At 35.5% G+C, this 57,671-nt stretch carries 56 protein-coding genes, 11 tRNA genes and 1 pseudogene (1 of these 68 running past the window's edge); 48 read left to right on the plus strand and 20 right to left on the minus strand.

Translation table 11 applies throughout. The features are described from left to right. The first annotated feature begins 60 nt into the window (after window positions 1-60). The 11 genes from FC66_RS06125 (at window position 61) to FC66_RS06175 (ending at window position 1,070) form a co-directional block, all read left to right on the plus strand. Window positions 61-134: transfer RNA gene (locus FC66_RS06125), tRNA-Met, on the plus strand. 19 nt (window positions 135-153) lie between these two features. Next, window positions 154-227 (plus strand) — tRNA-Ile (locus tag FC66_RS06130). A 35-nt stretch (window positions 228-262) separates the two neighbouring features. Then, window positions 263-352: transfer RNA gene (locus FC66_RS06135), tRNA-Ser, on the plus strand. 12 nt (window positions 353-364) lie between these two features. Then, window positions 365-438 (plus strand) — tRNA-Met (locus tag FC66_RS06140). 2 nt (window positions 439-440) lie between these two features. Beyond that, window positions 441-513: transfer RNA gene (locus FC66_RS06145), tRNA-Asp, on the plus strand. Window positions 514-519: 6 nt separating this feature from the next. Beyond that, a tRNA-Phe gene (locus FC66_RS06150) sits at window positions 520-592 on the plus strand. A 9-nt stretch (window positions 593-601) separates the two neighbouring features. Further along, window positions 602-682: transfer RNA gene (locus FC66_RS06155), tRNA-Tyr, on the plus strand. A 7-nt stretch (window positions 683-689) separates the two neighbouring features. Then, a tRNA-Trp gene (locus FC66_RS06160) sits at window positions 690-763 on the plus strand. A 12-nt stretch (window positions 764-775) separates the two neighbouring features. Then, window positions 776-848: transfer RNA gene (locus tag FC66_RS06165), tRNA-His, on the plus strand. A 55-nt stretch (window positions 849-903) separates the two neighbouring features. Continuing rightward, window positions 904-974 (plus strand) — tRNA-Cys (locus FC66_RS06170). A 12-nt stretch (window positions 975-986) separates the two neighbouring features. Further along, a tRNA-Leu gene (locus FC66_RS06175) sits at window positions 987-1,070 on the plus strand. Window positions 1,071-1,143: 73 nt separating this feature from the next. Here FC66_RS06175 and FC66_RS06180 read toward each other — a convergent pair. The 11 genes from FC66_RS06180 to FC66_RS06230 form a co-directional block, all read right to left on the minus strand. Further along, window positions 1,144-2,244 (minus strand): site-specific integrase, encoded by a 1,101-nt coding sequence (locus FC66_RS06180; protein ID WP_235804048.1) that lies wholly within the window; start codon window positions 2,242-2,244, stop codon window positions 1,144-1,146. Then, window positions 2,204-2,440 (minus strand): DUF3173 family protein, encoded by a 237-nt coding sequence (locus FC66_RS06185; RefSeq protein WP_057974514.1) that lies wholly within the window; start codon window positions 2,438-2,440, stop codon window positions 2,204-2,206. Before FC66_RS06185 ends, FC66_RS06180 begins: the two co-directional genes overlap by 41 nt. 16 nt (window positions 2,441-2,456) lie before the next feature. Further along, window positions 2,457-2,741, minus strand: coding sequence for a hypothetical protein (locus tag FC66_RS06190; protein ID WP_057974515.1), 285 nt, complete (start codon window positions 2,739-2,741; stop codon window positions 2,457-2,459). Further along, window positions 2,741-3,538, minus strand: coding sequence for a rolling circle replication-associated protein (locus tag FC66_RS06195; protein WP_057974516.1), 798 nt, complete (start codon window positions 3,536-3,538; stop codon window positions 2,741-2,743). Before FC66_RS06195 ends, FC66_RS06190 begins: the two co-directional genes overlap by 1 nt. 180 nt (window positions 3,539-3,718) lie before the next feature. Beyond that, the gene (locus FC66_RS06200) at window positions 3,719-4,036 is read right to left on the minus strand and encodes a hypothetical protein (protein ID WP_057974517.1); all 318 of its coding nucleotides are present in this window, start codon (window positions 4,034-4,036) and stop codon (window positions 3,719-3,721) included. Between the two features lie 23 nt (window positions 4,037-4,059). Beyond that, on the minus strand, window positions 4,060-4,194 hold the full coding sequence (locus FC66_RS08180; RefSeq protein WP_268904481.1) for a hypothetical protein: 135 nt from the start codon (window positions 4,192-4,194) through the stop codon (window positions 4,060-4,062). Window positions 4,195-4,288: 94 nt separating this feature from the next. Continuing rightward, the gene (locus tag FC66_RS06205; RefSeq protein ID WP_057974518.1) at window positions 4,289-5,686 is read right to left on the minus strand and encodes a P-loop NTPase family protein; all 1,398 of its coding nucleotides are present in this window, start codon (window positions 5,684-5,686) and stop codon (window positions 4,289-4,291) included. Window positions 5,687-5,872: 186 nt separating this feature from the next. Next, entirely contained in the window at window positions 5,873-6,253 is a 381-nt protein-coding gene (locus FC66_RS06215; protein WP_057974520.1) for a hypothetical protein, read from the minus strand. Window positions 6,254-6,360: 107 nt separating this feature from the next. After that, complete coding sequence (locus FC66_RS06220; protein WP_057974521.1) at window positions 6,361-6,543, minus strand: hypothetical protein; 183 nt, start codon at window positions 6,541-6,543, stop codon at window positions 6,361-6,363. 176 nt (window positions 6,544-6,719) lie between these two features. Continuing rightward, window positions 6,720-7,241, minus strand: a complete 522-nt coding sequence (locus tag FC66_RS06225) for a hypothetical protein (protein ID WP_057974522.1) — start codon at window positions 7,239-7,241, stop codon at window positions 6,720-6,722. A 103-nt stretch (window positions 7,242-7,344) separates the two neighbouring features. Beyond that, the gene (locus FC66_RS06230; protein ID WP_057974523.1) at window positions 7,345-7,572 is read right to left on the minus strand and encodes a hypothetical protein; all 228 of its coding nucleotides are present in this window, start codon (window positions 7,570-7,572) and stop codon (window positions 7,345-7,347) included. A 652-nt stretch (window positions 7,573-8,224) separates the two neighbouring features. On the opposite strand from FC66_RS06230, the gene nrdD reads away from it, so the two are divergent. Both nrdD and nrdG read left to right on the plus strand, forming a co-directional pair. Then, complete coding sequence (gene nrdD, locus FC66_RS06235; RefSeq protein ID WP_057974524.1) at window positions 8,225-10,399, plus strand: anaerobic ribonucleoside-triphosphate reductase; 2,175 nt, start codon at window positions 8,225-8,227, stop codon at window positions 10,397-10,399. Beyond that, on the plus strand, window positions 10,377-10,964 hold the full coding sequence (gene nrdG, locus FC66_RS06240) for an anaerobic ribonucleoside-triphosphate reductase activating protein (protein WP_181647461.1): 588 nt from the start codon (window positions 10,377-10,379) through the stop codon (window positions 10,962-10,964). The genes nrdD and nrdG overlap by 23 nt, the downstream gene beginning before the upstream one ends. Before the next feature lie 92 nt (window positions 10,965-11,056). Here the strand turns inward: nrdG and FC66_RS06245 are convergent, their stop codons facing one another. The 3 genes and pseudogenes from FC66_RS06245 to FC66_RS06255 form a co-directional block, all read right to left on the minus strand. Then, window positions 11,057-11,614, minus strand: coding sequence for a M15 family metallopeptidase (locus FC66_RS06245; RefSeq protein ID WP_057974526.1), 558 nt, complete (start codon window positions 11,612-11,614; stop codon window positions 11,057-11,059). A gap of 11 nt (window positions 11,615-11,625) precedes the next feature. After that, window positions 11,626-12,672, minus strand: coding sequence for a sensor histidine kinase (locus tag FC66_RS06250; protein ID WP_057974527.1), 1,047 nt, complete (start codon window positions 12,670-12,672; stop codon window positions 11,626-11,628). Between the two features lie 9 nt (window positions 12,673-12,681). Beyond that, window positions 12,682-13,357 (minus strand): annotated as a pseudogene (locus FC66_RS06255) (response regulator transcription factor). A 141-nt stretch (window positions 13,358-13,498) separates the two neighbouring features. On the opposite strand from FC66_RS06255, the gene FC66_RS06260 reads away from it, so the two are divergent. After that, entirely contained in the window at window positions 13,499-14,254 is a 756-nt protein-coding gene (locus FC66_RS06260) for an ABC transporter ATP-binding protein (protein WP_112251474.1), read from the plus strand. Further along, window positions 14,251-16,287, plus strand: a complete 2,037-nt coding sequence (locus tag FC66_RS06265; RefSeq protein WP_057974529.1) for an ABC transporter permease — start codon at window positions 14,251-14,253, stop codon at window positions 16,285-16,287. Before FC66_RS06260 ends, FC66_RS06265 begins: the two co-directional genes overlap by 4 nt. 28 nt (window positions 16,288-16,315) lie before the next feature. Here FC66_RS06265 and FC66_RS06270 read toward each other — a convergent pair whose 3' ends face one another. After that, window positions 16,316-16,741 carry an antibiotic biosynthesis monooxygenase gene (locus FC66_RS06270; RefSeq protein ID WP_157052004.1) on the minus strand — a complete coding sequence of 142 codons (426 nt, stop codon included), beginning with the start codon at window positions 16,739-16,741 and terminating at the stop codon, window positions 16,316-16,318. Window positions 16,742-16,917: 176 nt separating this feature from the next. Between FC66_RS06270 and FC66_RS06275 the strand changes: the two genes are divergently transcribed. From FC66_RS06275 to pepF, 5 genes are all read left to right on the plus strand, one after another. Next, window positions 16,918-17,655 carry an MBL fold metallo-hydrolase gene (locus FC66_RS06275; protein WP_057974531.1) on the plus strand — a complete coding sequence of 246 codons (738 nt, stop codon included), beginning with the start codon at window positions 16,918-16,920 and terminating at the stop codon, window positions 17,653-17,655. A 405-nt stretch (window positions 17,656-18,060) separates the two neighbouring features. Next, entirely contained in the window at window positions 18,061-18,459 is a 399-nt protein-coding gene (gene spxA / locus FC66_RS06280) for a transcriptional regulator SpxA (protein WP_057974532.1), read from the plus strand. 163 nt (window positions 18,460-18,622) lie between these two features. Then, entirely contained in the window at window positions 18,623-19,300 is a 678-nt protein-coding gene (locus FC66_RS06285) for an adaptor protein MecA (protein ID WP_057974533.1), read from the plus strand. Window positions 19,301-19,369: 69 nt separating this feature from the next. After that, entirely contained in the window at window positions 19,370-20,314 is a 945-nt protein-coding gene (locus tag FC66_RS06290) for a competence protein CoiA (RefSeq protein WP_057974534.1), read from the plus strand. 246 nt (window positions 20,315-20,560) lie between these two features. Then, the gene (gene pepF, locus FC66_RS06295; protein ID WP_057974535.1) at window positions 20,561-22,381 is read left to right on the plus strand and encodes an oligoendopeptidase F; all 1,821 of its coding nucleotides are present in this window, start codon (window positions 20,561-20,563) and stop codon (window positions 22,379-22,381) included. Between the two features lie 49 nt (window positions 22,382-22,430). Here pepF and FC66_RS06300 read toward each other — a convergent pair whose 3' ends face one another. Continuing rightward, window positions 22,431-23,063 carry a DsbA family protein gene (locus FC66_RS06300; protein WP_057974536.1) on the minus strand — a complete coding sequence of 211 codons (633 nt, stop codon included), beginning with the start codon at window positions 23,061-23,063 and terminating at the stop codon, window positions 22,431-22,433. 263 nt (window positions 23,064-23,326) lie between these two features. Between FC66_RS06300 and yjbM the strand changes: the two genes are divergently transcribed. From yjbM to mgtE, 4 genes are read left to right on the plus strand one after another with little or no spacing between them, the layout of a single operon-like run. Continuing rightward, on the plus strand, window positions 23,327-23,974 hold the full coding sequence (gene yjbM, locus FC66_RS06305; RefSeq protein ID WP_057974537.1) for a GTP diphosphokinase: 648 nt from the start codon (window positions 23,327-23,329) through the stop codon (window positions 23,972-23,974). Between the two features lie 32 nt (window positions 23,975-24,006). After that, window positions 24,007-24,810 carry an NAD kinase gene (locus tag FC66_RS06310; RefSeq protein WP_057974538.1) on the plus strand — a complete coding sequence of 268 codons (804 nt, stop codon included), beginning with the start codon at window positions 24,007-24,009 and terminating at the stop codon, window positions 24,808-24,810. Then, a complete protein-coding gene (locus FC66_RS06315) occupies window positions 24,776-25,696 on the plus strand; it encodes an RluA family pseudouridine synthase (RefSeq protein ID WP_420911477.1) in 921 nt (306 codons plus the stop codon). Before FC66_RS06310 ends, FC66_RS06315 begins: the two co-directional genes overlap by 35 nt. A gap of 10 nt (window positions 25,697-25,706) precedes the next feature. Further along, the gene (mgtE, locus tag FC66_RS06320; RefSeq protein ID WP_057974539.1) at window positions 25,707-27,077 is read left to right on the plus strand and encodes a magnesium transporter; all 1,371 of its coding nucleotides are present in this window, start codon (window positions 25,707-25,709) and stop codon (window positions 27,075-27,077) included. Window positions 27,078-27,199: 122 nt separating this feature from the next. Here mgtE and FC66_RS06325 read toward each other — a convergent pair whose 3' ends face one another. From FC66_RS06325 to FC66_RS06335, 3 genes are all read right to left on the minus strand, one after another. Next, entirely contained in the window at window positions 27,200-27,403 is a 204-nt protein-coding gene (locus tag FC66_RS06325; protein WP_057974540.1) for a hypothetical protein, read from the minus strand. A gap of 229 nt (window positions 27,404-27,632) precedes the next feature. After that, window positions 27,633-28,271, minus strand: coding sequence for a copper homeostasis protein CutC (locus FC66_RS06330; protein WP_057974541.1), 639 nt, complete (start codon window positions 28,269-28,271; stop codon window positions 27,633-27,635). Between the two features lie 12 nt (window positions 28,272-28,283). Then, entirely contained in the window at window positions 28,284-29,309 is a 1,026-nt protein-coding gene (locus tag FC66_RS06335) for a lactonase family protein (RefSeq protein WP_057974542.1), read from the minus strand. Window positions 29,310-29,433: 124 nt separating this feature from the next. Here FC66_RS06335 and FC66_RS06340 point away from each other — a divergent pair, with 124 nt between their 5' ends. Both FC66_RS06340 and FC66_RS06345 read left to right on the plus strand, forming a co-directional pair. Beyond that, on the plus strand, window positions 29,434-29,787 hold the full coding sequence (locus FC66_RS06340; RefSeq protein WP_057974543.1) for a PTS glucitol/sorbitol transporter subunit IIA: 354 nt from the start codon (window positions 29,434-29,436) through the stop codon (window positions 29,785-29,787). Between the two features lie 14 nt (window positions 29,788-29,801). After that, entirely contained in the window at window positions 29,802-30,983 is a 1,182-nt protein-coding gene (locus tag FC66_RS06345; protein WP_057974544.1) for an AI-2E family transporter, read from the plus strand. A 30-nt stretch (window positions 30,984-31,013) separates the two neighbouring features. On the opposite strand, the gene guaC is transcribed toward FC66_RS06345, so the two are convergent. Then, complete coding sequence (gene guaC, locus FC66_RS06350; RefSeq protein ID WP_057974545.1) at window positions 31,014-31,991, minus strand: GMP reductase; 978 nt, start codon at window positions 31,989-31,991, stop codon at window positions 31,014-31,016. Window positions 31,992-32,165: 174 nt separating this feature from the next. Here guaC and FC66_RS06355 point away from each other — a divergent pair, with 174 nt between their 5' ends. From FC66_RS06355 to dinB, 22 genes are all read left to right on the plus strand, one after another. After that, the gene (locus tag FC66_RS06355) at window positions 32,166-32,678 is read left to right on the plus strand and encodes an aminoacyl-tRNA deacylase (protein ID WP_420911478.1); all 513 of its coding nucleotides are present in this window, start codon (window positions 32,166-32,168) and stop codon (window positions 32,676-32,678) included. 41 nt (window positions 32,679-32,719) lie between these two features. Beyond that, window positions 32,720-33,592: a methyltransferase domain-containing protein gene (locus FC66_RS06360; protein WP_057974546.1), complete on the plus strand. Its 873-nt coding sequence runs from the start codon at window positions 32,720-32,722 to the stop codon at window positions 33,590-33,592. A gap of 177 nt (window positions 33,593-33,769) precedes the next feature. After that, the gene (gene trmL / locus FC66_RS06365; protein ID WP_057974547.1) at window positions 33,770-34,282 is read left to right on the plus strand and encodes a tRNA (uridine(34)/cytosine(34)/5-carboxymethylaminomethyluridine(34)-2'-O)-methyltransferase TrmL; all 513 of its coding nucleotides are present in this window, start codon (window positions 33,770-33,772) and stop codon (window positions 34,280-34,282) included. A gap of 119 nt (window positions 34,283-34,401) precedes the next feature. Next, window positions 34,402-34,707, plus strand: coding sequence for a DUF1033 family protein (locus tag FC66_RS06370; RefSeq protein ID WP_057974548.1), 306 nt, complete (start codon window positions 34,402-34,404; stop codon window positions 34,705-34,707). A 111-nt stretch (window positions 34,708-34,818) separates the two neighbouring features. Then, the gene (locus FC66_RS06375) at window positions 34,819-37,098 is read left to right on the plus strand and encodes an FtsK/SpoIIIE family DNA translocase (RefSeq protein WP_057974549.1); all 2,280 of its coding nucleotides are present in this window, start codon (window positions 34,819-34,821) and stop codon (window positions 37,096-37,098) included. 117 nt (window positions 37,099-37,215) lie between these two features. After that, window positions 37,216-38,469, plus strand: coding sequence for an EF-P 5-aminopentanol modification-associated protein YfmF (gene yfmF / locus FC66_RS06380; protein WP_057974550.1), 1,254 nt, complete (start codon window positions 37,216-37,218; stop codon window positions 38,467-38,469). Next, complete coding sequence (gene yfmH / locus FC66_RS06385) at window positions 38,469-39,773, plus strand: EF-P 5-aminopentanol modification-associated protein YfmH (protein WP_057974551.1); 1,305 nt, start codon at window positions 38,469-38,471, stop codon at window positions 39,771-39,773. The genes yfmF and yfmH overlap by 1 nt, the downstream gene beginning before the upstream one ends. Window position 39,774: 1 nt before the next feature. Beyond that, entirely contained in the window at window positions 39,775-40,497 is a 723-nt protein-coding gene (gene ymfI / locus FC66_RS06390; protein ID WP_057974552.1) for an elongation factor P 5-aminopentanone reductase, read from the plus strand. A gap of 88 nt (window positions 40,498-40,585) precedes the next feature. After that, window positions 40,586-41,440, plus strand: a complete 855-nt coding sequence (locus FC66_RS06395; protein ID WP_057974553.1) for a helix-turn-helix domain-containing protein — start codon at window positions 40,586-40,588, stop codon at window positions 41,438-41,440. Between the two features lie 64 nt (window positions 41,441-41,504). Continuing rightward, window positions 41,505-42,092 (plus strand): CDP-diacylglycerol--glycerol-3-phosphate 3-phosphatidyltransferase, encoded by a 588-nt coding sequence (pgsA, locus tag FC66_RS06400; protein WP_057974554.1) that lies wholly within the window; start codon window positions 41,505-41,507, stop codon window positions 42,090-42,092. A gap of 64 nt (window positions 42,093-42,156) precedes the next feature. After that, window positions 42,157-43,398 carry a competence/damage-inducible protein A gene (locus tag FC66_RS06405; RefSeq protein WP_057974555.1) on the plus strand — a complete coding sequence of 414 codons (1,242 nt, stop codon included), beginning with the start codon at window positions 42,157-42,159 and terminating at the stop codon, window positions 43,396-43,398. Between the two features lie 147 nt (window positions 43,399-43,545). Continuing rightward, window positions 43,546-45,120: a ribonuclease Y gene (gene rny, locus FC66_RS06410; protein WP_057974556.1), complete on the plus strand. Its 1,575-nt coding sequence runs from the start codon at window positions 43,546-43,548 to the stop codon at window positions 45,118-45,120. A gap of 133 nt (window positions 45,121-45,253) precedes the next feature. Continuing rightward, the gene (locus FC66_RS06415) at window positions 45,254-46,054 is read left to right on the plus strand and encodes a TIGR00282 family metallophosphoesterase (RefSeq protein ID WP_057974557.1); all 801 of its coding nucleotides are present in this window, start codon (window positions 45,254-45,256) and stop codon (window positions 46,052-46,054) included. A gap of 26 nt (window positions 46,055-46,080) precedes the next feature. Beyond that, on the plus strand, window positions 46,081-48,660 hold the full coding sequence (gene mutS, locus FC66_RS06420; protein WP_057974558.1) for a DNA mismatch repair protein MutS: 2,580 nt from the start codon (window positions 46,081-46,083) through the stop codon (window positions 48,658-48,660). 16 nt (window positions 48,661-48,676) lie between these two features. Further along, a complete protein-coding gene (gene mutL / locus FC66_RS06425) occupies window positions 48,677-50,650 on the plus strand; it encodes a DNA mismatch repair endonuclease MutL (RefSeq protein WP_057974559.1) in 1,974 nt (657 codons plus the stop codon). A gap of 136 nt (window positions 50,651-50,786) precedes the next feature. Then, window positions 50,787-51,401 (plus strand): Holliday junction branch migration protein RuvA, encoded by a 615-nt coding sequence (ruvA, locus tag FC66_RS06430; RefSeq protein ID WP_057974560.1) that lies wholly within the window; start codon window positions 50,787-50,789, stop codon window positions 51,399-51,401. A 15-nt stretch (window positions 51,402-51,416) separates the two neighbouring features. After that, the gene (gene ruvB, locus FC66_RS06435) at window positions 51,417-52,433 is read left to right on the plus strand and encodes a Holliday junction branch migration DNA helicase RuvB (RefSeq protein WP_057974561.1); all 1,017 of its coding nucleotides are present in this window, start codon (window positions 51,417-51,419) and stop codon (window positions 52,431-52,433) included. A 17-nt stretch (window positions 52,434-52,450) separates the two neighbouring features. Continuing rightward, window positions 52,451-53,491: a tRNA preQ1(34) S-adenosylmethionine ribosyltransferase-isomerase QueA gene (gene queA / locus FC66_RS06440; protein ID WP_404825140.1), complete on the plus strand. Its 1,041-nt coding sequence runs from the start codon at window positions 52,451-52,453 to the stop codon at window positions 53,489-53,491. Window positions 53,492-53,507: 16 nt separating this feature from the next. Further along, complete coding sequence (tgt, locus tag FC66_RS06445) at window positions 53,508-54,653, plus strand: tRNA guanosine(34) transglycosylase Tgt (RefSeq protein WP_057974563.1); 1,146 nt, start codon at window positions 53,508-53,510, stop codon at window positions 54,651-54,653. A gap of 84 nt (window positions 54,654-54,737) precedes the next feature. Continuing rightward, window positions 54,738-55,097 carry a preprotein translocase subunit YajC gene (yajC, locus tag FC66_RS06450; protein WP_057974564.1) on the plus strand — a complete coding sequence of 120 codons (360 nt, stop codon included), beginning with the start codon at window positions 54,738-54,740 and terminating at the stop codon, window positions 55,095-55,097. Window positions 55,098-55,265: 168 nt separating this feature from the next. Beyond that, window positions 55,266-56,753, plus strand: a complete 1,488-nt coding sequence (zwf, locus tag FC66_RS06455) for a glucose-6-phosphate dehydrogenase (RefSeq protein WP_057974565.1) — start codon at window positions 55,266-55,268, stop codon at window positions 56,751-56,753. A 166-nt stretch (window positions 56,754-56,919) separates the two neighbouring features. After that, on the plus strand, window positions 56,920-57,671 hold the 5' portion of the coding sequence (gene dinB / locus FC66_RS06460) for a DNA polymerase IV (RefSeq protein WP_057974566.1). 391 nt of this gene lie beyond the right edge of the window; 752 of the gene's 1,143 nt are visible here — the first part of the coding sequence; its start codon is at window positions 56,920-56,922; the stop codon falls past the right edge of the window.

Raw genomic sequence — 57,671 nt, forward strand, 5'->3', positions numbered from 1 at the left:
GGTTCGAATCCTGTTTTCCCGATTAATAAATTTACAATTTATTATATGTTTTTATTTTATGGCGGCGTAGCTCAGCTGGCTAGAGCGTCCGGTTCATACCCGGGAGGTCAGGGGTTCGATCCCCTTCACCGCTATTTTCTACGTAAGAAGCTTGGACCTTTAGCTCAGTTGGTTAGAGCAGACGGCTCATAACCGCCCGGTCGTAGGTTCGAGTCCTACAAGGTCCATTACTTGTAGCTGATTCAAGTAGACATTTTCATATGGAGGATTACCCAAGTCTGGCTGAAGGGAACGGTCTTGAAAACCGTCAGGTGGGTCAAACCACGCAAGAGTTCGAATCTCTTATCCTCCTTTTTAATATTATCGCGGGATGGAGCAGTCTGGTAGCTCGTCGGGCTCATAACCCGAAGGTCGTAGGTTCAAATCCTGCTCCCGCAATTGGTCCTATGGTATAGGGGTTATTACGTCCGCCTGTCACGCGGAAGATCACCGGTTCAAATCCGGTTAGGACCGTTTAATGGCTCAGTAGCTCAGTTGGTAGAGCAATGGATTGAAGCTCCATGTGTCGGCAGTTCGATTCTGTCCTGCGCCATTTTATTTTGGAAGAGTAGCGAAGAGGCTAAACGCGGCGGACTGTAAATCCGCTCCTTCGGGTTCGGTGGTTCGAATCCACTCTCTTCCATTTTTACAGGGGTATAGTTTAAAGGTAGAACTACGGTCTCCAAAACCGTCAGTGTGGGTTCAATTCCTACTACCCCTGCCATTTTTTGTTTTGGCGATATTGGCGAAGTGGTTAACGCACCGGATTGTGGCTCCGGCACGCGTGGGTTCGATTCCCACATGTCGCCCTTTATTAGGGTTATATCAAGTAATAATTGATTTTATAAGTTATTACAATTATATGGCGGTATAGCCAAGTGGTAAGGCAGAGGTCTGCAAAACCTTCATCACCGGTTCAAATCCGGTTACCGCCTTACACGAATTATGCCGGTGTGGCGGAATTGGCAGACGCGCTGGACTCAAAATCCAGTTCCAGCAATGGAGTATCGGTTCGACCCCGATCACCGGTATACTTTAAAGCAGTTTATCCCTTATGGGATAGGCTGTTTTATTTTTTTGTCCCGAAATTGTCCCAATTTGGTATTAAAACGATTTAAGTAAGTCCCTAACTTGGTCATTTTCTTTTTCCTCCAACTCTTGTAAGACATGTCCATATGTTGTAATAATACGTTGAGTATTTTTATGTCCCATATACTTTGCTAAAACACTTATATCAACTCCTTTAGCTAATAATACACTACAATAAGTATGACGACAGCCAGTTGCTGTTATTAATGGGTATATACTTAAAGTTTCAAGATATTTCTTTAATGCTTTATTTAAACCATTGTTAGTAGGTAACCCAGTGAGTTCATCGAAAAATATTAAATTATCTGTTATTTTCAATAATCCCATTAATTTTTGTTTCTCTTTTAGCGATATTAAAACATTTAGTACATCATCGCTTATTGGAACTGTTCTTACTGAAGTGTCAGTCTTTGGAGGCACAAATGTATGACGAGCACTATCGATTCGTCTGTATGTGCTTATAAACTTATTTTCAAAATCTATCTCTTTCCAGGTTAGTGCTAAGACCTCTCCAACTCTAAAACCGGTCTTTAATTGAATATAAAAGAAATAGGGCATGATACTTTCAGGATAGTTCATTTGTTGTTTTAAATAAGACAATATTTTTTGATAATCTGAAATACTTTCAATAAATTTTTCATTGGCTGGTTTTGGTTTCATTTTGGCATTTAATTTAACTCCAAGTGTGAAATCATTCAAGGTAATAAAATCTTTCTTTGCTTGGATAATAGAATTTCGAATGGCACTGTTGAATCTCGATAGAGTATCAACACCTACATGTTGTCCATACTCGTTCAAGATTTGTTGATACTCGCTATATCGTAACGAATAAGCCACTTTGGTTCCAAAATATTTTTTTATTTGAGTACCAACTTTTTTATATTTATCTTTTGTACGGTCACTTTTATTAGATGGTAAAATTTCCAACTTAAACCAACGTTCCCAAATGTCGAACACAGTGGAAGATTTGTCGATTTTACTCCCACGCTTTAAACTAAATTCAATTTCAGTAGCAGCAATTTTTGCTTCCGATTTTGTTTTATAACCAGATTTACTAATATTAAATTCTCTAAGCCTATACTCCCATACTTTTCCACGACGTCTGAACGTTGCCAATTGCTTCACTCCCAGTCAAAGTAATTCCTAACATATGATTAACTGTATCTAATGGAACCCGACTTAGTCGTTTGTTTGCATAAAACTTATAGCCTTCTGCAACAAGTTTCTGCTTACATTCTCTAATTATCCGACCAGCGACAGCAGGGGAGTAGCCAGTTTGTTCCATGATTTCTTCTTTCCCAATTGATAGCATAATTTTCCTCCTAGAATTAATATTCGTTTCCTAAAATTGTTCCGGGTTCTCCCAAAATTCTTATCAACGTAACTCGCTGTTTCAGGCTCATGTCATCAAATGACTTAACTTGCCCCGTATTGAGTGCCCAAAAAAGTGTGCTTGTAATAGGACAATTCCCACAAGTTCTCGGACCTATTACCTGATAGGTACCCATTTTAGGAGGGTAATCCCAACCATCTTGAAAAGCTTCTTCTTCATTATGATAAAAGCCTATCTTTCCGCAATTTTCACAAACGTATCGCAATTTAAATTTATCCATTAATTATGATCCTCGATTCTTATTTTTCGATATGTTACAGGATTATCTATCAAATGTCCATCTCGATAAATTTTACTTACATACTCACTTTGATATAGACTAGCTGATTTATCAAATTCTAATTTATCTTTTAAATATACTTTAGAAATTTCTGGCTTCAGTAAATTTCTAGAATTCAAGTAAGCATTTTTTCCAAAACTTTCTAAAAGTTCTTGACCTATTCCTTTCTCAAAGTACTTAGTAACATATCTTCCTCGATTTTCTTTTGAGTCAACATCTACTTTATTTATTCGAACAGCACCGTGTCCCCATAATGTTATTAGTTTCGCATGAGGAACGTATGGTACTTGAAATAGCAAGATATGAACATGCCAGGAACCTCTTTTCTGTCGCTCTAAAACGGCTAAATATTTTAGTTTGCTTTTCTTGGTATTGAAAATATTGTAATTAAATCTTTTAATAAATGTTTTTAATAATGCTGTAAATTCATCTCTTTCTTGTATATTTTTTTTAGTTGTTAACGTTAAAAAAGAAGTCTTGTCATCAAAATTACAGTCAACAATTCGCAATAATTTCCATTTTGCATCTAGCCTTGTCTTACCCATTCTTGCTAATCTTCTATTTTGTTCCTCACTAGTAAGTTCATCAAATGTTTTCCGTTTTGCTTTTTGTTGCTCTTTTTCAATAACGGTATCTGAGAGTTCAATAAATTTATCTTGAAAAAATATAGGTTTATCGTACTCCCAAATTTCAACGTACGAATTTGTACGGACTATTTTTTGATTATATCCAGTCATAAAATCAACCCTTAAAAAAATTTTAGAATATTAGCAGACTTTCGCCAAAACTTTGTTTATATAATAAATCAACTAGGGAAAATAAATTTTCCCGTAAATACTAGTAAAAAATCTTCTCTCAGACGTTCCACTAACCGCACCTCTGGCGCGGATTCTGAGAAAAGATTTTTTAAGTATTACTTAATTTTTTTTAATGGGCTTAATATCTGAGCAATTAAACCACAGGGTTCCGTTATATTGACCTACATTTAAATCGACAACCTCAACAGGCATAGTTTTATTATTAACCAGTTCATGCACCGAGACAGTAGGATTTAAATTATTAACTTTTACATCTATCAGTTCTAGGTAGAAGGGTGAGTTTTCATCTTGAATTGAAACGTTCAAACGATACGCTGCTAATTTTTGAGTTTCATGATCAACCGCTTCTGAATAGCCTCTGACGGCTATGAATGTCCGACCCAACAGGGTGGGATTTAAAAAATCATTTAATTTCATGTGTATACATCTCCTATTTTAAATTATTCTTCATTATTTACTATAAACATGTGTACTTCTTGTAACGCATCAAAAAGAGCCTTATAGACGTTACTGTCCGTTTCATAACATGTCATGACTTGTCCATTTATTGTGATTTTCATCTTGATTTCTGACAAATTATTTTCTCCTTTTTCATCATTCAAAAGATAGTCACTAGCAAAAAACGCTTGTGAATATCAGACATTCTAATAGAATCAGAAAATTCACTGATTATATTAGAATGTCTGATGAAATTGTTTGGTCTGGTTTAATGTTATTAATTACGTCTCGAAATTCTTGTTTTGTTTTCACGTCTACAAAGGGAACAACAGTTATTTCTGGTTCACTCTGACCACGACCCTCAGCATAAAATAGAGCTTCTCCTTTTTTCCCAGATAGGGTAGGAACGTCTTCCAATTCACACATGCTAAAAGCCATGCGTAACCGGTCATTTCCGGGGTTCGACATATAGAGGACAGTAGTTACCTGAGAGCGGAGTTCACTCGGGATACTGGAAACACTGGGGTCCTGGGTGCTCAAAATCAAGTGACAAGAGGCTTGGCGTCCCTTTTTTGCTACCAAACCAAGATTTTGAAGTATTTCTGCCCAGAGAGCTTTTCCCTCTTTACTGTTTCCGCATGAATCACGAATGCTCGACAGTTCGTCTACAAATAAAAAAGATGGCGTTAAGCCTAAGTCGTATCCATCGGCATTAAGAGCAGGATTTTCCCCAATAAGGGTAAACCTTTGTGTCATTGCTTCAACAAACTCACGTGATAGTTTTGCTAAATCTGTGGGAGTTTGTCCAACAGAAACATTTCCAGGCAATTCTTCTTTTACAATATTGCCTAATTCAAAGAGATCTGCACCTTTTCCGTCAACGATAGTTAGTAACGATTCCTTATCTGTACCGGAAAATTTACTAATAGCGTTATACAGGTACCACTGTAATGCAACCGTTTTCCCTGAACCTGTACGACCGTAAAGTCCTAGCATAGAGCTCTGTTTTAAGGAGAAATTCTGAGTATTAGTAAGCCTAATTTGTTCAAGAGGTTGAGAAAAGAAGTTTTTTGTTAATGGATTCAATGTAGAAAATGTGAGTTGTTCTATCGGTATAGTATCGGCAAAAATGTACTCAACATAACGCAATTGCTCATCAACATTTTGTAAATCAATTCCAATCGCTGATGCTAATTGTGATCCGATGTTGGAAGCTCTTTCTTGGTATTGATCTCCGTTGCGTTCGACGATGATTGATAAGCTACCATCGTCATGCTCCACATATCCCATTTGAATTTCGCTAACTAACACATTATCATCAACCTCAAACAATTTATTAGTATAAATAAAATTCCGCAAAGTACCTTCATATATCCGCGGACTCTGTACTATATGTCGTAAAACGAGGGTAACCAAGACAAATACTGACATGATAACGAAGAGATAGTTACCTAACGCGCTGTATAGACCCGCTAGAATTGCCAGCAGTACTACCCCTATAATTAAAATCCTAGCTGGTGTAATTGCCATATGAAACATTTTATTCCGCTTATAAAATTTTTTTAAAGAAACTATATATACTTTTTCGAGCACGTTCTTATTTTGAAGGAATAGTAAAATTCTGCTCATTATTTTGCTCCTTTATCTTTTTTGAAGATATAATATAAGAGCTCTGGTGTTTGGACGATTAAGATAATAATAACAAAAGCCAACAATGCTTTAATTGTATCTATTGGGAAAAATCTAGTAAAGTGCACAGAAGCCTGGAAACCTGAAAGAACAGAAAAGATTAATAATAATACATAGGTACAAGTCTTATAAATTGAATTCACTGGTAGCACCTCCTTTCAAAGGAGAGTTAGTAGGAATAGCTATAAAGGAAGAAGGGTGGCAACGATATATGGGTTTATTAATCATATCTATCCACAATTCATGACTACCGGAGTGGTACCATTGATTGAGAATCAAAATATTCTCAGCTACCTTTTTCAAGGTGGCTTGTGAGATATTTGTTTTTTCTTCTGCTGGTAATAGTTGATTAAATGAATTTTTTAAAAGCTCTTCTGAATCATTATCTAGTATGAAGTCTATGCTCTCTTGGGGGTTCAAATTTTGTATTCTGGTAAATACCTGTTGTGACAAAGGCAATACCATATGATGCATATCGAATAATTCCTTAAACGTAATTTTTTTCATTAATTATTAGATCTCCTTTTATAGTAATATGGGATATAAATATATTTTTCAAATTAGAGAATAAGGATCTCCTTTGTTTTTAATAGACATAGCCAAACTCCTCTCAATTATTTTTCACCAATCGACGACACAACATCAAAATCAATTTTATTTATTGCTTCTTGAATATCAGAAACAATTTGAATACGGGATTCATCTGATAAGTCAGAAGCTAATAAAACTTTACTGATGACGTTATCATAAGCTTCAGTCAACTCAAAAAATTCAACATATGGTTTATTAGGGTTCATAATTTCTCCTCTCAATACTTATATTTAAGGTTCTGTTCTTTTGGTACAAATATTAGTACAAAAATAAGTATATTCTTGTTTGAGATCTATGTCAACAAAATGTACTAATTAAACTAAGAATTTTTGTAACCGAACGTATAAAAAAACAGTACTAGAGTTAAACCTAGTACTGTAGTTTATTTTTTTAGAATTTTTATAAATTCAAGTTCAATATCATCTAACATTTTGAATACTTCTGTTTGAATAGTTATATCAGAAAAAGAATTTGCAATTTTTCTCTGTTCATTTATTGTATTCTTAACCTTTGATACTTGTAGACTTTCGTTTTTATGTTCAAAATTTGTTATATAAGCTGATTTTAATATTTCCCTAATACATACACCTACAGTAACAGAACGAGTTCCAATAATTTCAGGTAAAGTAGATTTTAGATTCTGTATGCTTTCTTTTACATCATTTGTAATTTGTATTTTTAGCATTTGACCGGTAGAACTAACTTTATAATCAAAGTTATTAATTGGGGGCATTGGCGAGTCAAATATTTCCTTCCAATTTTTAACCCAAAGAGAATCATAATATGCTTTAATTAGACAATCTCCCTTAGTTACCGTACCACCAACTTTTTCTTCATAAAACAATCTCATTTTTTCAAGTAACCTAGCTGTTTCTATAGAGATTCTAGCTTGATAATAATCCACTGATTTCATTCCTTTCTTACATAATTTCTTGATTTTATTTTAGCAAAAAAAAACTTTTGAATCAAACTTTATTCTAAAATATAAAAATTATAAGTTGTAATTCCTAAATATTAAAATTAGCAGAAACAATATTTGCTTCAGGAATATGCTTAAATAAAGTGTTAATATCGGAGACGTAGATGTCATAGCTGTGATAATCGTTCTCTAAAGAACCGCCAAAATCTGCTATCTCAATCTGACCATGCAAACTAATAGTGTAGTAATGAAAAATAACTTCTTGACCTGTATGGTACTTCATAGGTGGTAAATTAAAATGTTCGTTAAATAACATATTAAATCTCCTTTTAATTAATCAATAAATTATATTCATTGTCCCAATACTGTCCCATTTTTAAAATGATTTTAAAAAATCGTAAATGAGTCTTACAACCCAAAAAGATGTAAAACTAACTAAACAGTCATATATTTCATGTCAATGGATATCAGAAAAATCTGGCACCCCGATCACCGGTATACTTTAAAGCATTATGGAGAATATTATAAAACTTAAAAGCCTATTTTATGGGCTTTTTTTTGCCCTAAATTATAGGAAATGATAGAGAATTACAGATTGTTGTCCTTTTTAGGTTCGTTAATATCATGATTTACGGATATATGCATAGGGACAACGGTTAAATATCAGTATGTTAGTTTTATTTGCGTCATTTATTCTTTTTTAATTCCGTTAAGAATATCTTTGAGTATTATAGAGATTGATAAGCCATTTTTGGGAATATCTATGTAGATCAGATACGATTTTTTTAAGTTTTTAATATATCTGTCTGAAAAATGGTATTGAATTGTTTGGCTTAACATCAACGGTAGCAGGTATCATGTAATCCGACATATAGACTTATAGATATTGTTGCACACTATATATTGTTGTTTAGTAAAGGATAATCAAGTAATATAGATTTATTCGAAAAAGAAAAGGAAGTCCATTTATGAAAAATGATAATTCAATATTAAAAATAAAAGGACCTATTATATTTGTAAAGCGCGATGGTCGTAAAGTTAAATTTTTAATGCGAAAGGTTATGGGAAGTACGTTAGAGAGGTTGCATTCTTCTCAAGAACGGGACCAATTCAAAACGTTAATGTTAACAAAATTGAATGACCGCCATAGTGTTGATGCATCGACTATGTTTAATTTAATAGTAGATGTATATAAGGAATTAGGATATGGCGACGCGTTACATAATTATCAAGAATACAGAACGCGAGATGAGCTACGTTGGAGAGAGCAAACTGATCCTGCTGATCGGTTAGAGAAATTGTTACATAAGGATTCAACAATTATTCATGAGAATGCTAATAAAGACAGTAATGTTTTTAACACACAACGGGATTTAACGGCTGGCACTGTTGGTAAGACTTTAGGTTTAAAATTAATGCCAGAATCAATTGCTAAGGCTCATTTACGCGGTTCTATCCATTATCATGATTTAGATTACACACCATGGAGTCCTATGACTAATTGTTGTTTAATCGATTTTAAAGAAATGTTGACTCATGGATTTAAAATTGGAAATGCAGAAGTTGAAAGTCCACATTCAATCCAGACGGCCACTGCTCAAATGGCACAAATTATTGCTAACGTCGCTTCAAGTCAATATGGCGGTTGTTCTGCAGATAGAGTTGATGAGTTATTGGCCCCATTTGCACAGTTAAATTATGAAAAACACTTAATTGATGCAAAAGAATGGATTCCTGATTCAGATAAGCAAATGGCATTTGCTAAACTTAAAACTAGTAAAGACATTTACGATGCAATGCAAGGATTAGAGTATGAGATTAATACGCTATTTTCATCGCAAGGGCAAACACCATTTACTACGCTCGGATTTGGGTTGGGTGAAAGTTGGATCGAACGTGAAATTCAAATTGCAATTCTAAAAATCAGGATTAAAGGATTAGGTCGAGAACATCGAACAGCAATTTTTCCAAAGTTAGTGTTCACAATAAAAAAAGATTTGAATCTAAAACCTGGTGATCCTAACTACGACATTAAGGCACTGGCTGTCGATTGTGCGACGAAGCGAATGTATCCTGATATCTTAATGTACGATAAGATAAAAGAGCTTACGGGTAGTTTTAAGGTGCCCATGGGCTGTCGTAGTTTTCTACAAGGATGGAAAGATGAAAATGGTAATGAGGTTAATTCAGGCCGTATGAATCTGGGTGTGGTTACCGTGAATTTACCTCGAATTGCTTTAGAATCACATGGTGATATTGATTTATTCTGGGATATATTCAGGGAGAAAATCCAACTCTGTAAAGAGGCACTTGTGTTTAAAGCTAATCGTGTTAAGGAAGCAGTACCCGAAAATGCACCTATTTTGTATCAACATGGGGCTTTTGGAAAGAGATTGAAGACAGATGGCAATGTTGATGATTTATTTCTGCATCGACGTGCAACAATTTCCTTGGGTTATATTGGATTATATGAAGTTGGAACTGTCTTTTTTGGTCCTAATTGGGAAAAAAATGAAGAGGCACATAAATTTACAGTCGATATTTTAAAACGTCTTAAGGATTATTGTTCAGATTGGTCTGAAGAATATGATTATCATTTTAGTGTTTACTCTACACCAAGTGAATCATTAACTGATCGTTTTTGTACCTTGGACACTGAAAAATTTGGTGAAATTAAAGATATTACGGCGAAAGAATATTATACAAATAGTTTTCATTATGACGTTAGGAAAAATCCAACGCCATTTGAAAAACTATCATTCGAAATGGCATATCCTAAATATGCGTCTGGTGGGTTTATTCATTATTGTGAATATCCTAATTTACGTCAAAATCCTAAAGCCTTGGAAGCCGTTTGGGACTGGGCTTACGACAAAATTGGCTATCTAGGGACGAATACGCCCATTGATCACTGTTATCAATGTGGCTTCGATGGTGAATTTAATCCTACTGAACGCGGATTTGAATGTCCTAAATGTCAGAATCACGATCCTAAAACATGTGATGTTGTTAAGCGAACGTGTGGGTATTTAGGTAATCCACAACAACGTCCAATGGTTCATGGTCGTCACAAAGAGATTGCCTCTCGTGTTAAAAATATGAGTTTAGGAATGGTTGATGATGGAACGACAAAAGAGAATTAGAACGCCCAGAAATCCGCAACCTAAAGAATGGATGGCAAGCGAGTTAAGTCAACAATATGTGGCATCGTACAAACCTTTTAATTTTGTCGACGGTGAGGGTGTTCGTTGTAGTTTATACGTTAGTGGATGCTTATTCGCATGTCCTGGCTGCTATAATAAAGCGGCTCAAAATTTTAGATATGGCACGCCTTATACTAAGGAACTTGAAGATCAGATTATAGTGGATTTGAGTGAGGATTATTGCCAGGGATTGACTTTACTGGGTGGGGAGCCATTTGTTAATACACAGGTTTGTTTGAGTCTAGTCAATCGTATTCGTGACACCTACGCTTGGACAAAAGATATTTGGTCTTGGACAGGTTACACCTGGGATGAGTTAATGCTTGAATCTGATGATAAACTTGAATTACTTTCAAAAATAGATATTTTGGTTGATGGTCGATTTGAGTTACCAAAAAAAGATTTAACTTTACAATTCAGGGGTAGTTCAAATCAAAGAATTATTGACGTTCAAAAGTCGTTAGCAACTGGTGAAGTCGTTTTATGGGATAAATTATTGAAATAATCATATGATTATTTATGGCTAAGTTGCCTATATGTATTTCATTTAAATTAAAAACGCTTTACTCTAAGATTATTCTTAGAGTAAAGCGTTTTTTAGTAGTCATTTGGACTTGCGGCGAGAGGTGTATAGGCATCCATATCAGAATCTCTGTAGTCCCACCATTCTTCGGAATATCCGATGAATCCGGCCGTTATCATTGCATTATTTAACACGTCGTAGTTACGTTGTTGTTGTGTCGTTCTGTTGTAATTTCTTCCGGCTCGTTTTGAAAAATCGTCGAATTCACTTTGCATTTCGAGTTCCTTTCCGTTTAAATCACAGATTGTCAAATCAAATGTAACGCCTTTTTGATGGCTAAAATTAGGATTTGGTTTCGCAACGAAATTGGGATCGGGATACACTTCGAACAATTTTTCTTGAGCTGAAACGGGTCTGTAGGCATCCCAAATTTTCAAACGATAACCTTGTACCTTAAGTAATTTACTGGCGATACCAAGCTTTTTTACGGTTCCCGTTCTTGCAATGGCCGCCGAAAAGTCATAGATAATTTGGTTGGTAAAGTTATTTTTTGTGGCATATCGTAAATCCACGATAATATCTGGGTCAATAGTTTTTACGTTTGTAAAACCGAGTTCAATTTCTGATAACATAGTAATGCCTCCTATCGAAGAATATTGCCCATTTCATCATTATAATAGGCAAGTTTTGGGAAAGTAATGGTTACCATTGTGCCTTTGTTCACTGAAGAATCTATTGATAATTTGTGACCTAATTTGTGACTCAGTTGGTTTGCTAAGTAAAGACCTAAGCCTGTAGCATTTTGGTTGAATTGTCGACCGTTATTACCAGTGAAGCCTTTTTCAAAAACGCGGGCTAAATCAACTTTTGGAATTCCAATTCCGGTATCTTTAATTGATAACGTAGTTTCTTTTCTAGTATCGGCTAAAGAAATAGAAATTTCACCGTTCTCTGGTGTATATTTTAGCGAATTGGTAATTATTTGATTTAAAATAAATCGTAGCCACTTGGAATCGGTTAAAACAGAGATATCTTCATTTTTGAAAGTGAAACGGATATGCTTTGAGAAAAATAAGTTCATATTGTCTCGAATAACAAGGTTAACTATTTTTTTAAGTGAGTAATCTTGAATTAAATAATCATTTGAAAAACTATCTAAACGAGAATAATAAATAACTTGCTCCACGAAATTCTCAATCTTTTTTAATTCAATTTCAGTTTGCATAACTTGTTTTTCGGACAGTTTACCATCTGATGTTTCAATCAGCAATTGAATTGCGGTTAAAGGGACTTTAATGTCATGAATCCATGCATTCAGAAAGTCTTCTTGTTCTTGTTGTTTTGATAGAACGTTATTTAATTGTGTTTGGTGACCACTCAATAATGAATTAATATACACCTGATACATTTGCTGTTCATTGGAATGTGCACCCGTAATTGGTAATGACAAATTTGTTGCTGATGCATCAATTGGCGTACTGAATTTTTGATACCATCGACGACTGAACCAGTAGCGCGTCGTGATGAAAGCGGTCGAGATTAACATAATTAACACGTCAATATACGTTAATGTGGATAAAACAATCTCATGAAATGGATCTAACCACAGGATAAGATTGACTAATAAAATACCAAATATGAAGAAAATAATTGAGAATATCTTATCTGAAAGGTACTTAAAAAATGTCATGGATGCCTCCTAGGGGATGATATAGCCTTGGCCGACCTTTGTTTCAATGAAATTAGGCAGTCCTGCATGTGCAATTTTTTTTACGTACGCGGTTGATATTAACGGTTAATGTATTATCGTCTACAAAATGTTCGTCTTCCCAAAGTTCACGGAGTAATTTTTCACGACTGACAATTTTACCCGTTTGACGCATTAAATATTGAAGTAATTGATACTCATTTTTTGATAAATCAATAATTTCATCATTAAATTTAGCGGTTCCATTTTGTAGATTTAAGAAGAGACCATTATGTTCAAGTGTCTCAGGTCCCATTTCCACGTAATTGTATGTGCGACGTAATAGAGCAGAAATTTTGGCGACTAGAACCTCCATTGAGTAGGGTTTGCTGACAAAGTCATCGCCACCCATATTCATGGCCATCACCATATCCATATTGGTATTACGACTAGATATAAATATGATTGGAACATTAGATGTTTCACGGATTTTTTTACACCAGTAAAAACCATCAAAATCTGGCAAGTTAATGTCTAATAAAACTAAATGTGGTTTTTTTTCAATAAATTCTAAATCAATCTTACTGAAATCGTTAGTTAAAATGGGATTGAATCGCCATTTTGCCAAGCTATCTGCGGTAATATTAGCAATTGTTTTATCATCTTCTACAATCATTATATTAAACATATTGTCACCTCTTTAAGTTAGAAACGTATTTACCTTACAATACCGGTTTTTAATGGTAAATTCAAATGGACGAGAGGTATAAATAAATATTAGGCTAAGCGCCCTGTTGTTAGGTATAATATTGAGTAACGGAGGGACGAAATTATGGCATTCATTGAAGTAGATCACGTAAAAAAAATTTATGGTATGAAGTTTAATCGGTCAACTGCAATTGACAATATTTCATTTGTCATTGATCCAGGGGAGTTCGTTGGTATCATGGGGCCTTCTGGTGCTGGTAAAACGACATTGCTAAACATTATGTCAACAATCGATAAACCTACCTTTGGACACATAAAGATTGATAATCAGGACGTTACACAATATGATGAAAAAAAACTATCAGAATTTAGACGCCAGAAATTAGGGTTCATTTTTCAAGATTTTAATTTACTGAATTCTTTAACAATTCGAGAAAATATTATCTTACCACTGGCTTTGGACAAATTGAATGTGGCAACAATTGAGGAAAAGCTTGCCAATATTGCAACCGTCTTAAATTTAAATACTATTTTGGAACGGTTCCCAAATGAAGTCTCAATAGGGCAACAACAAAGGGCAGCAGTTGCCCGAGCTATCATAACAGAACCTAAGATGTTATTTGCGGATGAACCAACCGGTAGCTTGGATTCAAAAGCTGCTACAGAGTTATTGCAGTATTTAACGGACGTAAATGAAAAGCAAAAAATGACGCTCATGATGGTCACGCACGATGCATTTACGGCTAGTTATTGTAAAAGGATTATTTTTATTAAGGATGGACACGTGTTTGCTGAAATTAGGCGAGACGGACAAAGAAAAGATTTTTTCCAAAAAATAATTGATATGCAAGCCGCCATTGGTGGAGGAGAACAATGAAACCATTGGCAAATATCGTTTTAAAAAGTGTTCGACGAAGTTTTTGGGATTATTTAATTTATGTAATCGCCAGTTCAATTGCCGTTACTGTGTATTTTTCCTTCTTATCAATGTCTTTTAATAAAGAATTAACACAAAATTCACGCGTAGAATTACCAATATCTGTGACGTTACAAATTAGTAGCTTCTTAATTTTAATTTTTATTGCTTGTTTTATGATGTATACCAATCTTTTTGTGGCCAAACGACGAGAAAAGGAAATTGCCGTTTATCATCTTCTTGGAGTTAAGAAGAGTCAGATTGCTGCGATGTTGTTCGTTGAAAATTTGATTCTGGGTAATATTGCATTGATGATAGGTTTAGCCGTTGGTGCACTTTTCTCTAAATTATTTGCAATGATCCTACTGAGGGCTATGGTGATCACGGCGGATACAAATATTATCGTATCTTGGCGGAGTTTAATTAATACCGTCTTAATCTTTAATGTCATCTTTTTAGTGATGTCTGTTATTAATTCGAGTATTATCTACCGGAAACAGTTAATTTCATTATTTACACACAATGATGGTGCTAGTAATGAACATTTCGGATCATTTAAACGTCTTCTAGCCATCGTTAGTCTTTTTCTAATTGGAGTTCCCTTATACTTAGCAGTTAATTTTGAAGAGCTCGGACCTATTTTTAATATTTGGCTACGTAGAAATGATTATTTGTTGGTCATTGTTATGATTGCAGTGATGATTATTTTAGGAACCCTCTTGGTCTTCTATTGTTTGATACCTATTCTGTTAAGATTGATGCAAAAGTGGCACCATTTTATGTATCGAGGGGGGAGATTACTCGCTTTTTCTAATTTGAAAGGTAATCTGAGACAAAATGCGGTGATGTTGAGCTTGATGACCTTGTTAATTATGTTTTCATTGTCTGCGTTTATTGGGATGGCTACATTATATTCGTATGCGCAAAAGACGATTGATCAGGTTGCACCGGCTCACTTCATAACGGATAATTATCATTTGGCAACCGTTAAAAAAGTGTTAAAAGAAAATCAGTTAGAGATAAAGCAGCAGGTTACCGGACATTTTAAAATTATACCAATGCGGACGAGCGTTCAATTAAATCAAAAAAATAGCAGTAAACCAAAAATTACCCCAATAACAATTATGTCAGAATCTGATTATAATCGTGCTCGTAGAATTCAAGATGGATTAGAATCCATTAAAATTAAGTCAGATGAGTCAATAATGATTTTACATAAGCTAGCGAGATATCAAATTGACGGCGAAAAACAGTTGATTCATTTTGATCAAGAATCATTGAATCAGTTAAAAATACAAAAATATCAGAGTATCTTTCCGTATGGTGAAACCCATTATGTTAAAAATTTGATGATTGTTGATGATAAGGTATATAACGGCGTTAAAAGTGATACGCGATATAATCTAACAGCCATTGATATTAAAAAGTATCAAGCATTTGCACAAAGCGAAAATGATTTTGGACATAAACTTGATGATCAGGCAAAAGAACAAACCTATTTGCAGTTAACTGGAACTTCTCTGGAAAATACACACTATAATTTTTCCGCTCAATCCAAGTCCCGTTACCATTACCAAAACGTAGGCGTTAGGAAACAAGTTGCAAAAAACGTCACTCAATTAACGGGCTTTTTTATATATGTAACTTGTTTTATCAGTATTATCTTAGTAGTCGCAACTTGTAGTATTATGATGTTGCAACAAATGGTAGATCTTAGACAAAATCAGAAAACGTATTCGTTGATGCAGAGTTTAGGCGTAACCAATAAGGAGATTCGACGTATCGTTTATCAGCAGACGGCTGGACTATTTCTAATTCCAGTTATTTTAGGGTCAATCGAAGCGTTGTTCACCTTTAATATTTATGTGGCCTTATTTGATTTACCAAATATCAATGTCATTATATTTTTCTGGGGAACCTTCTATGCGATGTACTACGGATTATTTTTGATCACTGCGCACGTTTTGAACCGAATTATTAATAATAGAAACTAAAAAAAGGTTAAGCACTTAAAAAAGTAACTTAACCTTTAATATTTATGAATTCATTAACTGTATACAATGCATCCACAGGGGTGACTTGAAATTCACTTTCGTAATACTTCAGTTGTTCGTAATCTGAACTTTTACGCCAATTGGCAAAGTCAGATTGTTGTTTCCAGATGGTTAAAAAAACGTAATTGTAACCTTTAGACAACGATTGTAAGGTATAATAAGCAACCATTCCGTCAGGATTCTTTTGTTTACTGATGAAGCTTTGGACCTGAGCCAAGTATACCTTGCTCTCTTCGTCGCTTAATGTAATATACTTAAAATGGTAGAATCCTTGCCAGGAATCTGCACCTACGTGATACCTAACACGGAAGTCTAATCCAGAATAGAAAATAGAATTATCATCGGATATGTCCAGCAGGTATGAATTATTATACTTAACAATAGGACTTAGCATAATAAAAGATCGTGATGAGTTATTTCTGACAATAGATTTTAAAAAATATTCTGCGCCTAGCGCTGTATTTATTCGATTTAACAAAGATACATCTCCAATTTTCTTTAATTCATCACTAAGTATAGTCCAAAAAAATGGTATCCGAGACGCAAAAGCAAAGGGAAGGATAATTAAAAATGAAGTTGACAATTTTAGGATTTTATGGCGGGTATCCAGCACATGAGATTGGAACCAGTTCTTACTTGATTCAAAGTAACGGATTTAATTTATTATTAGATTGTGGTAGTGGGGCTATGCTCAGTTTAGAGCAGAAATTGAACCCCTTAAATCTAGATGCGGTTGTGTTATCACATTATCACCAAGACCATATTGCAGACGTTGGTGTTCTACAATACGATTGGCAGATTAACGGGGATGAAGTTTCTAAGGCCTTACCTATTTACGGGCCTAAAATCGATCAAGAGGCATTTAGTAAGCTCACTTGGGCGGATGCTACGGTCGGAGTCGGTTATACAAATGGAGAAGTCGTAGAGATTGGGCCGTTTGTTTTTGAATTTATAGAAACAATTCATCCAGTACCCGCGTATGCCATGAAAATCACGGAGAGTGCAACTGGTAAGGTATTTGTTTTTACGGCAGATACCGCCTATGACGAGAAATTAAACACAATTAGCCAAAATGCAGATTTATTAATGACTGATACAAATTTCTTTAATGATAAAGTTGGTAAAAAATGGCATATGACGGCGGGTGAATCTGGAAGATTTGCACGGATTAATCATGTTAAAAGGTTGCTATTAACCCATTTACCGGCAATGGGGTCGCATGAATTATTAAAGCAACAAGCGGAGTTAGAAGCTGGTGAGGATGTGACTGTTTTACTTGCAGAGAAATATTTAAAAGTAATTTTGTAATCGAATACATATTGTTAAATTATTTTAACAATATGTATTTTTTTTTTATTGTTAATAAAAATACTGAATTAGCATGAACATGCGTTTCAAGCCGTCGTTACGTACTTTTAGTAAGTATAAAAGGATAATAACGCATGATTAATTATTTAAGAAAATGTATATTATATTTTCTTAAATAATAATAACCATAAAATTTTTATGATAACGTTGTAAAACGATAAAAACCATTTATGGTATAAGTGTAATAATATTTGTTTTAAATGAACAATTTAGATATAAATGTACGATTATCAATCGCGTTAATTAGTAAATTTTTTTAATAAAATGATAGTAATTTGCTGAATAATAAGTTACAATAAGTTTATGGTAATCGATAATTTTTTTTATTAAAAGGAGAGAGAGCATATGGTAACCTTATACACTTCACCAAGTTGTACATCATGTCGAAAAGCACGTGCATGGCTTAAGGAAAATAATATTCCATTCCAAGAACGTAACATTTTTTCTGAGCCTCTCAACATTGATGAAATTAAAACAATTTTGCAAATGACTGAAAATGGAACAGAAGAAGTTATTTCAAAACGATCAAAAGTCTACCAAGAATTAGATATGGACTTAGATGATCTACCACTTCAACAATTATTTTTATTAATTCAAGAGAATCCCGGCTTATTACGTCGTCCAATTATTTTGGATGAAAAACGTCTACAAGTTGGCTACAATGAAGATGAAATTCGTCGTTTCTTACCAAGAGATGTGCGAGCTTTAGAATTACAAAAGGCACAGTTACTTGCTGGATTTTAATTAAGTTAAAATTAAAAAACGTTAGAATATTAGCCTTTACTAGGGCAACATGTTAAAATTCAGGGATGAACATTCCTGGATTTTTTATTTAGGCTGAATTTCTTTACAAATGGTGAATATTAGCTAAAATTAAGATAGTTGTCAGAAAGATGGGTGATAAGCAATGAAAATGGAAAAAATAAATGAAAATACGATTCGAGTTTTAGTGGAAGATGAAGATTTGTCTAAAAGGGGTATTACCGTTTTAGATTTATTGGGTAATAGAACTCAAATTGAAGACTTCTTTTATAGTATTTTACGCGAAGTAGATACAGAACACGAATTTGAAAATAATGAAGCAGTGACATTCCAAGTTTTACCTAATCGAGACGGGTTAGAGTTGTTTATTAGTCGTGGTAAGCCAGAAGATATCCAAAACCCTAAAGAAATAAATATCTCTGATTTGTCGGAGGAAGACGATTTAGGCAGTTTCATAAAGGATAGACTATCTGAACTAGAAGATGCTGATGGCGAATTACAGAACACAGTCAAAGGAACGGGCTACCAAAAAGCGGCTCAAACGAGAACGTTTGAATTTGGAGATTTTGAAGATTTTATTCAACTCGCCAAAATTTTTAGACCAACGAGTACACAAAGTAATTTATTTAAGGTTCAAGATAAATATTTTTTAGAATTAATTTTTGATAAAGATAACACAACAAAAGAAACAATCGAAAATGATATCGCTGTCGCGTTAGAGTATGCACAAGTTGTGCCTTCAACTGGGTCTTTTTTGGAAGAACGTGGGAAAAAGATCATGTCAGATGATGCACTTTCTGAAGCAAGAAAATACTTCAAATAAACAAATTAACCTTTTATGGTTGGTTTGTTTATTTTTTTGCGTATTTTAATTGTGATAAGGAGCAGTTAAATGATATATGCAAAAATGGAACACCATGAAGAGCTAGTTTGCGCGACGGACTTCAAGCGAGGGCATAACTATTTTTGTCCCGGATGCAAAGAGCGCGTTACTTATAAAAATGGGCCCCAAAAGCAAGCCCATTTTGCGCACTACAAAAAAACATGTCATTATTTTTCAGAAGGTGAAACTGACGCACACGTAATTGGTAAAAAATTAATAAAACTATGGGCGGAGAAAAGACATAAACAAGCTAAGATTGAAGAATACTTACCGAAAATCAAGCAAAGACCGGACGTTTTAATTAATTTAAGGAACAGCCAATTAGTTGTAGAGTATCAATGTAGTCCTTTATCGCTCGACTCTTTTCGTAAAAGAACCAAGGGGTATAAAGAGCACGGGTATAGAATTTTTTGGATATTAGGTAAACGACACATGTTAGGTCAAAGATTAACGCAGCAGCAAGCTATGTTTATAAACTTTCATAAAAATATTGGTTATTTCTTGGTTTATCTCGATGCGGAAAAGCAATGTTTAGTATTAAAGTATGAGCTGTGTTTTGAGAATTTGTATGGATTAAGGTATCGAACGGGGATATTTACTGATGCGACGGCCTTAATGTTGTTTATTAAGATAAATTCTAGAAACAGAAATTTGGCTTTAACACGAAGTGAACTAGCGGGGCAGTTAACAAAATTAGAGAAAAACTGCCATTATCTTAATCGATATTTAAAAAATCAAATAGATTATTGTTATGCGCGACGCCAGCTTTTTATGGGATTCCCATTATGCTGTTTGAGTGAATCACGACTACCGCCTATTTATCAACATGAAGATATTTTTTGGAGAATTCGAGTTGTTCTGGAATTACAAGAAGTGATGGCAGATAGTATAACTAGAAGTGAGATTGAGTTAATGTTTATGAAACATCAAAAAATAACTAAAATGTTTTTTTAATTACCTTTTGTTAATCAGTTAGCACGGAAACAAGTTAATGATGCTTGTGTGAAAAGTCTGATTAAAAATCAAATTATAATGCCAATTGATACAACGGGGAATTACGAGATATGTCGTAAAATTGAATGGGCGAACGATGCAACATTAAAAAAAGAAAAGTTATGCCGATCTTGTGCATTTAGTGAATAGTTTGATTAAAAATATGTTATCTTATAAGTGTAAATAAATGATATTTGGAGGGATTTTATGACAATGGCTAAACAATTACCAAAACGTGAAGAAGTACCGGAAAAATTAACGTGGGATGTCAAAAAAGTATATCGGTCGGACGCACTATTCGAAGAAGATTATAAGAAAATCGAAAAATCCGTGTTGACGATCTCGAACCTCCAAGGAACATTAAGTCAAGACGATTCAGCACTCTTGATTGGATTGAAATCTATTTTTGGCCTTGAACGAATGCTCGAAAAAGTTTATGTATATGCTAATTTAAAGAATGATCAAGATACAGAAAATCCAACATATCAGGCTTTAAACGCTAGGGCCGGGTCATTGGCGGCTAAAGTTTCGGCAGCTGTTTCTTGGTTGGAACCTGAAATTATCGCGATGCCAAAGGCGACTTTGGATCAATTTATTGCTAATAACCAAGAGTTAAAAGGTTATCAGCATTTTTTTGATAGTTTATTAATGGAAAAGGCGCACGTTCTTTCTCATGCCGAAGAAACATTATTGGCCGGAGCTAGCGATATTTTTGGTGCGTCATCTAAAACATTTGAAATATTAAATAATGCGGATTTGAAATTCCCAGTAGTCCAAGATGAACGTGGAAATGATGTCCAATTATCGCAAGGAATCTATGGTGTTCTTTTGGAGTCAACAGATAGAAGCGTGAGAGAACAAGCCTTTAAAAAACTGTACGAAGTTTATGGACAATTCCAGAATACATTAGCTTCTACGCTGTCAAGTCATGTAAAAGTTCATAATTATAGTGCACAAATTAGACACTACGAAAATGCCCGGGATGCGTCATTATCAAATAATCAAATACCGGAAATTGTTTATAATACGTTGGTGGAGCAAGTAAATAAACATTTACCCTTGTTACATCGTTATGTTACTTTACGAAAGAAAATATTAAATGTTGAAAAACTGCATTCATATGATTTGTATACACCAATGACCGGTGAACCGGCATTAAGTTACACCTATGATGAAGCAAAAGATGAAGCACTAAAAGCGTTACACGAAATGGGCCCTGATTATTTGAGCCATGTTCAACAAGCGTTTGATGACCGTTGGATTGATGTTGTCGAAAACCAAGGGAAACGAAGTGGTGCTTATTCATCTGGTATGTACGACACGGCCCCTTATATGTTATTAAATTGGCAGAATAACGTAAATAATTTGTACACACTTGTGCATGAAATGGGTCACAGTGTCCATAGCTACTACACACATCATAATCAACCATATTTATATGGTGATTACCCAATCTTTTTGGCAGAGATTGCTTCAACAACTAATGAAAATACATTAACTCATTATTTATTAAAAACACAAACAGATCCTAAAGTAAGGGCATTCCTACTTAATTATTATTTGGATGGCTTTAAGGGAACGGTTTTCCGTCAAACACAATTTGCGGAATTTGAACATTGGATTCACGAGGAAGACGCTGCTGGAAATCCGTTAACGGCCGATAAACTGTCTAGCTACTATGCTGATTTAAATCAGAAATATTATGGTGATAGTTTAGAGCGTGATCCAGAAATCGCCATGGAATGGTCAAGAATCCCACATTTCTACTATAATTATTACGTTTATCAGTACGCAACGGGGTTTGCTGCGGCAACAACTTTATCCGAAGGGATAACGAGTGGTAAAAAAGATGCACTAGATCATTATTTAACCTATCTAAAAGCGGGGAGCTCAGATTTTCCAATTGATGTCATGAAAAAAGCAGGCGTTGATATGACCAAATCGGAATATTTAGATAATGCTTTTTCTGTTTTTGAAATAAGATTGAATGAATTAGAAGCATTATTACCTGAAATACTAGCAAAATAAAAGATACGCTCGTAATCTTAATAATAAGGTTACGAGCGTATCTTTTATTTTATAAAACGTATAATTGATTTTGTGGGTTGTTGGCAGTAGTAAAATCAGTTTGCTGTAAGACTTCTTGACAATTAAAATCGCCGGCGCAAATCTTTGATAGATTGAGAAGATCAACATCTGGAAATGATATGCCGCAGTCAAGACCATCAATGTTATTGATCACAATCGTGGGATGTTCCGTAACATTCATGTCGTTAGCAATTTTTTGATCATTTTTAAATGATTTTTTTGCTAAATCAGAACGTCTGTCCTCAGTGAACATTTCTAAATTAAGGCCGACACTCTTGGCAGCACGTTGAATGAGAGCTTCCGAATAACAGGCGCTGTCTTTAACTAAAGATTCCTGGATGGCCATTAAAAATGCGCGGCCGAGCTTTTTACCTTGAAAAAGGGCCGCTTTGTAATCTAAAGTAGCCTGATAAAGGGACGTAACCAATTCATTCCGAAGCGATAAATTGTGCGTATCAAGATTCTTTTCAATCATGATATCACTTATCATTTGCATATTTAAAATGGGCACAAATTGACAAGAAACTTTTTCTGATGAATTATCAATATAATTTAAAACTTTTTGTTCAGACTTGAAACACTTAGTGCCTAATGGGTTGACAAATAAATAGATTTCTAGCAAGAGTATTCCTCCAATTAATTGATTAGATTTAAAATCATATATTGAGCGTGTGGGGTTTGATTTCATTTCTGTTTTAATAACTATTCTTACTTTACCAAATTTTATTTTTTTTTCAATCATTAACGCTTATTAATTATCAAGATTTCTAAAAATGAGCTCATTATTCTCTAATTTTATGGATATTGAGAGACTAAATCGGATGTAATCGCTTGAGTTATGCTAAAATGAAATGAGTAAATTGATTAAAAGAATAGAGTGATGATATGGTAGAAGACTGGAAATATTTCTTTAGACCTTATGAACAGGCAGTTTCAGAAATGAAAATTAAAATGCGTGGATTACGAAAGCAGTTTACGGGTATTGGTCAACATTCACCAATTGAATTTGTAACGAGTCGTGTGAAGACAGTTGATAGTATCTTAGAGAAAATTGAGCGACGTCAAATTTCAGAGGAACGACTGGAAACTGATATGCAAGATATTGCTGGCATTCGCATTATGTGTCAGTTTGTCGATGATATTTATCAAGTCGTTGATTTATTGCGCTCTCGAAACGACATGACCGTGGTAGAAGAACGTGATTATATTACGAATAAAAAAGCTAGTGGGTATCGATCATATCATATTGTGCTTAAATATCCGGTACAAATGATAAACGGTGAAAAAAATGTACTTGTTGAAATTCAAATTCGAACATTAGCCATGAATTTTTGGGCAACTATCGAACATTCTTTGAACTACAAGTATCAAGGCGAATTCCCTAGTCAGTTGAATGCACGATTAGAGCGAGCAGCGGAGGCCGCTTTTAAATTAGATACCGAAATGTCCGAAATTAGAGAAGAAATTCAAGAAGCTCAACACTTATTTTATGGTAAAGGCTTGAATAAAAATCAGTCTAAAGATGATAAATAAGTAGCAAGAGATATTTGGAAAAGAGGGTACATATGAGAGTTGCTATTTTTGAAAACGATGGAAAAAAATCACAAAAAGTTAGTAAGGAATTATATCAAAAATTAGTGGACGCGCATATACCAATTGATAATGATGATCCCGAAATTGTCATTACGGTTGGTGGTGATGGAACATTACTTGCCGCATTTAGAAACTATCAAGATAATCTTCAAAATATCAGGTTTGTTGGGGTCCATACGGGGCACTTGGGATTTTATACGGACTGGCGAGATGATGAAATTGATGATTTAGTTATTAGCCTACAATCAGACAATAAACAATCAATTAACTACCCATTATTAGATGTTAAAGTTGAATATTATGACGCGGAGCCTGAAAAATTTCTTGCGCTAAATGAATCAACATTAAAACGAATTAATAATACAATGGTGACGGATGTCTATATTGGTGATCAATTATTCGAAAAATTTCGTGGAGATGGGTTATGTATTTCAACGCCAACAGGGTCAACGGCATACAATAAATCCGTTGGTGGCGCAGTCATTCACCCTGGCCTTGAATCATTACAAATGGCAGAAATTGCATCGATTAATAATCGAGTGTTTCGAACGTTGAGTTCACCCGTGATTGTGGCTTCAAATGATTGGATAACACTTAAACCAACGCAAAGTGGTGATTTTATTTTTAGTGTTGATCAGGAAATTTATCATAATAAGCAAATTAAGATGATAAAATACCGGGTAGCAAAGGAACGCATCTGTTTTGCAAAATATCGACATAATGATTTTTGGAAACGTGTGAATGAAGCATTTATTGGCAGTGATTATGAAGATTGATTGGCAATATACTGGGACGTCACCCCAAAAAGTGAAAACTTTTTTGAAGGGCGAAGGTGTATCTAGGCGACTTTTAGCAACCCTTAAATATCGCGGTGGACGGCTCCTAGTTAATGACAATGAGCAATGGGCAATCGACTTTATTCAACAAAATGATAAGGTAAGTATTGTATTACCAGCTGAAAAAAATAAAAATGAGTTGAAAAAATCATTTGTTCCAATTGATATTGCATTCGAGGATCGTGATTTTTTAATTCTTAATAAACCTGCACACGTTGCATCAATCCCTTCGTTTTTGCACCCAGAAGATACACTGATTAATCGTGTCGCAGGTTATTATGATAATTGCCATTTAGAGGAATTTGTTCCGCATATTGCGACACGTCTCGATCGTGATACAAGCGGGCTCGTTTTGTTTGCTAAGCATCGGTTTGCCCATGCGCTACTAGATCAACAACTACAAAATCATCAAATTAATAAGTTTTATACAGCCTTTGTTGAAGGAAAGCTTACAGATGATCATGGACTCATTGACGAGCCTATTCAACGTGATCCTGAATCGTTTATCAAACGACAAGTTGGGCATGGAGAAGGTAGTCAAGTGGCTTCAACGGAATATTGGTTGGAGCGGTCTACGCAGGACGCTAGTCAGTATAGAATTCAACTACATACGGGTAGGACACACCAAATTCGAGTTCATTTCGCGTCAACAGGACATCCCTTAGTTGGTGATACGTTGTATGGCGGACACGTCGATATGCCAATGGAACGGCAGGCACTACATTGCAGCGAGATTGAATTTTACCAGCCGTTTACCCACAGAATGGTAAATGTCCAAAGTCCCATCGCACTGGATATGCAGAAATTCATAAATAAAAATAAATGAGGCACTTCGCATGGCAGATACAGAAAAATATAACCAAATAAAAACTGAAGAAATTATCGACTCGCTGGATAAAGGGCAACGATATAATTTCCATAATGAATTTACAGATTTACATGTTTATGAACAAGCCGAAATATTTACAACACTTGATAAAGAGCAAAGACAAAGAGTCTACCAATACTTAACGCCTAAAGAATTAAGTGATACATTCGATGCTATTGAAGATGATCCCGAAGAAGCTGTCAAATATTTTGATGAAATGTCGCTGAAATATGTTGCCGAATTATTGGACAATATGTATACCGATAATGAAGTTGATCTGTTGGGACAACTTGATAAACATAAGTTGGCTAAGTACTTAGGGTTAATGGATAAAGACAAGGCCAATGAAATTAAGGCATTACTCCATTATGAAGATAAAACGGCCGGTGCTATTATGTCGACTGATTTTGCTTCAATTGTTTCTAACCAAACGGTTAGTTCTGCCATGCAAGTTTTAAGAGAAGAAGCAGGAAATGCAGAAACAATCTATTATGACTATGTTGTTAATAATGATAAACGATTACTCGGAATCGTGACGTTGAGAAACTTATTGATGAGTGACGAGACCGCATTAATTGGTGATATCATGACTACGCCAGTTATGTCCGTAAAAGCGGATGATGATCAAGAAGACGTTGCTAAAATGATTCGTGATTATAATTTTTTGGCGATGCCAGTTACAAATTACGATGAACAATTAATCGGTGTGATTACTGTTGATGATATTATTGATGTTATTGATGAAGAATCAGCTGAAGATTACTCTGGTTTGGCCGGTGTTGATACTGAAGAACAAACTGAAAATCCATTTAAGGCGGCTTCGAAACGATTACCGTGGTTGATAACGTTATTATTTTTGGGGATGTCGACGGCAAGTTTGGTTAGCCATTTTGAGGGCTTGCTAAGTGAAGCAAGTATTTTGGCTGTCTTTATTTCTTTGATTACCGGGACAGCCGGTAATGCCGGAACACAAAGTTTGGCCGTTGCCGTTCGACGGTTAGCTGTTAAAGATGATACGGAACAAAGTGTGGTTAGGCTAATTATTAGTGAGGTATTCACGGGGTTAGTTATTGGTGTTGTAACGGGTATTGCTGTTACCTTAATCGTTGGAATTTGGAAGGGTAACTTTGTACTAGGAATGGTTATTGGACTCGCAATGATGAGTGCAATTACCGTTGCTAACTTGGCCGGTAGCTTCATTCCTATTTTGATGGACAAAATAGGCGTTGATCCGGCTGTTGCATCAGGTCCTTTCATTTCAACGCTAAGTGATTTAACATCTGTACTCATTTATTTCAGTATTGCACAAGTATTTTTAAAGTTTTTTATTACAAGTTAACATAATACAAAAAGCTCTAATCATAGTGGTTAGAGCTTTTTATATTGCGTTTTAAGGGGATAAAATGGTTTGGTGTGTGATATATGAAAGTATTTAAAATCGAAAATATCGATTTTAAATTTTTAGAAATAACCATTAAAAAGAAGATATCCTGCTCCAACACCAAAGAAAATAACCGCAAACAATAAACTATTTGATAAGGCTAACGTAATAAAAGATGAGGTATCTTTAGTGCCTTCCTTTTTAAGTTTCGTGAAAGTTTGCCAGGTCATAAATAGTTGCCAGATAGCGATTAATATGAAGATAATACCAATTATATAAAACATATCAAAGCCTCCTTTACGATTAATCTATCACATTAAGTAAGCGCTGTTTATATTAAATTAATTATATTAGCATAATTTATTTTAAATAATACTCGCGAATAACCGTAATATTTATGACTTTTAAATCTATTTTCAAAATTAATAAGTAGGTAATTAAATAAAAAAATAAATATATTAAAAAGGGTTTGAATATTCCAATTATGGAAGTATCCAAACCCTTATTGTTATCTTACTTTAAAACGATTTTTGTGCCATGAAGTTCTTTAACATTTAAATTAGTCGCAATTTCATCAACATTATCAGCGGTGATACCACCGCCGGGAACAATTTTAATGAGCCCATTTGACCAATCAATAATTTCTTGAAGATGTGGTAGTGTTTCCTCAATTGGCTTATCGAGTGAACCACCGTGTGTCAGAACACGATCGATATCGTGTTCTGACAACCAAGCTAATGCATCGAGTTGGGCATCGCTTGGAATTTCATCAAAGGCCATATGGAAAGTGATTTGCATGCCACCACTTGCGGCAATTAAAAATTCCATAGCATCTGTATCTAATTGATTGTCGGTGTCTAAAGCGCCAAAGACAACACCATCAACCCCAAGTTGTTGAGCCTGAAATAAATCGGCTTCCATAATTTTTAATTCGGTATCGTTATAAACAAAATTTCCACCGCGAGGTCGAATCATTGCCATAACAGGGACCTGATTGTCCTGAGCATAATGCATCGTTTCCGACATAACCCCTTTGCTGACGGTTGTTCCGCCAACGGCAAGATTATCACAAAGCTCGAAGCGATTAGCCCCAGCTGCAAATTGTTTCGGAATATCGGTAAAATTTTCGACTGCAACTTCTTTAATTAACAAATTTAATTTCTCCTAGTTTTCAAAATAAACGCAAACAGATTCTGGAACAGAAATATCTTTCTGGAGCAGGGTTAGCTTGCCAGATGTTGAATCACGTTCAAATAAGCTGGCGTTATCAGTGTTTTGATTAGCAACAACCAAGAATTCTTCCGATTTATTCAAGCTAAAGTCACGTGGAAAATCACCTTCAGTTGGAATCAATTGGATAAGCGCCATTTTACCATCATTGTCTAAGGCGTAACAAGCGATTGAATTATGACCACGATTGGACACATATAAGAAGCGACTATCTTTTGAAATGCGAATAGCAGCAATGCCGTTGTGTGCATCCCAATCCGATGGAATTGATGACAATGTTTGAATTTCTTTAAACGATCCATCTATTTGATCGTAACTAAGCAGCGTTACTTCACTAGAAAGTTCTCCGGCCAAATAAGCTAGTTTCCCATTTTTGTGGAAAACAATGTGTCGAGAGCCAAATCCGGGTGCTGAACGATATTCGGCAACCTGTTTAATGGCACCGTCATCTGAGACGTCAAAAGTTAATAATTGATCAGTACCAAGATCACAGACGACTAAACGATTATCTGGTGTTAAATCAGTAAAGTGAATATGAGAGCTGGTTTGTTCAGGTTTTGGGCCATGGCCTTCATTTGCAGTTTCACTGATGAGAGATAATGAACCGTCAGCTTGGATTTTTGAAATTGAGATAAGGCCTTTATGATAATTTGAGCTATAGACCAATTGTCGTGCATTATCAACTGCCACGTAGGCAGGTGGTGCACCTTCGGCAGAAACGTCATTTAAAAATAAGGGGTTATCCGTTGTGACATCAAATGCGGAAAGACCGCCAAGTTCTGATCTTTTTGAAACTGTGTATAAGATATTTTTATCAGATTTAGTCAAATATGTTGGATTTTCAACTTTAATGTAAGGTATAGCGTCTGTAACTTTTTTTTCGATAGTGTCTAGTTGAGCACGGTGAATACCAGTACTTGTTTTTTTTGTATATGTACCAAATAAAATTGATTCTTTCATAGTTGTAAATGCCTCCTTTTGATATTGCCAATATTATATCATATTTCATTGTAAACGTTATTATTTATACCGTACGTTATGCTATAATTATAGGTAACCAAAAAGAGATAGGGGACGAAAAATTATGACAACAGCAAAAATTGAAGAAATTGGTAAGGATGCTATTTCTAAAAAAGAACCAATTGTGATTCTTTTTAATGAAAGTGCAACGGATGATTTGAGACAAGTTTCTGTTATCCAGTCGTTTGAAGAGGGTAAAGAAATTGTTTCACCAAAGACTGGCGATGAACTGGTCATCGATGATCAGACTTTTAAAATTGATTTTGCCGGAGAGTTGGTTTCAAGTAATTTTGAGTCAGTTGGACATGCCACATTATTCTTTATGGAAGTTCCAGAACATCCACAACCTAATGGTATTTATTTAACACCGCACGTATTACCTACTTTTAAAGTCGGCAGTACAATTATTTATAAATAAAGGGGTTCATTAAAATGCGCCCAGATGAAAATGAAAAAGTTGTTTCACAAAGATCTTGGTTTTGGAAGTGGGTTATCAATAATAAAACGGTTAGCGTTTTATCAATTATTTTATTGAGTTTATTGATTATCTTTATGTCAGAAAAGGTAAACTGGTTTTTTGCACCAATTGGAGAGCTTCTTAGTATCGTCGGGTTTCCAATTGTTTTAGCGGGGGTGTTGTATTATTTAATTGCGCCGCTAATCGATTTTTTTGAATCTCGTTTTAGAATTAATCGTAGTTTACTTATTACAATTGTATTTATCGTTATTGCCGGACTTTTAGTGTGGGGCATTGTCGTTTTAATTCCTGCCGTTCAGACGCAAACAATCAGCATTATTAAAAATTGGCCAACGTATTGGTCAAATATTACGCGTCAAACGGATGACTTTATGTCATCATCTCTATTCGACACAATTAAAAATTCTGTTGAAAATATAAATACAGATATTATCGGAACAATTTCTAAAAAAGCGAGTTCAGTAGTTACTTCAACTGTTGGTTCATTAGGTAGTGTCGTTGGGACCGTGACAACCTTTATTATTGGATTAATAACGGCACCATTTATTTTATTCTATTTATTGAAAGATGGACATAGTTTACCTGGTTATCTTTCGAAGTTTTTCCCAGTTAGATATCGGAAAGCAACAATTGGGCTATTTGATGAAATTAACTTGCAAGTGAGCCAATATATCCGTGGCCAATTAACGGTAGCCTTCTTTGTGGCTGTATTATTCGTTATTGGGTTTTCCGTAGTGGGACTTAAATTTGCCTTAACCTTAGGTATTTTAGCCGGTTTTTTAAACTTAATTCCATATTTGGGATCGTTTTTAGCAATGGTTCCAGCGCTTGTAATTGCCGCGTTCATCTCACCAATTATGTTAGTAAAGGTTATTATTGTCTTTTTCGTTGAACAGACAGTTGAATCAAGACTAATTTCACCATTAATTTTGGGTAGTAGCTTAGCCATTCATCCAGTTACAATCTTAATCGTTTTATTAGGATCAGGACGTATCTTTGGTTTAATGGGGGTTATCTTTGGAATCCCTGGATATGCTATCATAAAAGTTATTGTGACACGGATTTTTGCGTGGTATAAAGAAAGTTCTGGATTATATGTTGAATCAGAACCGGAAAAGATAAATAAAAAAAGTTAGACAAATTTTATTTTGTCTAACTTTTTTTATTTATAGGGCGTCTCCGTTAAAAATCGAATTTTTAACAATAACATAATCAACTTTTTCAAGTGCTGATAAGGTATTACCTCCAGCGTAAGAAATTGAAGATTGTAAATCCTGTTGCATTTCAATTAAGGTATCATGAATGTTTCCTTTAAATGGCACTAACATTTTTTTACCTTCAACGTTCGTATGACTTCCTTTTTGATACTCAGAAGCTGAACCAAAATAACTTTTAAATAACTGACCGTCTTTTTCAATTAAATCGCCAGGACTTTGTTTATGTCCGGCGAAGAGTGAGCCAATCATGCACATTGACGCGCCAAATCTAACTGACTTGGCGATATCGCCGTGGGTTCTGATACCACCATCGGTGATAATTGGTTTACTTGCGGCTTTAGCACACAAGCGAAGGGCAGCTAATTGCCAACCACCAGTCCCAAAACCAGTTTTAATTTTAGTAATACAAACTTTCCCGGGACCAATTCCTACTTTAGTTGCATCCGCACCAGCATTTTCAAGTTCTCTAACGCCTTCTGGAGTCCCAACGTTGCCGGCAATCAAGAAGGATTCTGGTAACCATTTTTTAATATGGTGAATCAAATCAATAACGCTTTGTGCGTGGCCGTGCGCCACATCAATTGTAATATATTCTGGAATTAAATCGGCATTAGCTAGTTCTTCAATTAATGCCCATTCTCTAGGTTTAACGCCAACGCTAATTGAAGCAAATAAGCCTTTCTCATGCATTTTTTTGACAAATGGTAATCGACTTTCTTCATCGAAGCGATGCATGACGTAAAAATAATCATTTGCCGCAAACCATTCTGCTAACGGTTCATCAATAATAGTCTGCATATTTGCAGGGACTACGGGTAATTTAAAACGGCGAGGACCAAATTGAACGGATGTATCAACTTCAGAACGACTGTTCACGATGCACTTATTAGGGACAAGTTGAATATCTTCATAATCAAAAACTGGCATAACGTCTCCTCATTTCCTTTAAATACGAACATTATTTTATATTTTTAAATTAATATCAGTAACCAAAGGATAATTTACGCTATTTTTTGATATAAGTCAACATATTTACATTATTAATCGAAAATTAAACAATAATGCGAGAGGAGAGTTCATCGTGCTATAATCATTTTGGGAGTGATTAACATCGTAAAAAAAGAAAAAGTTAAAAAAACGAATGACGAACGTATTTTGGATCAACATCACATTGACTTTGAAAGCTATAGTTTTGACTTCTTGGGTGGACGACAAATGGACTCAAGTAAAGAAGCTGAAGAACTCGGAACCGATGAACGAAGTATTTTAAAAACAATCGTTTTGCAAGGAAGTAATGGTGACAGAGATTATGTGGTTGTCTGTCTACCTATTACCTTTGAAATTGATTTAAAATTAGTTGCGCGTGAATTGAATGAAAAACAATTACACTTAGCGGATAATAAAAATTTGATTAATATTACCGGATACGTTCATGGTGCTAATACGCCAATTGGCATAAATATACGAAAAGGATTTCCAATTTATTTTGACGAACGCATACAAGAATTCGAAAAAATATGGGTTTCAGCTGGAAAAGTTGGCCGATCTGTTGGCGTAAAACGTGAAGAACTGGTGACATTGGTTAAAGGCCATTATATTAATATTGAAAAGTAGCTACTCATTAAATTAAATGATAAAAAAGGAATAAAGATAAATTGAAAAAAATCGAGAAGAGTGCCATATTTTTAAAAAATAAAATAGATTTATTTAGATGTCCTGTCTGCCTACAACCATATAGTGAAGTTAGAGGCCAGACGATGATTTGCCCAGATGATCATCAGGTTGATTTATCTAAAAAGGGAACTCTTTATTTCTTAAACCATGGTGTGAAAAGTGATTACGAATTGGACATGTGGCTGGCTCGTAGACAATTATTGCAAGCTGGTTTGTTTAAACCAATCACCGATAAAATACTGGAACAACTTTCAGATGAAAGCGAAACAATTATGGATGTTGGATGCGGAGAAGGGACCCCACTACACAATATCGAGGTTGCTCGTCAAAATAGTCAGGACACCTATGTTGGATTTGACATATCAAAAGATGCCATCAATTATGCGACTCAACAGGAAACAGACGCTTTTTATTGTATTGCCGATTTAGCTAAGTTACCTTTTAATAACCAATCATTTTCAACCATAATTGATATTTTTTCTCCTTCTGCCTACGCAGAATTCGATCGTGTTTTGGAGGAAAACGGGCAGTTATTGAAAATTATTCCAAATTCAAATTATTTAGTTGAGTTACGTGAACTTTTATACAATGAGGAAAGTCATAATAGAAGTTACAGTAATGAAAAGGTTTTAAACCTTTTCAAAGAAAAATATCCTGATTCTGAACAGATCGTTATTAGCTACCAGTTTGATATTCCTGAAGGCTTATTTCCGGCACTACTTGAGATGACACCGTTACATTGGGGCGCCACATCAGATAATCAAACTAGGGCTAAAGCGCATCCCCTCAAACAAATCACAGTGGACGTAACCTTATTAAAACATCGTAAAAATAAGTCAGAATCGGTGTTGTAACAAATAAAATGCTGTGTTATTATGAATATACGAATTCGGTTGTTTAGAGATTGTCGACAATGTTGTCAGTTTCTGGAAATTGGTCTTCATTAACGTATCTTTTCGCCGTGCCCACACCGAAATGATACGTTTTTTTGTTGCCTAAAAATACTTGGACCATTTGGAAGGATGTTACTTTTGACAAATCATATAGCGCTTTTTGAACCACTTATGCCCGCAAATACAGGTAATATTGCTAGGACTTGTGCTGGAACAGATACTGAATTACATTTAATTGAACCACTCGGATTTTCAACTGACGATAAATATTTGAAGCGTGCCGGTCTTGATTATTGGGATAAAGTAAAAATTACCTATCATAAAAATTTGCAAGATTTTTTGGAAACTATTCCAGATCAAAAACAACTTTTTTTGGTTTCTAAGTTTGCACCGCAAACTTATTCACAGGTTGATTATACGGATGTGGATAAAGATTATTACTTCTTGTTTGGTAAGGAGACAACAGGACTTCCTGAAAACTTTATGCGCCAAAATGAAGAAAAGGCTATTCGAATTCCACAGGATGACACGCATATTCGTGCTTTGAATCTGTCTAATTCAGCCGCAATCGTCATTTATGAAGCCTTGAGACAACAAGATTTTCCTAATTTAGATAAAACACATACGTATGAAAATGATAAATTAAAATAAAGAGCCTGAGCATTTTTTAAACTAGATTTTCATAAATAAGTTATACTTACTTTTGAGTTATGAAAAGGGCCATCATTTATGGTAAATAAGTATTTTATAAAATGAAAGGATGATCTAGTTTGTTTCAAGTAATAACAATATTTGGATTTGACGAACCCTGGTGGTTTTTCGATGATTGGAAAACACATATTCAGGAGACTGTTGAGTTTGATTCAATGGATGATGCGGTTGTATTTTTTGAAAAGCAAGCCGATACGTTTACGGCTAAGTTCAGTCATCAAAAAAGCAAACGTCAATTTTTAACGGCATTCTGGGATGATAAGCAACTTGATTATTGCGCTGATTGTGGCGATGATTTACAGTTGTATCAAGGATTGATGATAGTTAAAGATGGCAAAGAAATAGCACCAGAAAAAGAGAGTTAATAACGATTATGTTATTAGCTCTCTTTTTTTGAAAATGCGTGAATTGGCCACGTGTGGTATTCGAGATATGGTATAATTTGAATATTCATTTTAGTAGAAGGAGGAACTGTTTTGGCTCAAAAAACAAAGAAAAGAAAAAAACGTACTACAAAAAAAACAGTTCAATACAAATTTTCTAAAAATATAATTGGTGCTATATTTTTATTATTTGGCATACTTGGCGTTTTAGCGCTGGGATACTTGGGAACTTTATTCGCTAACGTTTTCCGTTTATTCGTCGGGAATACCTATCAATTTGCGTTATTGATTCTTGGTGTCTACGGTAGTTATTTAATGGTCATGGGTAAAGAGCCTAACTTAAAAAAACGCATTAGCTGGGGTTCATTGATACTATACATTGGCGTATTAGTATTTTTAGAGGCATGGTTTGTTGGACATTCAGACGTACATAATCAGTTTATTCAGTACACATGGGGGACGTTAGTTTCAGATTTTCGTCAGTCGTCGGTAGGATCAACTGTTGGTGGCGGGATGATTGGAGCAAGTTTATACCAGTTATCGCACTTTTTGGTTTCACAAGCTGGAACGTATATTGTTAGTGCACTTTTCATTTTAGCAGGATTATTTATTATTTTTAATTTATCATTTTCAGAAGTGATGTATACCGTTCACCGCTATCTTAATGTCATTATTGCTTGGTCAAGAGAAGGCATTCGTCGTAGTAAAGTGGCATTTAATAGTTTTAAAGAGGAAAGACAAGAAAATGAGATGGATTTGGAAGAAGAAAACCCCAAACCATTGGTTGATCTGAAACCTAAAGTTCAGGAAATAGAACCTGAATCCAATCTAGATATTGGTAAGCTACCAATTATTACGCAACAAGAACCGGATCCAGAACCAGAAGTAAGCGATGAACCTAGTTTATTAGCAAGCGTGGTTGCAGAAGATAATGAAGATTATCAGTTACCACCAGTTACACTTTTAACTAAAATCCCCAAAGAAGACCAAAGTGGCGAATATAAAACAATTGAAAAAAACACGAAAATATTACAACAGACATTTGAAAGTTTTGGTGTCGACGTTGAGATTAAAAGTGTGAGCTTAGGACCATCGGTTACCGAATATGAGTTACATCCGGCAATAGGCGTCAAAGTCAGTAAAATAGTTAATCTTGCGGATGACTTGGCATTAGCGCTCGCTGCCAAAGATATTCGAATTGAAGCACCAATTCCCGGTAAATCACTGATTGGAATTGAAGTACCAAATTCTAAAATTTCAATGGTATCGTTCAGGGATGTCATTGAATCACAACAAAAAAATCCAACGCCAGACAAGGTTCTTGAAGTGCCATTAGGTCGAGATGTTTCAGGTCAATTAGTAACGGCAGATCTAACGACAATGCCACATTTGTTAATTGCCGGGTCGACGGGAAGTGGTAAGTCTGTTGCAATTAACGGTATTATCACAAGTTTATTGATGAATACGAAACCAAACCAAGTTAAGTTTATGTTAATTGATCCTAAAAAAGTTGAACTAGGTGTCTATAATGGGATACCGCATTTGTTGACGCCCGTTGTCACGAATCCTAAAAAGGCGTCACGTGCTTTGCACAAAGTGGTTTCTGAAATGGAAAGACGATATGAATTATTTGCAGATGCCAGTCAGCGTAATATTTCAGGATATAATGAAATGATTACACAAGAGAATAAAAATGACGGTCAAAAAAGAGCAACATTGCCTTATATCGTGGTTATTGTTGACGAATTGGCAGATTTAATGATGGTCGCTTCGAATGAAGTTGAAGATGCTATTATTAGATTAGCGCAGATGGCCAGAGCGGCCGGAATCCATATGATTTTGGCAACCCAACGACCATCAGTTGATGTCATTACGGGCTTAATTAAGGCAAATGTGCCGTCACGAATGGCTTTTGCTGTTTCAAGTGGTATTGATTCGAGAACAATAATCGATAGTAACGGGGCTGAGAAGCTCTTAGGACGTGGAGATATGCTGTTCTTGCCGATGGGATTGAACAAACCGATTCGGGTACAGGATGCATATATCTCAGATAAAGACGTTGAGAGTGTTATTCAATTTATTAAAAATCAACAGGAACCTCAGTATGATGAAACAATGATTGTAACAGATGATGAAACGGCTAATTCTGGGTCATCAGCTGATTCAGAAGATGAGTTATACGGAGATGCCGTTAAATTAGTTGCACATGAACAATCTTGTAGTGTATCCATGCTGCAAAGACGGTTTAGAATTGGGTATAATCGAGCTGCGAGAATTGTCGATGAGATGGAAGCCAAGGGGATTGTTGGCCCACCCGAGGGAAGTAAACCGCGTAAAGTGTTAATAAATGAAGAAACTGATAACCCAGATTAGGGTTGTCAGTTTTTTTATTGTTGTAGACCAGTTATTACGAAACAATTAAATTTGTGTTTCACTAGTCTTTCAATTATTATGGTAAGAGAACGTCCGATTAAAAGGAGGCACATTTTTGTGCGTAAACAATTAGAAAATGGTATTAACTTAACCGTTATTGAAAATAGTCAATTTAAAACAAATAGAATCGTCATTAATTTTGTTGCACCTTTAGCTGGGGGAGAATCAGCAGAACGCATGTTGCTAGCTAATTTATTAGAAATTAGTAGTGCAAAATACCCATCTCAACAAAAATTAGCCGAGAAGTTATCAGAGCTTTATGGGGCTAGTTTTGGGATTACTGTTAGTAAAAAAGGGAATTACCATTTAATAAGCCTGATTTTAAATGGCGTAAACGATAAATTTTTGGAACACAAAACAGATAGTTTGAAAGAAATATTTAATTTTATTAAAGAAATTATTTTTAATCCTAACGTGACAGATGGCCATTTTGATGAAGAAACATTTAAACGTCAAAAAGAAAATTTGATGATGTCAATTAGAAGTATTAGTGATGATAAACAATCATACGCGGGATTAGAATTACAAAAGCTTTATTTTCAAAATGATCAAGCGATCCCAAGTTATGGCACAATTGAAGCTATTGAAAAAATCACCGCAACTAGTCTATTTGAGTATTACAAGCAGATGCTTGCAACTAACCGAGTGGACATTTTTGTTATTGGTGAGTTAGATGAAATAGAAACGGAAAGTATCGTTAAAATATTACCATTTACACCGAGAGATTTTGAAATGGTACCTATCTTCTATCATCAGGATGTCAAAGAAGTTGTGACTAAAGTCGAAACGCAAGCCGTTGCTCAAGGTAAATTGAATATGGCTTACCAGTTACCCGTTTACTATAGAGAAGACGGCTACTACGCTGGGCTTATTTTTAATGGCATTTTTGGTGGTTCACCACTTGCTAAACTTTTTGTAAATGTGCGTGAAAAAGCTAGTTTAGCTTATTACGCCAGTAGTTCATTAGATACATTTAGAGGGATTTTAACTGTTCAAACTGGTATTGAATCACAAAATAAAGATAAGGTTATCGAAATTGTTCAACAACAATTGGATGACATCATTGCAGGTGATATCAGTGATGAATTATTGAATAAAACAAAAATGACCATGATTAATCAATATCAGAGTAGCCTTGATTCACAAATGGCATTAATTAATCAATCAATGGTTGATCAGTTGACGCAGACGGAAGTTGGGACAACAGAATGGATTGATGGTATTAACGCTGTCGATAAATCTGCGGTTCAAGCTATCGCTCGTGAAGTTAAATTACAAGCAATCTTCTTTTTGAATGGGGAAATCAAATAATGAAAACATTAGAATACCCGCAGTTCGATGAAATATTATATACAGAAACTTTAGAAAATGGTCTGAAAGTCAACATTTTACCTCGTAAGGGATTTCATAAAACTTACGGTATTTTTACAACCAATTATGGTTCAGTAGATAGTGTCTTCGTGCCAATTGGTGAAGAGGAAATGATACACGTACCAGATGGTATCGCACATTTCTTGGAACATAAAATGTTCGAAAAAGCAGATCATGATGCATTTGATTTATTTGGCGAATATGGGGCTAGTGCGAATGCTTTCACTAGTTTCACACGTACCAGTTACTTGTTTTCAAGTTCTAATCATATTCCTGAAAATATTGAAACATTGTTAGATTTTGTACAGGACCCTTATTTCACACCAGAAACGGTTGAAAAAGAAAAAGGTATTATTGGTCAAGAAATTCAAATGTACGATGATGATCCTAATTGGCGACTATATTTTGGAATTTTAGGTAACCTCTACCCAAATCATCCCGTCAGCAGTGATATAGCTGGGACAATTGAATCAATTGATAAGATTACCGCGGATGACTTATATAAATGTTATGAAACTTTTTACCATCCAAGTAATATGAATCTATTTATTGTTGGTAATGTTGATCCTGAGGAAACGTTAGCTTTCATCAAAGCTAACCAAGATCGTAAGAATTTCCCAGAAGTGGCTGAATCAATTAAGCGATCAATTCCAGAAACTCAGGTTGATGGGTCAGATATCATGCCATATCGGGCAACCGAAATGGAAATCCAACGGGCTAAAACAATTGTTGGTATTAAAGGCTTGGATGATGTTCCTGAAGGTCGTGATGGCTTGAAATATAAAGAGACGATTCATATGCTGCTTTATCTCCTGTTTGGGGATACTGCTCCTCAATATATGAAGTTGTATGATGAAGGAACACTAGATGATTCATTCGGATACGAATTTGAAATTGAACGTGGCTTTCATTTTGCAAGTATCAGCGGTGATACAGATAATCCGCAAAAATTGTCAGATGCTATCATTCACATTTTAGAGAACGCGGCGGATTATTTAGCTGACGCAGATGCTCAATTTGAACTAGCTAAGCGTGAGATGTTAGGACAATCAATTCAATCAATGAATTCTCTTGAAAGCATTGCAAATCAATACGATGGTGATCTATTTAATGACGCTACTGTCTTTGATCGAGCACCAATTATCGAAAACATGACCTTAGATCAAGTTCGCCAAGGTGCCAAAGACTTTATTCGCTCTGAAGCAATTAGTGTTTATCAAATTATGGCTAAAGAGGACAAATAAGGTGAGCTGGGCAGTTATTTTTGGTGCATCCGGTGATATCGGTCAAATGATTGCGAGACAGTTAGCAGACGCGGGTTGGTCGTTGACCATGCATTATTATCAAAATGAACAAGTAATTACAACATTGACAGATGAGTTAAGAAAAAACTATCCAAAACAGGATTTTTTACCGCTACAATTTGATATGACAACGGCTGATGTTGAAGCCGTGACATCGCAATTATTTGCGGTTGACGCGTTAATATTTGCGGAGGGAACAACTTCTTATCATTTATTTAATGAGGCCCCAATGGCTGATTTAGAGAAAATGATGAAAATGCAAGTTCAAACGCCGTTAGCGTTAATTCAGAAATTGGAACCTAAATTAGCACTAAACCATTTCGGACGTATTATCTTTATTGGTTCGATTTATGGAGGTGTTGGAAGTCCAATGGAAGTTCTGTACAGCACAGTTAAAGGGGCTCTGTCTGCTTTTTCTAATGCGTATAGTAAGGAAGTTGCGTCATTAGGTATCACAGTTAACGTTGTAGCACCAGGAGCAGTAGATACAAAAATGAATCAACAGTTTTCTGAAGAAACAAAAAAAATAATTTCAAATGAGATTCCAATTGGTCGATTTGCTCATCCTGAAGAGATTGGTTTCTGGGTGAAGCAATTATTGGCAAAAGAGGCAGGGTACCTCACCGGACAAACAATTTATGTGTCTGGCGGATGGTTGAAATAAAATAATAAAATTTTAATAAATTGGGCATAGTGACTATGTTATACTGGGCTTTAGAAGATTAACTATTAAACTAAGTGGAGAATTTGATATGAGTGAAATTGGAAAGAAATTACAAGAAGCGAGAATAAATAAAGGTTACACGTTAGATGATTTACAACAAATGACGAAGATTCAAAAGCGTTATTTAATCGCGATTGAGGACGAAAAATTTTCTGATTTACCAGGAGATTTTTATGTCCGTGCATTTGTTAAACAATATGCGGAAACAGTCGATTTGGATGCAAATGAATTATTGGGAGAATTCAATGAAACTGTTCCAGATGAACCAGAGGCAGTAGTTACAAAGGAACGAGTATCGCGTTCTGATAAGTCTGCGGGACTTCCAAAGGACAGCAAATTTGATAAATTCATGTCGTATTTACCTACAATTATTATTGTTGTCATTGTTTTAGGAATTTTGGGAACTATTTATGGTGTAACATTAAACAATAAAAATACGGATACTCAAATTGAAAGTTCAAGCTCTAAAGTTTCGGTTTCAACTGATTCAAAAGCAAAATCTGAGAGTGCTAGTTCTGCATCGTCAGAAACAAGCTCAAGTTCTTCGTCTGATAAGAAGACGCAAAAATTAACATACGTTTCAGATACGGGGACAAACACCGTCTATACGATGGAAAATGCACCCAAAACTTCTGAAATTAAGTTAACGGCTGCTGGTAGTGCAGCTTGGAGCTCAATCACAGCTGACGGCACACAATTATGGCAAGCAACGCTTGTGTCAGATGCGAGTGACACTGTTTCAATTCCGGCTGGAACAAAGTCATTTGTCTTTAGTTTTGGAAATGCAACGGCTATGAGTATTACAATAAATGGCAAAAAATTTGATTTTACGAAAACAAATCCGGCCTTACAAGTTAGAACGGTTACCGTAAATATTCAATAAACAAAAATTGCCGGCAACGAAGTCTATGTTGTTGGTTTTTTTTGAAAAAAAAAGGGGAACAATTATGAATTTACCAAATAAATTAACGGTTGTCAGAATTATATTAATTCCAATTTTCATGTTGGTGTTATTATTACCACTTGATTGGGGAATGGTCACCTGGGCTGGCACTCAAATCGAAGTTACACATTTGGTTGGGGCGATTATTTTTGCGGCTGCTTCATTAACAGACTTTTTGGACGGTCAAATCGCACGCCGACAACATTTAGTTTCTAATTTTGGAAAGTTTGCTGACCCGTTGGCTGATAAAATGCTTGTAATGACTGCATTTATTATTCTTGTCGCATTTAATCAAGTGCCATCTTGGGTAGCAGCAATCATTGTTTGTCGTGAACTTGCTGTCACAGGGTTGAGATTGATCATTGTTGAAAATGATGGTCAGGTTATGGCTGCGGCTATGCCGGGTAAAATTAAAACAACAACGCAAATGATCGCAATCATTTTGTTGTTCTTAAATAATGTATTGTTTGCAGCAATTAGTGTCCCAATGGCCGCTATCTTCCTTTACATTTGTTTATTCTTTACTATCTACTCAGGAATCGATTATTTTGTCCAAAATAGAGCGATTTTCTCAGATTCATTCGAAAAATAAAATGATTAGACTAAAACGGTTAGCTGTTTTAGTCTTTTTTAATTAGAAACTAGGAGGTAATATCATGCACGCAGAGATAATTGCAGTTGGAACAGAAATTTTATTAGGACAAATTGTAAATACGAATAGCGCTTTTTTAGCAGATAAATTAGCGGATTTAGGCGTTAATGTATTTTATCAGACGGTTGTTGGGGACAATGAGTCACGTATGCTAGAGACAATTGAAATTGCTTCTAAACGAAATGATTTAGTAATTTTATCCGGAGGGCTTGGACCAACGGAAGATGACCTAACGAAACAAATGGTGGCTAAATTTTTAAATGAAAAGCTAGTTGAAAATAAAGATGCAATGCTGAAAATTGAAAATCATTTTGCGCAAACGGGTCGAAAAATGACTGAAAACAATAAATTGCAAGCCTTGTATATAGAGGGTTCAGTGCCCATTAAAAACCATGCCGGAATGGCCGTTGGAGATTTTTATAAGGGTGCGGCATGCGACTTTCTACTATTACCCGGCCCACCCAATGAATTGAAAACGATGTTTAACAAAGAAGTTGAGGAACTATTGAAGCAAACATATAACTTGAATAGTCATCTTGAATCAAAGGTTCTACGCTTCTTTGGAATTGGGGAATCTAAACTGGTTACTGAACTAGAAGATATAATAAATGCACAAACAAATCCTACGATTGCTCCTTATGCGAAGACTAATGAAGTTACTTTACGAATTACCGCGAGTGCTACAGAAGGAAAATCGGCTGAAAAATTAATTGGCGAGATGGAAACCAATGTGTTAAATAGGGTAGGTAATTATTTTTATGGTTATGGGGATGATAATTCATTACAAAACGTGGTTGTGACCGAACTAATTAAAAATAATTTATCAATTTCTGCCGCGGAAAGTTTAACGGCCGGCTTGTTTCAAAGTACATTGGCCGAAGTCGCTGGCGTTTCAAAAGTTTATCCTGGCGGATTTGTGACGTATGCAAATGCAGTAAAATCTGACGTTTTAGGTATTCCGACTGAAACGATAAAAAAACATGGTGTTGTTAGTGAAAGTATTGCTAAACAGATGGCTATACAAACACAGGATAAAATGAAAACGGATATTGCCATTTCATTCACGGGGGTCGCTGGTCCAGATGAACTTGAAGGACAAAAAGCAGGAACTGTTTGGATTGGACTTGCCTTCAAAGATAATCCCGTCGTTGCAAAACAATTTCATTTTGCAGGGAACAGGGAAACGATTCGTCAAAGAAGTGTCTTAAGCGGACTTAAATGGATATTTGACGAAATTAATGAATAAATAATTAAAGCTAACAATGGATTGTTGTTGACAGCGGGGGGCAATTAACCGTAAAATACTAAAGTGTATATGAACAAAATAAAAAACATCTAAAAATTTATGATTAATTTAATTAATCATTGTTTGATGGTGCGGAGGTGGACTTTTATGGGAACTATAACAACCGTATTAATCCTCGCTATCATCGCTATTATTGCTTTAGTTGCTGGAATTTTTATTGGAATTGCATATAGAAAGTCAAATTTTGAAAAAACACTCGATGGTGCAACGCATACGGCCGAAGGTATTTTACAAAGTGCAATGAAAGATGCTGAGACTCAGAAAAAAGAAGCCGTTTTAGAGGCCAAAGAAGAAAGTCAAAGTTATCGCGATAAAATAGACAATGAGTTAAAGGAACGACGTTCAGAAATTCAAAAGCAAGAAAATCGAGTAATTCAACGTGAAGAAACTTTAGATCGTAAAGATGGCGCACTAGATAAACGCGAACAAACGCTTGAGAACAAAGAGAAAAAAGTAACGTCTGACCAAAAACTTATTGACGTCAAACAACAAGAAGCAACTTCACTTATCCAGGCACAACAAGAAGAACTTGAAAGAGTTGCTTCTCTAACACAAACACAAGCACAAACCATTATTATGGACGATACAAAAGAATCATTGAGTCATGAACGAGCTGTAATGATTAAAGAAAGTGATAAGCAAGCTAAAGCAGAAGCTGATCGTAATGCTAAAGACTTAGTTGCTCAAGCTATCCAAAGAAGTGCAGCAGACATGGTTTCTGAAACAACTGTTTCATTAGTAACCTTGCCAAATGACGAAATGAAAGGCCGTATTATTGGTCGTGAAGGACGTAATATTCGAACATTAGAAACCTTAACAGGGATCGATTTGATTATTGATGATACGCCTGAAGCAGTCGTTTTAAGTGGATTTGATCCAGTTCGTCGTGAAATTGCCAAGATGACGCTTGAGAAATTAATTCAAGATGGTCGTATTCATCCAGCACGAATCGAAGAAATGGTTGAAAAATCACGTAAAGAAATGGATGAGAAGATTCGTGAATTAGGTGAACAAACAACCTTTGATCTCGGACTTCATACGATTCACCCAGACCTAATTAAAACAATTGGTCGCTTGAATTACCGAACAAGTTATGGTCAAAATGTGTTAAGCCATTCTATTGAAGTTGCCAAGATAGCAGGTGTGTTAGCCGCTGAATTGGGTGAAGATGTTACATTAGCAAAACGCGCAGGATTGTTACATGATATTGGGAAAGCAGTTGATCATGAAGTTGATGGTTCGCATGTGGAAATTGGGCTTGAATTAGCTAAGAAGTATAAAGAAAATGATGTTGTTATCAACACCATTGCCTCACATCATGGTGATGTTGAAGCTAAGTATACAATTGCTATTCTGGTTGCGGCAGCTGATGCTGTCTCAGCAGCAAGACCTGGTGCACGAAGTGAATCATTAGAAAATTATATTCATAGACTTGAAAAACTTGAAGATATTACCCATGAATTTAAGGGTGTTCAGAAAAGTTATGCAATTCAAGCTGGTCGTGAAGTACGTGTTATTGTCACGCCAAATGAAGTTAATGATATTCAAGCAACTGTTTTAGCTCGAGATATCAAAAATAGAATTGAAGATGAACTCGAATATCCAGGCCACATTAAAGTGACCGTAGTTCGAGAAACAAGAGCAATTGAGTACGCAAAATAAATAAAAAAACGGTGGTGATTTGAGATTAACTTCTTAAATCATCATTTTTTGTCTAATGACTTTTTTAATTGGATTTCTATATAAAAAGAAAGAATGTTAAACTGGTTAATATATATAAGAAAAGAGGACGACCATGCGTTTATTATTTGTCGGAGATGTTGTTGGTGATTCAGGTCAACAAATGATTAAGGAGTACTTGCCAAAATTAAAAAGAAAATTTCATCCACAGGCAACCATTGTGAATGGTGAAAATGCAACAAAAGGCCGAGGAATTAATGAATCAGTTTATAAGTCATTCCTTCAAACGGGTGCCGATGTTGTTACAATGGGTAATCATACTTGGGACAACCGTGAGATTCAGGATTTTATTGGCGGCGCAAAGAAATTAATTCGACCAGCTAATTTTTCAGCAAATCAAGTGCCTGGAATTGGTCATACGATCATTAATATTAATCAACAGAAACTAGCCGTGATTGACTTACAAGGCCGTGTTTTTATGACGCCTTCAGATGATCCTTTTGCAGTTGTTCAAGATATTTTAGAAGAAGTTAAAAAAGAAACAGATTTCATTTTTATTGATTTCCATGCTGAAACAACGAGCGAGAAAGAAGCCATTGCATGGTTTTTAGATGGACAAGTATCAGCCGTTGTTGGGACTCATACGCATGTACCAACAAATGATGCGCGTATCTTACCCAAAGGAACTGCATTTATGTCAGATGTTGGTATGACGGGTCCTTATGATGGTATTTTAGGTATGAAACGTGAAAATGTAATTGGCCGATTCTTATCGCAAATGCCTACACGATTTGAAGTTGATGAAACAGGACGTCAAACATTATCGGCTTGTGTCATTGATATAGATGACAAAACGGGACATGCTAAGAAAATATTCCCCGTTTTGATCAACGATGATCATCCTTTCATGGACTAAATTAAAAATAGGAGGGCATCTCGACTATGCCGCAAAAAACGAAACAGACACCAATGATGATTCAATATTTCGACATTAAAGCACAGTATCCTGATGCTTTTTTGTTTTACCGTTTGGGAGATTTTTATGAATTATTTTACGACGATGCCATTAAAGGCTCTCAACTATTAGAATTAACGCTAACGACACGCAATAAAAAAGCGGATGATCCAATTCCAATGTGTGGTGTTCCTCATCATGCTGCTCAAAACTATATTGATATTTTAGTTGAAAAAGGGTATAAAGTCGCCATTTGTGAACAAGTCGAAGATCCTAAGTTGGCTCAGGGCATGGTTAAACGAGAAGTCGTTCAATTGGTCACTCCGGGAACGACAATGGATAATGGTATAAATGAATCCAAGGAGAATAATTATTTAACGGCCATAATTGAAGATGGTGGGGTATTTGGATTTGCTTACGTTGATTTATCAACAGGTGAACTCAAAACGAGTCGTCTGGATAACTTGGATAATTTAATTAACGAATTAATGAGTTTAAGAACGAAAGAAATTGTGATTAACAGCAGCTTATCCAATACAACAATTGAAACGTTGAAAAAGTTAAATATTATGCTCTCAATACAAGAACTTGGTGAAAGCCATGCTGAATCAAGCTACGCTATTCAAGACTTAACGGATTCGTTAGAAGTGACCGTTGTCACGGATTTATTGACGTACCTTTCAGTCACACAAAAGCGCAGTTTAGACCATTTACAAAAAGCAGTTCATTATGAACCTGATTTTTTCTTGAAAATGGATCATTATTCAAAATACAATCTAGAATTAATGCAAAATATTCGAACGGGTAAAAAACAGGGGACCTTACTCTGGTTACTTGATGATACAAAAACGGCAATGGGTGGTCGGTTACTTAAACAATGGATTGACAGACCGCTTATTAACTATGCCGAGATTTTAGACCGCCAAAAAAAGGTTGATTTACTGATTAATCATTATTTTGAACGCAGCACGTTACAAGAAGAATTAGTTAAGGTTTATGATTTAGAGAGGCTGGCCGGACGTGTTGCTTTTGGGAGTGTGAATGGACGAGATTTAGTCCAGCTTAAGCTATCACTTAGGCAAGTACCCAAAATTAAATACGTATTGGAAGAAATTAACGATGGGACTTTTTCCGATGTTATTAATAAGTTAGACCCAGTTGATGACGTCGCTAATTTGATTGAACGCGCAATTGTTGAAGAGCCACCATTATCAGTGACCGATGGACATTTAATTAAGCAGGGATACAATGATCAGCTTGACGTCTACCAAGATGCCATGAAAAATGGTAAACAATGGTTGGCAGAGATGGAAGCAAAAGAACGAGAATTGACGGGAATAAAAAACCTTAAAATTGGATTTAACCGTGTTTTCGGTTACTTTATTGAGGTAACCAAATCTAATATTGTAAATGTGCCAAAAGATCGATATGAACGTAAACAGACGCTAACTAATGCTGAGCGTTATATTACGCCCGAGTTAAAAGAACGGGAAAGCATCATTTTAGGAGCCGAAAGTAAGGCGATTGATTTAGAATATAAATTATTCGTTGAAATTAGAGAAACCGTTAAAAAATCGATTGAACGCCTACAATTGTTGGCACAAGGGATTGCGACACTAGATGTTTTACAAAGTTTTGCGGTTGTCAGTGAAGATTCACATTTTGTGAAACCACTTCTATTAAAAGAAGGGCATCAATTGGCAATTACAGCTGGTTGGCACCCAGTAGTCGAAAAAGTTATGGGCAAACAAAGTTATATTCCAAATGATGTTAATATGCCAGAAACGCTAGATATATTATTAATTACGGGACCAAATATGTCCGGTAAAAGTACGTATATGCGTCAATTAGCATTGACGGTTGTGATGGCTCAAATTGGGTGTTTTGTACCGGCAGAAGCAGCCAAAATGCCTATTTTTGATCAAATATTTACTCGGATTGGTGCGGCCGATGATCTTATTTCGGGGCAGAGTACATTCATGGTTGAGATGAAAGAAGCTAATCAGGCACTTAAAAATGCGACAGAGAACAGTTTAATCTTATTCGATGAACTTGGTCGAGGAACGGCAACGTACGATGGTATGGCACTTGCACAAGCTATTATTGAGTACGTGGATAAACATGTTCACGCAAAAACACTTTTTTCAACTCATTACCATGAATTAACGGTACTTGAAGAAACGGTTAAATCTTTAAAAAATGTCCATGTAGGAGCTATCGAGGAAAATGGTGAATTAGTCTTCTTACACAAAATTCAAGATGGCGCCGCAGATAAATCATATGGGATTCATGTTGCTAAATTAGCAGGGATGCCCACGGAATTATTAAGTCGAGCAACGTTAATTTTGACTGATTTAGAGCAAAAAAATGAACATTCAAATACAACATCGAATTCTCAACAAACCATTAATGAAGAAGAAACACAGTTATCTTTATTTACGTCTGAAGAGTTATCGAAAGACCAGTCAGCAGTTATGGATGAACTTAAAGCACTTAACTTGATGAATATGACGCCAAGAGATATTATGAACGTCTTATACGATTGGCAAGAGAAATTGAACAAATAAGACTGAAGGTGATTAAATGACGAAAATAATCGAGTTACCCACAATTTTAGCGGATCAAATTGCTGCTGGTGAAGTGGTTGAAAGACCTGCATCCGTTGTGAAAGAACTAGTTGAAAATGCAATTGACGCACATGCTACACAAATTGACGTTGTCGTTGAAGAAGCTGGACTTAAATCAATTAAAATTATTGATAATGGGGACGGTATTGAATCATCGCAAGTTGAAAATGCGTTTAAACGGCACGCCACAAGTAAAATTACGACAAGAGAAGATTTATTTAAAATCAGTACCTTAGGTTTTCGTGGTGAGGCATTACCCAGTATTGCGTCAGTTGCTAAAGTAACTATGAATACAGCAGTTGCTGGACAATCCGGGGCTTTTATTGCAGTTAATGGTGGCAAGATAGTTGATGAAAAATCATCCGCTAGTCGTAAAGGAACGGAAATAACCGTTTCTGACTTATTTTTTAATACACCTGCCAGATTAAAGTATGTTAAGTCATTGCAAACTGAAATGTCAGTTATTAGTGACATGATGAACCGACTGGCAATGAGTCACACAACTATTTCTTTCTCATTGACACATGGAGACAAGGAAGTGCTGAGAACAACTGGTAATGGTCAATTACAACAGACTATCTCTGCCATTTATGGCGTAAAGAGTGCGCGTCAAATGCTGGAATTTAGTGGTCACGATTTAGATTTTAAAATCAGCGGTTATACATCTTTACCAGAATTGACACGCGCCGGAAGACAATTTATCTCTATCTTAATTAATGGCCGTTATGTTAAAAATACTAGTTTGAATAAGGCTATTATTAAGGGGTATGGATCAAAATTAATGGTTGGACGGTATCCGGTTACGGTTTTAAATATCCAATTGGACCCTTTGTTAGTTGATGTTAATGTTCATCCAACGAAGCAAGAAGTGCGGTTAAGCAAGGAATCCGAGTTAACTGAATTAATTAAAAAAGTAATCTACGAACGAATTGCTAAGGAAAATTTAATTCCGGAAGCATTAGAAAATTTGAGTTCAAAAAAACGCGAAAAGATAGATACCGATCAACTACAGTTTGATTTAAATGAAGCCTCAAGTAAATATCAATCTAAACCTAATTTTGTGCTAGGGAAAAAGAAATCAGTGGCTAGCACACCGGTTGATGTCAGCAGTAGTGAGAAACTAAATGAGTTGTCAGAAGCAATTGAGCCAATCTCAATTCAAGTTGCTGAACAATTGGAATCAAAGCGTGTTAGTGATTTTGAAAATCGGTATGCTAACGAGGATAATTTAGAACCATTTTCAATTGATCAGCGAGTTAATCTAGTCGATGAAAAAGAAATCAGCGATGAAGAAGAGTTGACGACCAAGAAAAGTGAACAAAGATTTCCGGATTTAAAATATATTGGACAAATGCATGGGACGTATTTATTTACGGAGTCTGAGGATGGGCTGTATATTTTAGATCAGCATGCTGCGCAAGAACGGATTAATTATGAGTTTTATCGAAAGCAAATTGGTGAAGTTTCTAGTGATTCACAAAATTTATTAGTTCCTATCGTTCTGGAGTACACGGCAAGTGAAGCTATGATTATTACCGAGCATACCGAGATATTGTCAGAAGTTGGACTCGTTCTTGAACCGTTTGGTCAGAATAGTTTTATTATTCGACAACATCCAACGTGGTTTAAAGAAGGCCAAGAGGAGAGTACAATCAGAGAAATGATTGACTACTTGTTAGCGGATGGTAAAATATCGGTTGCAGAGTTTAGAGAAAAATCAGCGATTATGATGAGTTGTAAGCGAGCAATTAAAGCAAACCATCATCTTGATGATCGACAATCTAAAGCGCTGATAGCTGATCTAAAGAGTGTGGAAAACCCATTTAATTGTCCACACGGACGTCCAGTACTGGTTCATTTTTCAAATCAAGATATGGAACATTTTTTTAAACGAATTCAAGAGTCGCATCAAACGGGTCATGAAGGTTAAATTTAGAGTCAATTATTGCTGAATACTTGGCGATGATTGATTTTTTTGTAAGGTAAGGAGCACCTGTATAAATAAGTGGTCTATGGTACACTATTAAAAGTAGAATGATGTAGATTAAGAAAAGTGGGAAAATAATATGTATGAGTATTTTATTGGACAGATAACTGCTGTAACGCCTTTTTATCTTGTTTTGGAAGTAAATGGAATAGGGTATCAAATTTTTGTTGCTAACCCATTTAGGTATCAAGAAGATACCGAAAAACCCGTTAAAGTTTTTGTTTATCAGGTGATTCGTGAAAATGATATGACGTTATTTGGGTTTTATGATTTAGATGAAAAAAAATTATTTGAAAAGTTATTAAATGTATCTGGAATTGGTCCTAAGAGTGCACTTGCAATCTTAGCAAATGATGACCACCGTGGCTTAGTAAATGCGATTAATACAGAAGATGTTAGTTACCTGATTAAGTTTCCAGGTGTTGGTAAGAAAACGGCCCAACAAATTGTGCTTGATTTGAAGGGTAAGTTGGATGACATTGAAGGTCAGGCGGCAACAATGCCAGGCCAACAATCGCTTGATTTTATTCCGTCACAAGCATCACCATTTATGAAAGAAAGTCTTGAAGCTTTATCTGCATTAGGTTATTCTCAACGTGAGATTAAAGCCATCAGTAAGAATTTAACTTCGTTTGAGGCTGATTCAACGGATGCTTACTTACGAGAAGGTCTAAAATTATTAATGAAAAAATAAAAGGAGGTCGATAAGATGACAGAACAACGGATTATTTCAAATGAACCTGAAGACAATCAGGAAGAATCCATTGAAAAGTCGCTGCGTCCCCAATTTTTATCACAATATATTGGTCAAGATAAAGTGAAAAATGAATTAAGTGTTTATATTCAGGCCGCAAGACAACGTGAAGAAGCACTTGATCATGTCTTATTGTATGGACCACCTGGGTTAGGTAAAACAACACTTGCAATGGTCATTGCTAATGAAATGCAAGTTCAGATAAGAACAACAAGTGGACCCGCAATTGAAAAATCCGGAGATCTTGTCGCACTTTTAAATGAATTACAACCTGGAGATATTTTATTTATTGATGAAATTCATCGTTTACCAAAAATGGTAGAAGAAATGTTGTACTCGGCTATGGAAGATTTTTTTGTCGATATTGTTGTCGGACAAGGACCTACCGCTCACCCCGTGCATTTCCCGTTACCACCATTTACCTTAATTGGTGCGACAACTCGAGCTGGATTATTATCGGCACCTTTGCGGGATCGGTTTGGCATCGTTGAACATATGGCGTATTACAATCAGTCTGATTTACAAGAAATTGTGATCCGTTCTGCTGATATCTTCAATACAAAAATTGAAGAAAGTGGTGCGCATGAGTTGGCTCGTCGATCACGAGGAACGCCAAGAATTGCCAATCGTTTATTAAAAAGAGTTCGTGATTTTGCGGAAGTCTCCGACCAAAGCGAAATTAATCAAATGACGGCTGATCATGCGTTAAACTTGTTAGCTGTGGATAATCGCGGGTTGGATGAAACGGATCGGAAATTATTAGAAACCATGATTGATTTTTATCAAGGTGGACCGGTGGGCTTAAGTACTCTGGCAGCAAATATTGGTGAAGAGACAGAAACCATCGCTGAGATGGTTGAACCTTATTTGATGCAAATTGGCTTTATCAAACGAACACCAAGGGGACGGGTTGCTACAATGGAGGCTTATGAGCATCTGAACCGACCTTATAATTTTGACGAGAACAAATAGAGAAGGATGACGATATTTTGACTAAACAACTAAGTACTGAAGACTTTGATTATGAGCTACCTCAAGCCTTAATTGCGCAAACGCCATTAGAAGAACGTGACGCATCACGGATGTTGGTTTTGGATCATGAGACTGGCGATATCCAAGATGACTATTTTTACAATGTAATTGATCAATTGGATGCAGGGGATGCATTGGTGATGAATGATTCTCGGGTAATGCCCGCTAGAATTCATGGAATTAGGCCCGATACTGGTGGTCACATTGAAGTGTTATTGTTAAATAATACTGATGGCGATAACTGGGAAACCTTGGTGAAACCTGCTAAAAAAATGAAGATTGGTTCTGTGATTAGTTTTGGTGATGGTCGACTGACGGCAACTATTACAAAGGAATTAGAACATGGTGGTCGAATGATTCGATTTGATTATGACGGGATTTTTATGGAGATTTTGAATGAACTTGGTGAAATGCCATTGCCTCCTTATATTAAAGAAACGCTTGAAGATCAAGAAATGTATCAAACCGTTTATTCAAAAGAGGTTGGATCAGCCGCAGCACCTACGGCAGGGTTACATTTTACAACACAGTTATTAGAAAAAATAGAAGAAAAAGGCGTTCATTTGGTTTATCTGACGCTGCACGTTGGGCTAGGAACATTTAGACCTGTTAGTGAGACAAATATTGAAGATCATAAAATGCATAGCGAGTTTTATCGATTAACAGCTGGCTCGGCTAAAATGTTAAATGAGGTACGTCAATCGGGCGGCAAGATTATTGCAACCGGAACAACCTCAATTAGAACGCTTGAAACAATTGGATCAAAATTTAACGGTGATATTCAGGCTGACAGTGGTTGGACTGAAATTTTCATTAAACCTGGCTATGAATTCAAAGTCGTTGAAGGGTTTATCACTAATTTTCATTTACCAAAATCAACATTAGTGATGTTAGTTGCGGCATTTACAGGAAGAGAAAATATATTAAACGCGTATAAGCATGCGGTTGATGCTAAGTATCGGTTCTTTAGTTTCGGCGATGCAATGTACATTAAATAGAATGGAGAATTAATAAATGGTAGAACCAGCAATTAAGTATCGCTTAATCAAAAAAGATAAACGAACTGGTGCTAGACTTGGTGAGATTATTACGCCGCATGGGACATTTCCAACGCCAATGTTCATGCCCGTGGGTACATTAGCTTCAGTAAAATCTATGGCACCTGAAGAGTTAGATGAACTGGGTGCTAATATTATTTTATCGAATACGTACCATTTATGGTTACGACCCGGTGAAGATATCGTTCAAGAAGCCGGTGGACTGCATAAATTTATGAACTGGGATAAAGGTATTTTAACTGATTCAGGTGGTTTCCAAGTTTTCTCATTAGCTAAGATGCGTGATATTAGTGAAGAGGGCGTTAAATTCAAGAGTCATTTGAATGGCGCCAACTTATTTTTATCGCCAGAAAAAGCCATTCATGTTGAGAACGCATTAGGTGCTGATATCATGATGAGTTTTGATGAATGTCCACCATTTTCAGAAAGCTATGATTATATTAGTAAATCAGTTGATCGGACGAGTCGTTGGGCTGAACGTGGTCTTAAGGCACATTTGAACCCTAAAGAACAAGCATTGTTTGGGATTGTTCAAGGTGGCGGTCATCGTAACTTGAGAGAACGTAGCGCACGCGATTTGGTCTCAATGGATTTCCCCGGTTACTCAATTGGTGGGTTGTCTGTTGGTGAATCGAAAGCTGAAATGAACCGCGTTTTAGATTTTACAACACCATTATTACCCGAAGACAAACCTCGTTATTTGATGGGCGTCGGTTCAGCGGATGCTTTGATTGATGGGGTATTACGTGGAATTGATATGTTTGACTGCGTACTGCCAACACGAATTGCCAGGAATGGAACGACAATGACTTCAATGGGTCGCGTGGTCGTAAAAAATGCTAAATACGAACGCGATTTTAGACCATTGGATGAAAATTGCGATTGTTATACATGTAAAAATTATACACGTGCTTACTTACGTCACTTAATTAAGGCGGACGAAACATTTGGTATTCGTTTAACGAGTTACCATAATTTATATTTCTTAACGCATTTAATGGCTGACGTTCGTCAAGCAATCATGGATGATAACTTATTGGAATTTCGTGAAGCATTTTTTGAACAATACGGCTTCTATGATAAAAATCCTAAGAATTTTTAAATTTATTTGAATAGGTATGGTGTTCAGTCAAGAAGTTTGATACCCTTGTATAGTAAGAAAATAGAAAATAGAGGTGGCTAATTAATGCAATATAGTAGTATTTTAATGATTGTGGCGTTATTCGTTTTGATGTACTTCATGATGATTCGCCCACAAAAAAAACAACAACAAAAACAACAAGATATGATGAACCAATTAAAACCTGGGGATGCAGTTGTTACTATCGGTCGTTTACATGGTGTTATTGATAGCTTTGATGAAGAAGCAAAAACAGTTACGCTTGATTGTGACGGTATTTTCTTAACATTCGAACGCTCAGCAATTGCACGCGTACTTCCAGCCGCTGTTGAAGTAACACCTGCAGCTAAAGAAGAACCAGCTGTTAAAGAAGAAGTGATTGAAACAAAAACTGAAGAAGATAAAGCTTCATCAGACGAAAAATAGATATTTTTAAGTATTAACTTTGATCTAATTAAGGTTAATACTTTTTTTATTGTCCGTTTTAAGACCAAGTTTCTTGTTTATTTTACTAATAAAATGTAAACTTATATTATTGATTTTGATACTAATAAAGAGGACTGAGACCTCAAAAAACGAGAGTGGTGTGAAGTAATGGAAACTCAACAAAAAGCATTATTTATTATCTTTGGTGGAACCGGTGATTTGGCAAAACGTAAATTATATCCTTCTCTTTTCAAGTTATTTGAAAAAGGATTTTTAAATGAAAATTTTGCCGTTATTGGGACTGCAAGACGTCCTTGGACAGACGATTTTTATCGAAATGTTGTTACTGAATCCTTAGTTGGAGTCAGTGGAGATAAAACTAAAATCGCTGATTTTGCCTCACATTTTTATTACCAATCGCATGATGTAACTGATGTTGCGCACTACATAACGTTAAAGAAATTGGCTGACGACCTTGATGCTAAATATCAAATTGAGGGTAATCGTATGTTTTACTTAGCAATGTCACCTCAATTCTTTGGGACAATTGCAACTCATTTGGGCTCTCAAAACTTGGTTACTAAAAATGGATTTAATCGTTTAATTATCGAAAAACCATTTGGTCGAGATTTTGAAAGTGCCAAAAAATTAAATGATGAGATTGCAAATACTTTTGATGAAAGCCAAATATTTAGAATTGATCATTACTTAGGTAAGGAAATGATTCAAAATATTCCGGCAATTCGCTTTGGTAATATAATTACGCAAACATTGTGGAATAATAAATATATTGATAATATCCAATTAACATTAAGCGAATCATTAGGCGTTGAAGAACGTGGTGGTTACTATGAAACAAGCGGTGCTATGCGTGATATGTTCCAAAATCATATTATGCAGGTAGTATCATTGTTAACGATGGATATGCCAAAAGAATTTGTTGCATCAGAAATTCGTAAAGAGAAATTGAAGGCCTTAGAGGCTATTCGCATTTTAAAACCTGAAGAGGTTGATGCAAACTTTATTCGTGGACAATATGGAGCTAACAAGGCAGGGACTGAAAAGGCCTACCGCGATGAAGAACAAATTGCACCAGATTCGATGATGGAAACGTTTATTGCTGGACGCTTAATGATTGATAACGAGCGTTGGTCCGGTGTACCAGTTTACGTTCGAAGCGGTAAGCGTCTCGTTGAAAAAAATACTGAAATCAATATTGTTTTTAAAAATGTTGAAAAAAATATTTTTGGAACGAGTGATGAACATGAACATTTAGGTAAAGATGTATTAACGATCACGATTGAACCTGATGAGCGCTTCAGACTTACAATTAACACTAAAGAAATTGGTCAAGGATTTAATACAAATAAAACTAATTTAGATTACGTTAATTCTCCTGAGACAAAAGCTAATACACCAGAAGCGTACGAAAAATTACTTTTGGATGCTTTAAATGGGATTGCGATTAACTTTGCGCATTGGAATGAAGTTGCTAAAGCTTGGAATGTGGCAGACGTCATTTTGAATTCATGGCATAATAACGATGATGACAAGACGATATTCCCTAACTACCTGAGCGGTTCGATGGGGCCAGAAGCATCAGCTAAGTTATTAACAGATGATGGCAATTACTGGATTTATAATCCTGAAAAATAATTAAAAGTAACGTTTCGATAATAATCGAGGCGTTATTTTTTTTGCAAACGATTCTTTATTGCGAACGGGGCGGGTAAGAAGTCAAGGTGATAGATGACAATGATGAGTGATTGGTTTTAAATAGAACGTATGTTTGTTATAATGAATTAAGAAAAGGGGTGGACTAATGGCTGAGTTGAATGGTATCACAATAGATGAAAATTTATTAAAAAGGAAAATAATTCATGTTGATATGGATGCTTTTTATGCATCAATTGAAGAACGTGAACATCCCGAATTTATCGGAAAGCCATTAGTAATCGCTCATGATCCGAGAAAAAATGGTGGTCGTGGCGTTGTTGCCACAGCTAATTATGAGGCCAGAAAATTAGGTATCCACTCTGCCATGGCGGCACAAGAAGCTTATGAAATTTGTCCTAAAGCTATCTTTAAAGCACCGGATTTCACGTTGTATAAAGAGGTTTCAAGTCAACTTCATGAAATATTTCATGAATACACCGAAATGATTGAACCAATTGCATTTGATGAAGCCTATTTGGATGTTACGCAGAACAAAAAAGAAATTAAGAGTGCTATTCAGGTGGCACATTTGATTCAAAGAGAGATTTATCAGAAATTACATTTGACCTGTTCAACAGGCGTTTCATACAATAAATTTTTGGCAAAATTAGCATCAGATTATAATAAGCCGGCAGGTATGACGCTAATACTTCCAGGCGATGTTATTCCTTTTTTATCCAGCTTACCGATTGGGAAATTTAGGGGTGTTGGTAAAAAAACGGCTCCTAAGATGATTGATCAAGGTATTTTTACTGGAAAAGAACTGTTGGAAAAATCTGAGGTTGAATTAATACAACAATTTGGTAAATTAGGCTATTTCCTATACAAACGAGTGCGTGGCGTAGATGACAGACCAGT

The organism is Dellaglioa algida DSM 15638, from assembly GCF_001434695.1.
Lineage (GTDB): Bacteria > Bacillota > Bacilli > Lactobacillales > Lactobacillaceae > Dellaglioa > Dellaglioa algida.

Coding starts and splice junctions, on each gene's coding strand:
- FC66_RS06285 (WP_057974533.1), top strand. CDS start 18,623: ATGAAAATGGAAAAAATAAATGAAAATACGATTCGAGTTTTAGTGGAA.
- FC66_RS06230 (WP_057974523.1), bottom strand. CDS start 7,572: ATGTTATTTAACGAACATTTTAATTTACCACCTATGAAGTACCATACA.
- nrdG (WP_181647461.1), top strand. CDS start 10,377: ATGGAACGACAAAAGAGAATTAGAACGCCCAGAAATCCGCAACCTAAA.
- FC66_RS06200 (WP_057974517.1), bottom strand. CDS start 4,036: ATGAAATTAAATGATTTTTTAAATCCCACCCTGTTGGGTCGGACATTC.
- FC66_RS06340 (WP_057974543.1), top strand. CDS start 29,434: ATGACAACAGCAAAAATTGAAGAAATTGGTAAGGATGCTATTTCTAAA.
- FC66_RS06275 (WP_057974531.1), top strand. CDS start 16,918: ATGAAGTTGACAATTTTAGGATTTTATGGCGGGTATCCAGCACATGAG.
- spxA (WP_057974532.1), top strand. CDS start 18,061: ATGGTAACCTTATACACTTCACCAAGTTGTACATCATGTCGAAAAGCA.
- rny (WP_057974556.1), top strand. CDS start 43,546: ATGGGAACTATAACAACCGTATTAATCCTCGCTATCATCGCTATTATT.
- yfmH (WP_057974551.1), top strand. CDS start 38,469: ATGAAAACATTAGAATACCCGCAGTTCGATGAAATATTATATACAGAA.
- FC66_RS06215 (WP_057974520.1), bottom strand. CDS start 6,253: ATGAAAAAAATTACGTTTAAGGAATTATTCGATATGCATCATATGGTA.
- FC66_RS06290 (WP_057974534.1), top strand. CDS start 19,370: ATGATATATGCAAAAATGGAACACCATGAAGAGCTAGTTTGCGCGACG.
- FC66_RS06245 (WP_057974526.1), bottom strand. CDS start 11,614: ATGTTATCAGAAATTGAACTCGGTTTTACAAACGTAAAAACTATTGAC.
- tgt (WP_057974563.1), top strand. CDS start 53,508: ATGGTAGAACCAGCAATTAAGTATCGCTTAATCAAAAAAGATAAACGA.
- FC66_RS06415 (WP_057974557.1), top strand. CDS start 45,254: ATGCGTTTATTATTTGTCGGAGATGTTGTTGGTGATTCAGGTCAACAA.
- FC66_RS06265 (WP_057974529.1), top strand. CDS start 14,251: ATGAAACCATTGGCAAATATCGTTTTAAAAAGTGTTCGACGAAGTTTT.
- mgtE (WP_057974539.1), top strand. CDS start 25,707: ATGGCAGATACAGAAAAATATAACCAAATAAAAACTGAAGAAATTATC.
- FC66_RS06345 (WP_057974544.1), top strand. CDS start 29,802: ATGCGCCCAGATGAAAATGAAAAAGTTGTTTCACAAAGATCTTGGTTT.
- yjbM (WP_057974537.1), top strand. CDS start 23,327: ATGGTAGAAGACTGGAAATATTTCTTTAGACCTTATGAACAGGCAGTT.
- FC66_RS06270 (WP_157052004.1), bottom strand. CDS start 16,741: ATGCTAAGTCCTATTGTTAAGTATAATAATTCATACCTGCTGGACATA.
- zwf (WP_057974565.1), top strand. CDS start 55,266: ATGGAAACTCAACAAAAAGCATTATTTATTATCTTTGGTGGAACCGGT.
- FC66_RS06395 (WP_057974553.1), top strand. CDS start 40,586: ATGAGTGAAATTGGAAAGAAATTACAAGAAGCGAGAATAAATAAAGGT.
- FC66_RS06325 (WP_057974540.1), bottom strand. CDS start 27,403: ATGTTTTATATAATTGGTATTATCTTCATATTAATCGCTATCTGGCAA.
- FC66_RS06195 (WP_057974516.1), bottom strand. CDS start 3,538: ATGACTGGATATAATCAAAAAATAGTCCGTACAAATTCGTACGTTGAA.
- FC66_RS06190 (WP_057974515.1), bottom strand. CDS start 2,741: ATGGATAAATTTAAATTGCGATACGTTTGTGAAAATTGCGGAAAGATA.
- FC66_RS06335 (WP_057974542.1), bottom strand. CDS start 29,309: ATGAAAGAATCAATTTTATTTGGTACATATACAAAAAAAACAAGTACT.
- nrdD (WP_057974524.1), top strand. CDS start 8,225: ATGAAAAATGATAATTCAATATTAAAAATAAAAGGACCTATTATATTT.
- yajC (WP_057974564.1), top strand. CDS start 54,738: ATGCAATATAGTAGTATTTTAATGATTGTGGCGTTATTCGTTTTGATG.
- FC66_RS06205 (WP_057974518.1), bottom strand. CDS start 5,686: ATGAGCAGAATTTTACTATTCCTTCAAAATAAGAACGTGCTCGAAAAA.
- FC66_RS06220 (WP_057974521.1), bottom strand. CDS start 6,543: ATGAACCCTAATAAACCATATGTTGAATTTTTTGAGTTGACTGAAGCT.
- FC66_RS06250 (WP_057974527.1), bottom strand. CDS start 12,672: ATGACATTTTTTAAGTACCTTTCAGATAAGATATTCTCAATTATTTTC.
- mutL (WP_057974559.1), top strand. CDS start 48,677: ATGACGAAAATAATCGAGTTACCCACAATTTTAGCGGATCAAATTGCT.
- ruvA (WP_057974560.1), top strand. CDS start 50,787: ATGTATGAGTATTTTATTGGACAGATAACTGCTGTAACGCCTTTTTAT.
- FC66_RS06185 (WP_057974514.1), bottom strand. CDS start 2,440: ATGCTATCAATTGGGAAAGAAGAAATCATGGAACAAACTGGCTACTCC.
- pepF (WP_057974535.1), top strand. CDS start 20,561: ATGACAATGGCTAAACAATTACCAAAACGTGAAGAAGTACCGGAAAAA.
- mutS (WP_057974558.1), top strand. CDS start 46,081: ATGCCGCAAAAAACGAAACAGACACCAATGATGATTCAATATTTCGAC.
- ruvB (WP_057974561.1), top strand. CDS start 51,417: ATGACAGAACAACGGATTATTTCAAATGAACCTGAAGACAATCAGGAA.
- FC66_RS06310 (WP_057974538.1), top strand. CDS start 24,007: ATGAGAGTTGCTATTTTTGAAAACGATGGAAAAAAATCACAAAAAGTT.
- FC66_RS06315 (WP_420911477.1), top strand. CDS start 24,776: ATGAAGCATTTATTGGCAGTGATTATGAAGATTGATTGGCAATATACT.
- guaC (WP_057974545.1), bottom strand. CDS start 31,991: ATGCCAGTTTTTGATTATGAAGATATTCAACTTGTCCCTAATAAGTGC.
- FC66_RS06405 (WP_057974555.1), top strand. CDS start 42,157: ATGCACGCAGAGATAATTGCAGTTGGAACAGAAATTTTATTAGGACAA.
- pgsA (WP_057974554.1), top strand. CDS start 41,505: ATGAATTTACCAAATAAATTAACGGTTGTCAGAATTATATTAATTCCA.